This is a genomic window from Azospirillum palustre (assembly GCF_002573965.1).
GTDB classification, from domain to species: domain Bacteria; phylum Pseudomonadota; class Alphaproteobacteria; order Azospirillales; family Azospirillaceae; genus Azospirillum; species Azospirillum palustre.
This window is the reverse complement of sequence record NZ_PDKW01000042.1, coordinates 813883-869554: the sequence shown is the minus strand read 5'-3', so window position 1 is coordinate 869554 and position 55672 is coordinate 813883. Positions and strand designations below refer to the sequence as shown.

Sequence of the window (55672 nt, the reverse complement as noted above, 5' to 3'; positions counted from 1 at the left end):
GGCAGGTCGGCGAAGGTCAGGCCGGCGGCGAAGGCGCCCCAGCGGTCGAGCCAGGACGGGCGGGCGGCGGCGAGCAGCTCGCTCGCCGGCTTCACGTCGAAGGACAGGCTTGTCATGTCACCGCTCCCAGGCGGACGGCCCCTCAGAGGCCGAGATAGGTGCGTTTCAGTTCGGGGTCGCGCGCGATCTCGTCGGACGGTCCCGACAGCGCGAAAACGCCGTTTTCGAGGATGTAGGCCCGGCGGGCGACCTCCAGCGACTGGACGACGTTCTGCTCCACCAGCAGGATCGCCAGCCCGTCTTCATTCAGCTTGCGGATCAGCCCGAACATCTCCTCCACCACCAGGGGCGAGAGGCCGAGCGACGGCTCGTCGAGGATCAGCAGGAGCGGCTCGGCCATCATGCCGCGGCCGATGGCCAGCATCTGCTGCTCGCCGCCGGAGAGCGTGCCGGCGAACTGGCCCTCGCGCTCCTTCAGACGGGGGAAGGTTGCGAAGATGCGCTCCAGGTTCCGTGCCCGGTTCGGCTTGCCGCGGCGATAGCTGCCGAGTTCCAGATTCTCGCGGATCGACAGGTTGGGGAAGATCTTGCGGCCTTCCGGCACCTGGATCAGTCCTTCTTCCACGATACGCGCGGCGGATTTGCCGTCGATGCGGGTGCCGCCGAAGCGGATTTCTCCGGTCCAGGCCGGCAGCACACCCGACAGCACCTTGTTCAGCGTCGTCTTGCCGACGCCGTTGGAGCCCAGCACCGTGACGATCTCGCCGGCATGGACGGCCATGTCGATGCCGCGCAGCACTTCGGTGGCGCCATAGCCGGTCTTCAGGCCACGGATTTCCAGAAGCTGCTCAGCCATGGGCCGCCCCCTCCGCCTTCAGCCGGGCGGCGGCGCCGTGGCCGAGATAGGCCTCAATCACGCGGGCGTCGGCACAGACGACGGCGGGCGGCCCCTCGGCGATCATGCGGCCCTGGGCCAGCACATAGACGCGCTCGCACAAATTCATCACCGCCTGCATGACGTGTTCGATCATCAGGATCGTCACCCCTTCGTCGCGGATGCCCCGGATCACCGGGATGATGTCACGGATCTCCGACGGGTTCAGCCCGGCCAGCACCTCGTCCAGCAGCAGCAGCTTCGGTTCGGTGGCGAGCGCGCGGGCCAGCTCCAGCCGCTTGCGCCCGGCCACCGTCAGCCCGCCGGCCGGGCGGTCCAGCTCGCTCCCCAGACCGACGCGGCGCGCCACGTCGCGTGCCTTGGCCGTTGCATCGGCACGCTTGGCATGGCGCAGATAGGCGCCGACCGCGATGTTCTCGCACACCGTCAGCCCGGCGAAGGGCTGGACGATCTGGAAGGTGCGGCCGATGCCGCGCTCGGCCCGGCGGTGCGGCTCCTCGGCGGTGATGTCGGTGCCCTCGAAACGGATGCGCCCGTCGGTCGGTGCGACGAAGCCGGAGATCATCGAGAACAGCGTGGTCTTGCCGGCGCCGTTCGGGCCGATCAGCCCAATGATTCCGCCGGGTTGCAGCGACAGCGTCGCGCTGTCCACCGCCATCAGCCCGCCGAACCGCTTGGAAACGCCATCAACGGCCAGCATGGGAAACCTCCTTGGGTCCGCGCGTGACCATCCCGCGGCCGCGGTCGCGCAGCCGTTCCAGCAGGCCCAGGATGCCGCCGCGGGCAAAGGCCACTGCCAGCACCAGCACGCCGCCGAAGACGATCAGGTCGATGCCGGGGATGCGGCCGGCGAACTGCTTGGCGACCTCGCCCAGCCCGTGCAGGGTCAGCGCCCCCACCACCGGGCCGAAGACGGTGCCGACGCCGCCGATGATCGGGGCCAGCAGAAGCTCCACCGAAATCCAGCTGCCATAGGCGATGTTGGCATCGATGTAGAGGAAGTATTGGGCATAGAGGCAGCCGGACAGCGCCGTCACACCGCCGGACAGGGCGATGGCGCGCAGCTTCACCGTCAGGGAATTGACGCCCAGCGCTTTGGCCGCATCCTCGTTCTCGCGCACCGCCACCAGCTGCGCCCCGAAGCGGGAGCGCTGGATCCAGCGAGTCAGCAGCAGCACCGCGGCGACGAAGGCCAGTACCAGCCAGTAGAAGACGGCGCGGTCGTCGAATTGCAGGTTGACGGCGCGGACATCCAGCTTGATCAGCAGCCCCGCCGCGCCGCCGGTGAAGGAGGCGGCATTGGCGAGGATGCGGAACACCTCGGCGAAGGCCAGCGTCACCAGCGCGAAGTAGGAACCGCGCAGGCCCGACCGGAAGCTGAGGAAGCCGATGACCCAGCCGACCGCCGCACCGGCCGCTGTTGCCAGCACCAGCCCGGCCCAGGCGTTGACGCCATAGCGCACTTGCAGGATCGCCGTCACATAGGCGCCGGTGCCGAAGAAGGCGGCATGGCCGAAGCTGAACTGGCCGCCGAAGCCGCCCAGGATGTTCCAGCCCTGTGCACCCAGCGCGACGATCAGCATGAAGACCAGGAAGTTCAGCACCGGGCTGGAGGTCACCACCAGCGGCAGCAGCGCCGCCAGGAGGGTAAGGACGGCGATCGGGATCAGGTCGCGCGCGGTCATGCCTTGGCTCCGAACAGTCCGGTCGGCCGCACCAGCAGCACGGCGATGAAGATCAGGAAGATGCCGATCTGGCCCAGGCTGTCGCCCAGGAACAGGCCGCACAGGCTCTCCACCACGCCGATGAACAGGCCGCCCAGCAGCGCGCCGGGCAGCGAGCCCATGCCGCCCAGCACCACCACGGTGAAGGCGACCAGCACGAAGGCGCCACCGATGCGCGGGTTGACGTAGAAGGTCGGCATCAGCAGCCCCGCTGCCACGGCAAGACAGGCGCAGCCCAGCCCGAAGGTGACGGCATAGACATGCGGCACGTCGATGCCGACCAGATTGGCGCCGAGCTTTTCCTTGGCGACCGCACGGATCGCCTTGCCGGTGTCGGTGCGGTTCAGCACCAGCCACAAGAGGCCGGTCACCACCACGGCGACGCCCAGCCCGATCAGCCGCGGATAGCTGAGCAGCAGCGGCCCCAAGGCCACCACCTGGAACGAATAGTCGGTGTCGAGCGTGCGGGTGTCGGACTGGAACACGGCCAGCAGCACATTCTCCAGCACGATGGACAGGCCCAGCGTGACCAGCAGGATGTTGCCGTCGTCGCCATGGCTGGCCGGCCCGATGACGAAGCGCTGCAAGCCGTAGCCGAGCACGAACATCAGCGGCACCAGCGGCAGGATGGCGAGATAGGGGTCCATGCCCAACCAGGCCCAGGCGATCCAGACCGCGAACATGGCACAGGTCAGCAGCGCGCCGTGGGCGAAGTTGATGATGTGGAGCACGCCGTAGATCAGCGTCAGGCCGAGCGCGATCAGGGCATAGACCGCACCGGTCATCAGACCGTTCAGCGCCGCTTCCAGAATGATCTGAGGTGAATACATGGCAGCCCGCGCATGAGGGGAATGGTCCCTCACCCGCGCCGGGTCGGCCGGCTCGCGGCGACCCGGACGGATGGGAGAAATGCGGAGGTGCGACGGCGAAAAACGGATCAGGCCGCCGGGAAGTTGGCCTTCGCCTCGGCGAATGCGTCGGGGAAGATCACCTTGATGTCCTCACCCTGGATCTGGGTGTTGATCGGGGTGGCGCCCTCGTTCTGGCCGTTGACGAACTTGGTCGGGCCGTAGGGCATGATATGGCCGGCGAAGGTGGAGGCGTTCAGCGCCTCGATGATCTTCTTGCGGTCGGACGATCCCGCGCGCTCGATGGCGTCGGCCAGCAGCAGGACGTTCGAGTAGTTCAGCGAGACATTGTAGGCGAAGGACTTGCCCTGCCCTTCCACCGCCTTGCGGAGCGCCAGCGCCTTCGGGTTCTTCGGATCGTGCCAGTGGTTGCAGTCGATGACGTTCTGGGCCGCCTGCGGGAATTCCTTGACGAAGCGGCCGTTCGACGCCGCACCACCGAGGATCGCATAGATGCCCTTCGGCTTGATGCGCTGCTGCTGCATGGTGCGGGCGAGCAGCACGAACTCGCCATAGTAGTTGGAGGGGATCACCAGATCGGGGTTCAGCGAGCGGATGCGCAGCGCCACGTTGGACATGTCGCGCGCCGGCGTCGGGTGGGCGATGGTCTCCAGAATTTCGAAGCCGCGCTTGGGCAGTTCGCTTTGCAGCAGCTTGGCGAGGCCGGAGCCGAACAGCCCGTCCTCATGCACCAGCACCACGGTCCTGGCCGGCTTGCCCGCCTTGTCGTTGATGGCGGTCAAATTGTCGAGCGCCACCTGGGTGACCTTGCCGAAGCCGGGGCTGAAGCGGAAGGTGTTGGTCAGGCCGCGCGCCATGATCTGGTCCGACACGCCGACATCGACCAGATAGGGCAGTTCATAACGTGCCGCCGCCTGCGAGGCGGCAAGGCAGATCGGGCTGGCGAAGCCACCGACGATGGCGGACACGCCTTCGGCCTGCATCCGCTCCACCTCCTGCGTGCCGGCTTCCGGGGTCGAGCGGGCGTCGCCGAACAGCATTTCCAGCGTGGCGCCGCCCAGCGACTTGATGCCGCCGGCCGCGTTGATCTCGTTGATCGCCATCTCCGCACCGGCCCGGCCGAGGTCGCCGTCATGGGCCAGCGCGCCGGTCACCGGCTGGAGAATGCCGATCTTCACCACCGGGGGGGTCTGCGCCCGCAGGACCGAGGGGGCGGCAAACGGCAGCGCGGTGACGGCGGCCGCCGCGGCACCGGCCTTCAAAACCGTGCGGCGGGAAATGCCGATGAGGGTGGAGTCCTGAACCGAACGTCCCATAACGCTCAACTCCTCTGTTTGATGACCCGCGGGGTGCGGGCGGGCTTTTCGCCCGATTTGCTTTTCTCGGATTTGCTCTTGTCGCTCTTGGTCTTGTCGGCAGCGCGCGGCCAGCCGAGCGCCGGGCTCCAGCGCCGTTCGCCGTCGCTGCCGGTGCGCACCAGATCCATGTGGAAGCTGTAGCGGTCGGGCCGGTACAGCGCGTGGAGATGTTCCACCCCGCGGCCCGACGGCTCGTAGACGATGCGGGTCAGGGTCAGCAGCGGCGAGCCGATCTCCAGATCCAGCGCCGCCGCCGCTTCCGGACCGGCCAGCGTGGCGTTGATCGCCTGGGTGGCGCGTTCCGTCGTCACACCCGACCGTTCGATCAGTTCCAGCAGCGGGCGCGCCGCCAGTTCCGCCTCCGAGTAGGTCAGGCCGATCCATTCCGGCACATGGGTGGTCAGGTAGGAGAAGGGCTCCCCGTCGATCAGGCGCACGCGCACCGACCGCTGCGCCCGCTCGCCGGGTTTCAAACCAAGGCTCTCGGCGATCGACTCCGGCGGCACGCCGTAGCCGAAGGACAGCAGCCTGACGTCGGTGCTGCGGCCCATGTCGATCAGGTGCGACAGCACGTTCGACAGGTCGGCAACGATGGGCCGGACGGTGCGCGTGTCATGGACGAAGGTGCCGGATCCGGCTTTGCGCTGCACCAGCCCTTCCTTGTCCAGAAGATCCAGCGCCCGGCGCACGGTGACGCGGGACACGGCATGTTCGGCGGCCAGCGCCGGCTCGCCCGGCAGGCGCGCGCCCGGCGGTAGTTCGCCGGCGACGATGCGGTCGCGCAGCAGAAGATAGATCCTGCGAGCCTTCAGGGGTTCGACCGCCGACTTCACAGCACTCCGCCTCCCCTTCCACCGGAAACCGTCCCACCGGGACCCAATGCTGTCCATTCATCAGACAGGAACCTGTATGATGGATAATACAGCTTTGGTCAATAGCGTTGTTGGGGGCGCGAACGATCGCGGCCCGGACCCAAGCAAGCCTCCCTGGGCCCGGTCAGAGGATTTGGCATCAGAAGATTTGACAGGGGCATCGCTGCCGCGCGGCGGTCATTCCGCCGCTTCGCCATAAGCGTTCGCCTTGGACATCCCATTCGGTGCCATGTGCAGGATGCGTTGCGGGAACGGGATGGCGATCCCCAGTTCGGCGAACCGCTTCTTCATGCGACCGTTGAACTCGCGGCCGACGTTCCATTGCTGGATCGGCAAGGTCTTGATCCGCGCCTTGACCACAACCGTGGATTCCTGGAATGCGTCGATCCCCAGCACTTCCAGAGACTCCAGAATCAGAGGCGCGAAGCGGGGATCGGCCCGCAGCCCCGCCCCGATCTCGTGCAGGACCGACACGACGCGGTCGACATCCTCGCCATAGGAGACGGCGACGTCGAAGACGTAATAGCTGAAGTCCTTGGTCATGTTGGAAATGCTGGTCACCGCGCTGAACGGCACGGTGTGCACCGTCCCGTCGAAATCGCGCAGACGGATGGTGCGGATGGTGATGCCCTCAACCAGACCGCCCTTGCCGCCGACATTCACCACGTCGCCGACCGAGATGGTGTCCTCGAACAGGATGAACAGGCCGGTGATGACGTCCTTCACCAGCGTCTGCGCGCCGAAGCCGACGGCGAGGCCGACCACGCCGGCACCGGCCAGCAGCGGCCCGATGTCCAACCCCAGTTCCGACAGGGCGATCAGGGTGACGAAGGTGGTCAGCAGCACCATCAGCGCGTTGCGCAGCAGCGGCAGGAGCGTGCGGATGCGGGCGCTGCGCTGGATGGTGTGGCCGTTGCGGTCGGTGGTGGCGAGGTTCCGCTCGATGACGGCGTTCGTCAGTTCCCACACCGCGAGCGCGATGCCGGCCACCAGCAGGATGGCGAGGCTCGAGGCGACGAACCGCCAGCCCAGGGCGGTTTCCACCGACCCCCGGATGTTCAGCCCCCAGGCATCCAGCACCACCAGCCCGGCCAGGACCGCGACCGACCAGTGCAGCAAACGGGTGCCCGGCCCGACATAGCGCTTTATACGCCGCTCGCCCCAGGTCGAGCGTTCGCGGTCCAGCCGCCGCCGCAGTGCCGCGGAGCCCTGGGCGATGCCGCGCCCGGCGATCCGGGCGATGGCGATCACCGCCATCGACACGGCGGTCGCCCGCAGAACGAACAACAGCCCGCCTTCGACCTCCAGAGCCCAGATGCCGAACAGTGCCACGATGTAGAGGATGGCGACGGCATGCCAGATATTGGCCAGACGCCGACCGGCCGCGCGCAGAAGGCGGCCAGGACGCGTGGTCCTCGCAGCGTGTGCCTCCCCCGGTTCCTGATCAGGAACCGATGGGGCGGCCGAAATCTCCCCGCGCAGCCAGGATGCAACCGCGGCGCGGCTTTGCAGGACCAGTGCTGTCAGCATGATGGCGTCGGCAAGCCCGACCAGCTTCACCAGCGTGTCGTAGGACTGCTCCGGCAGCCCGAGCGTGCGTACGGTGCCGGCTGCGAACAGACCGTAGACGGTGGTGGCGGCGATGGTCTGGCTCCACAACAGCAGACGCCGCGCCGACGCGTCGCTCATCGGGATCAGCCGCAGGTTGGTGGAGCGCGGCGACAGCAACCCACGCATCACCAGAAGCACGACCTGTACGAACAGGCTGGCGTTCAGGAAGGCGACACCGAGCAGCCGCACCGTCGTCGGCGGGTCGATCAGCACCAGCACGCCGAAGCCGGCAAAGGCGAAGGCGGCGATGGGCGCCAGATCCATCAGGGCGCGGACCAGCAGCAACGGGATCTTGGCGATGGCAGAGTGGAAAGGCCGTGCCGCCAGGATCGACCGCGGGCGGCTCAACAGCCGGATGGTGACCAGCCTGATGCTGTGCCCGGCGACAAGGACAAGGGCGAGTTCGGCGAACAGCCACGCCCAGGTCGCCCGCTTCGCCGGATCCAGCGCCTGCCGCTGCAGCCAGCGCATCCCCTGCGGCGCGGCCAGCACCACCTCGCCGGTCGTCCGGACTTCCTCCCCCAAATTGTCCAGCCGTGCCGACAGCACCGTCAGCAGGCGCGTGCCGAGGCGCTCGGTATCGCGTTCGGGCTTGGCCGCCTGTTCGACCTGCTGCAAAGCCTTCAACTGGTCCAGCAGTTCCTCGCGCTTGGCCGGGTTCTCCAACGAATCGACCAACCGGCCGATCTCCTTCGGCTTCGGCTCCGGCGCCGAAGCCGCTGACGACGCTGCCGGGGCCGGCGTCGTCAGCGGTGACTGCGCGACGGCGGAACCGGTCGAGGCAAGGATGGAAATGCCGATGGAGAGGAGACAGAGCAGGAGGGTGACGGCATGGCGCCCCGTTCGGCGGCGGTCGGCTGGCGCTTGCGCGCTGCGTTCGGCAAAAACCATAGGCTCCTGAAGCGTTGAATGGGCAATCCGTTGACAACAGGACGGGAAAGCCCATCGTCACGCAGCCCGCGCCGTCTGACATGGCATACCCCATAGGCAAGCGGCTTGGAATCGATGGGATTTGCTTCTGGTTGAAATCGCAACTCCGCATTTCCGATTTCGATTTGCCCGGTTTATCCCTTGGTCACAGGCCAAGGGGCCGGGTTGCCAGCCGACGCCCCGCGGGCGAGGATCATTCGGGTCCCGGCACTGCAAAGCCCAAGTTCGAAAAGCTAGCTTCCAACCGTCCATCAAGGGGAAAGACCGCCATGAGCATTCCGCCGAGCGAGCAGGTGCAACTCGTCGCCTATCTGGTCGCCAAGCCCGGCCAGGAGCAGGCACTGGCCGACGCCATTACCGCCATCGTTCCGGACGTGCTGAAGGAGCCGGGCTGCCTCGCCTACTCCGCCCATGTCAGCCGTGAAAAGCCCGGCACCGTCGTGATGTACGAGATCTGGCAGGATCAGGCGGCACTCGACACCCATGCGAAGGCGGCGGCCTTCACCCGCCTTGCCGCGCAGTTCGACACGCTGCTGGGCAAGCCGCTGCGGATCGACCTGCTCCGCCGCATCGCCTGACCGGCATCGCCAGCACGGCAGAGCTCAGGCGTCGCCGGCCTCCGGCTTGCCGGAAGGCCGGCCGAGGCTCGTGCGTGCAGCCTCCAGGATCTCTTCAGACAGGGCGGGATCGTCGACGGCACGCGCAAGGATCAGGGCGCCGACCATCTCCGACAGGGTGGTCAGCGCCGCCTTCCGCTTCGCCTCCGCCGAGCGGCCCGGAACGAGGCGGCTCAAGCCGTCGAGGAAGGGCCGCAGTCCGCGGGTGAAGGCACTGCGCGCCACCCCGCCCTGACGGGCCACATCGATGCCGAGTGCCGCGATGGGACAGCCGGCGGCACTGCGGTCGCGGTGGCGTGGAGACAGATAGCTGTCCAGCAGCGCCGTTAGAGCCTCATCCCCCTTGGTCTCCGCCGACACGCGCCAGCGCTCCGCCGCCACCTCCATCGCGTGGGCGCAGGCCTCCGCCGCCAGGTCCTCCTTCGAAGCGAACTGGCCGTAGAAGCCGCCATGGGTCAGGCCGGCCTCCTTCATCAGGTCGGCGACGCCGATCCCGTTGAAGCCGCGCTCGCGGAACAGCGCGCTTGCCACCTCGACGACGCGGCGCCGGTTTTCCGCCGCCTGCTCCTTGCTTACCCGCATGATGCACCTTCCCTCAAAAAGCAGTCGAAGATCCGTTGACAAATTATATGACGATCATCATCAATTATACAAACATGACGTCCGTCATTTAAATGCCGCCCCAGCCGGGCCACCGATCCGGAGACCGCAACATGCACACCGCTTCGACCCACGATCCCGTCGTCATCGTGTCCGCCGTCCGCACGCCGCTGGGCCGCTTCCAGGGGGAGCTGTCGGCGCTGCCGGCCCCGGTTCTCGGCGCCCGCGCCATCGCCGCGGCGGTGGAGCGTGCCGGTTTGCCGCCCGCCAGCATCGACGAGCTGCTGTTCGGTTGCGTCCTGCCCGCCGGGCAAGGGCAGGCGCCGGCGCGGCAGGCCGCCCGCGGCGCCGGGCTGCCCGATGCGACCGGAGCGACCACGATCAACAAGGTCTGCGGCTCGGGCATGAAGGCGACCATGCTGGCCCACGACCTGATCCGCGCCGGATCGGCCGACATCGTGGTGGCCGGCGGCATGGAGTCGATGACGAACGCCCCCTACCTGCTGGCCAAGGCCCGCGGCGGATACCGCATCGGCCATGACCGGCTGCTGGACCACATGATGCTGGACGGGCTGGAGGACGCCTATGAGGGTGGCCGCGCCATGGGCGATTTTGGCGAGGCGACGGCCGAGTCCTACGGCTTTACCCGCGCCGAGCAGGACGCCTACGCCGCCCGGACGCTGACCCGCGCCCGTGCGGCGGTCGAAAGCGGTGCCTTCGCGGCGGAGATCGTGCCGCTCACGGTTCCTGCCAAGGGCGGCGAGCGGGTGGTCGCGCAGGACGAGAACCCGCTGAAGGTCTCCCCCGACAAGATCCCTGCCCTGAAACCCGCCTTCCGCCGCGACGGGACGATCACCGCCGCCAGCTCGTCGGCCAATGCGGACGGTGCCGCGGCACTGGTGCTGACCCGGCGTTCGGTGGCCGAGGCCGCCGGCCTGCCGATCTTGGCGGAGATCCGGGGCCACGCCACCCACAGCCAGGATCCGGCTTGGTTCACCACGGCTCCGATCCCGGCGATCCGCAAACTGCTGGACAAGGTCGGCTGGGCGGTGGACGAGGTTGATCTGTTCGAAATCAATGAGGCCTTCGCCGTCGTCGCCATGGCGGCACAGCGCGACCTGGGAATCGATCCGGAGCGGTTGAACGTCAATGGCGGGGCCTGCGCGCTTGGCCACCCCATCGGCGCCACCGGGGCGCGGCTGATCGTGACGCTGCTGCACGCGCTGGCGGCGCGCGGACTGACACGGGGCGTGGCCTCCCTGTGCATCGGCGGCGGCGAGGCAACCGCCATCGCCATCGAGCGGGTCGGCTGAAGCGCCGGAAGCGGCGCTCCTATCGCCCTGCCTCCTCCCGGTTCAGCCGGCGCGCCATGGCGTCAAGGAACAGGCGCACGCGCGTCGGCAGCTGCCGTTGCGTGGGGAACAGCGCACAGACCGGCGCGGGGTCGCCATGCCAGTCCGGCAGCACCCGCACCAGCCTGCCGGCGGCAAGGTCGTCCTCGACGTCGATCCGCGACTTCCACAGGAGGCCGCAGCCGGCAAGCGCCCAATCCTGGGCGACGTCGCCATTGTTGCAACGCAGGCGGGATGCGGTGTCCAGTTCGACCACCGCACCGCCGGGTCCCAGCAGGCGCCAGCGCCCGCCGGTGCCACGGTATTGGATGCAGTCGTAGCTCTCCAAATCCTGCGGCGATGCGGGCCAGCCGCGACGCTCCAGATAGGCCGGCGCACCGACCAGGATCCGGTGATTGTCGGCCAACCTGCGCATGACCAGCGCCGAATCCCTGGGCGCGCCGATCCGCACCGCCACGTCCAGCCCCTCGTCGATCAGGTCGACCATGCGGTCGGTCAGGCGGAGGTCGACCGAAATCCGCGGATAAGCCTCGACAAGCTCGCGGCAGACCGGGCCGACATGCATGCGGCCCAGCGCAGCCGGCGCTCCCACCCGCAGAACGCCCTGCGGCTCGACACGGCCATGGCTGAGAGCTTCCTCGGCCTCAGCGACCTCGGCGAGGATGCGCTGGGCATGCCGGTACAGCCGCTGCCCCTCCTCCGTCAGGGCGAGGCGCCGGGTGCTGCGGGCCACCAGCCGCGTATCGGTCCGCCGCTCCAGCGATGCCAGCCGCTTGCTGACCACACTCAACGCCAGATTCATCTCGCGGCCGGCGGCGGACAGACTGCCCGCGGCGACGATGCGGACGAAGGTGCGCAGTTCATCGAGATCGCCCAGCATGCCCGCCGCATTCTTTCCATTTGGTGGAGAGTATATCGATCAGGTCGAGGATACTGCGCTATCCGGAGAGGTTCTAGACTTCCTTCCAGCTCACCTCTGAAGGAATTGCACCATGTCAGACAGCTTGAAGAACACGCGCGTGCTGGTGGTCGGCGGAAGCTCCGGCATCGGTCTGGCGACCGCAACGGCGGCTGCCGAAGCAGGCGCTTCGGTCACCATCGCCTCGCGGTCGCGCGACAAGCTCGACGCCGCGGCCGCCGCAATCGGCGGCGATGCACGCGCCGTCGTGCTCGACACCCGCGACCTGGAGGCGGTCGAACGCTTCTTCGCGGAAGAGCCGGCCTGGGACCATGTCGTCGTCTCCGCGGCACAGACGCCCGGCGGGCCGGTGCGCGGCCTTGCCGTCGCCGACGCACGGACCGCGATGGACAGCAAATTCTGGGACGCCTACCACGTCGCCCGTGCCGCGAAAATCAGCGAGACCGGATCGCTGACCTTCGTTTCGGGCTTTCTCAGCGTCAGGCCCTCCGCGACCTCCGTTCTGCAGGGCGCCATCAACGCGGCGCTGGAGGCTCTGGCCCGCGGGCTGGCTCTGGAACTCGCCCCGGTCCGCGTCAATGCCGTCTCGCCCGGCCTGATCGCAACACCGCTGTGGTCCGGCCTGCCGGCGGAGAAGCGGGAGGCGATGTTCGCCGGTGCTGCCCAGCGCCTGCCCGCCCGCCGGATCGGCCAGGCCGAGGATATCGCCAACGCCGTGCTGTTCCTCGCCACCACCCCCTTCGCCACCGGCTCCACCGTGCGCGTGGATGGCGGCGGCGCCATCGCCTGACCTGCCCGCAGATGGACTTCGAAACCGCGACACGTCACGGGAATTGATGAAGTTCTTTCATAAGTCCATGCATCTTTGGGGGACTAATCGCAGACAGTCCCGTGGACTAGCTTCTCTGGCGCCACCACCGCCGCACCGCGGCGGGCAACGACCGGAGGATCGACCATGGACATCGCACGCGTCGGCTCGCAGCCATCCACCAGGGGACCGGCGGACTGGTTCACGGGTACGGTCCGCATCGACCCGCTGTTCCAGCCGCACCCGCCGGCCCGCACGACGGCCGCCAGCGTCACCTTCGAACCCGGCGCCCGCACGGCATGGCACACCCATCCGCTGGGGCAGACGCTGATCGTCACCGCCGGCTGCGGCCGAGTCCAGCGCGAGGGCGGTCCCATCGAGGAGATCCGCCCCGGTGACGTGGTGTGGTTCGCGCCGGGCGAACGGCACTGGCACGGCGCCTCGCCCACCATGGCGATGACGCACATCGCCATCCAGGAACAGCTGGACGGCAAGGCGGTCGACTGGATGGACAAGGTGACGGACGAGCAATACGGCGCCTGACGCCGCCCGTCCCGGAAAAGAAGCCGAGAGAAGCGAGGAGTTTCCCCCATGACTGTGAAAGCCTATGGCGCCCATGCCGCCGACCGGCCGCTGGAGCCGATGGACATCGCCCGCCGGGCTCCCGGCCCGCATGACGTGCAGATCGAGATCGCCTATTGCGGCATCTGCCATTCGGACCTGCATCAGGTGCGGGCGGAATGGGCCGGCACGCTGTGGCCCTGCGTTCCCGGCCACGAGATCGTCGGCCGGGTTTCCGCCGTCGGAGGCCATGTGAAGGGCTTCCGCGAAGGCGATCTGGTCGGCGTCGGCTGCATGGTCGACAGCTGCCAGCATTGCGACGACTGCGAGGCCGGGCTGGAAAATTACTGCGACGGCATGGTCGGCACCTACAACGGACTGACCGACCACCCGCCCGGCCACACGCTGGGCGGCTATTCGCAGCGGATCGTCGTCCACGAACGCTACGTTCTGCGCGTCAAGCACCCGGAGGAGCAGCTTGCGGCGGTGGCGCCGCTGCTGTGCGCCGGCATCACCACCTATTCGCCGCTGCGCCACTGGCAGGCGGGACCGGGCAAGAAGATCGGCGTCGTCGGAATCGGCGGCCTCGGCCATATGGGCATCAAGCTGGCCCACGCGATGGGCGCCCATGTGGTGGCCTTCACCACGTCCGAATCCAAGCGGGAGGATGCGAAGGCGCTGGGTGCGGACGAGGTCGTCGTTTCCCGCAACGAGGGTGAGATGGCCGCCCATGCGAAGAGCTTCGACCTGATCCTGAACACGGTGGCGGCTCCGCACGATCTGGACGCCTTTCTCGTGCTGCTGAAGCGCGATGGAACGATGACGCTGGTCGGTGCGCCGGCCACGCCGCATCCCTCGCCCAACGTGTTCAACCTGATCACCAAGCGGCGGTCCATCGCCGGCTCGATGATCGGCGGCATCCCCGAAACGCAGGAGATGCTGGATTTCTGTGCCGAGCACGGCATCACTGCGGACATCGAACTGATCCGCGCCGGGGACATCAACGCCGCCTATGAGAGGATGCTCAAGGGCGACGTCAAATACCGCTTCGTGATCGACAACGCTTCCCTGTCCGCCTGATCCCGGCTCTCACCTCCCTCTTAAAAATGTGAGCCCCCCCCGAACCGGCGCGCCACCAGCGGCCCGCCGGACGGGGGTTTGCCGCCCCCGACGGTGTCGGAGCGTCGAGCAAGCCAATTCCTGAATTCCACTCCGGCGCTATACTGTGCGGAACGACATGACGGAGATTCATGAATGCCGCGTGAGAGCGTCGACGATCTGCTGGCCTTCATCGCGGTGGCCCGTGAACGGAGCTTCACCAGGGCGGCGGCGCAGTTCGGCCTGTCGCAGTCGGCGCTCAGCCACACCATCCGCCAGCTCGAAGCCCGGCTCGGCATCCGGCTTCTCACCCGCACGACGCGGGCGGTGTCGCTCACCGATGCCGGCGAGCGCCTGTTCAACGGAATCCGTCCGCATTTCGAGGAGATCGGCGCGCAGATCGACGCGCTCAGCGAGTTGCGCGAGAAACCGGCCGGCAACATCCGCATCACCGCATCCGACCATGCGGTCGCCCATGTGCTCTGGCCCAAGCTGCGCGACATCCTGCCGAAATACCCCGACATCAAGGTCGAGCTGGTTCTCGACAACGCGCTGATCGACATCGTCGCCACGCGGTGCGATGCCGGCGTCAGGATGGGCGAGTTGCTTGCCAAGGACATGATCTCGGCCAGGATCAGCCCGCCGGTCCGCTTCGCCGTGATCGGCACCCCCGCCTACTTCGACAACAATCCAATCCCCGCCAGCCCGCAGGAGCTTGTCCACCACAGCTGCATCAATCTGCGCCTGCCGACCTATGGCGGCCTGTGGGCGTGGGAGTTCGAGCGCGAGGGGCAGACGGTCAACATCCGCGTCGATGGACAGGTGGCCTTCAACAACATCCACAATGTTCTGGAGGCGGCCCTGGATGGCTTCGGCCTTGCCTATGTTCCGGAGGACATCGCCAGCCCCCACATCGCGCAGGGGCGGCTGATGCGCGTCCTCGAAGACTGGTCGCCTTACTGGGAAAGCTATCACCTGTACTATCCGAGCCGGCGGCAGTCCTCTCCAGCCTTCATCGCGCTGGTCGAGGCGCTGCGCCATCGCGAATGAACGAACCGCCGATCTTTCAGTCCGGCGAAGTTGCTGGCCAGCGGTGGACGAAGCCGGCGTCGCGCTCCAGCCGGCGGCCCAGGCCGATCAAGCGTTGCTCCTCGCCTGGACGGGCGATCAACTGGACGCCGAAGGGCAACCCGTCGGCATCGCCGGCCGGCAGCGTCAGCACCGGAAAGCCGATCAACGTCACGATGGCGGTGACGCCGAGATAGTCCAGGATCGTCTCGGTCGGACTGCCGTCGATGGCGGTCACCTCGCCATCCGCGTTCGGCCAGGGCATCACCCCGCAAGCCGGGGCCACCAGGACATCGATGTCCCGGAACAGTGCCGCGAAGCGGCGGTACAACGCGGTGCGCGCCGTCTGCGCCTCCAGATAGGCCTGGGCGGTGATGCCGCTGCCCGCTTCGATGTTCCACCGCACGGTGTCGGTCAACCGGTCGCCATGCCTGTCCAGCAGCGGGCCGTAGGCGTGGCTGATCTGGGCGGCGCGCAGCGTGCGAAAGGTCGCCATGGCATCGCCGCAGTCCGGATGACGGCGGAGGACCGGCCCTGCCGCCGCCTCCAGCCGGGCAATGGTGGCGGCGAAGCGCTCCCTCACCGCATGCGACACGGTTGCGGCACCGAAATCGGCCGTGGCACCCAGCCGTGAGCCCACTTCTTCGCCGCCACCGTCGCGGAGTGGTGCCAAAAACGATGTCGGATCGTCGGGATCCGTTCCGGCCATCGCCGCGAGCAGCACTGCGCAGTCCGCCGTATTGCGCGCGATCACCCCATGTGTCGCCAGCGTATCCCAGCCCAGCGGCCGTTTCGGCGCCGGGATCAATCCGGGTGTCGGCCGGATCGAGGCGACGCCGCAGAAGCCCGCCGGCACCCGCACCGAACCGCCGAAGTCGGTGCCATGGGCCAGCGGAACCATCCCGGCCGCCACGGCGACCGCAGCGCCACCGCTCGATCCGCCGGATGTCAGCCGCGGATCGAACGGGTTGCGGGTCGGTCCGGCCAGACGGTTGCCGCAGATGGCGCCGAAGCCGAATTCCGGCGTGTTGGTCTTGCCGATGACGATGCCGCCGGCCGCTTCGATCCGCTCCACCGCGATGTCGTTCGCCGCCGGCACATGGTCGGCGTATAGCGCCGACCCATAGGTCGTGCGGATGCCGGCGGTGTCGGTCAGGTCCTTGATGGCCACCGGCACGCCATGCAGCGGCCCGACCGGGCGACCGGTCTTCGCGAAGGCGGCGTCGAGCGCCCCGGCCCGCGCCAGCGCCTTGTCCCCGGCGACGGTGAGGAAGGCGCCGAGCGCGGGATCGGCAACCGCGATCCGGTCGAGATGCGCATCCGTCACCGCGCGAGCTGAAAGCTCCCCGTTGGCGAGACGCGCCGCCAGGGCCGCCGCACCGTCCCGCCACAAGGCGTCATTCTGCACAGACATCGATCACTCTCCCGACAATGGCGTCAAAAGCGGCATATGCATCCGATCTGCGCACAAGATGGCGGCAATTCGGGTTCCGTAAAAACCTCAGCTCGGCGCAAAACAAGCCTATCATATTGTCATATAAGGCAAAATGCAAAATCGGCATGCCGTTTGCTAAAGAGGGAGGCAATCGAACGGCAACGCGAAAGGGATGGTGTAGCCATGGTCAGCGCTTCGCCCAACGGTCCGGCTTCCCCGCGCGGGCAGACGCTTCTCCTCGACGGGATCACCCAACGCTACGGCGCGTCGCTCGCAGTGAACGAGGTCACGCTCGACATCCGCGGCGGCGAACTCGTGGCCCTGCTCGGTCCGTCGGGCTGCGGAAAGACCACCCTGCTGCGGATCATCGCCGGTTTCCTGGCCCAGACGAAGGGTCATGTGATGGTCGGCGGCAAAAGCGTGGACGGCCTGCCGCCGAACCGCCGCTCGGTCGGCATCGTCTTCCAGAACTACGCGCTGTTCCCGCACATGACGGTGGCGGAGAATGTCGCCTACGGGCTGGATGCCCGCGGCGTCGACCGCGCCACCCAGCGCAGCGAGGCGCAGCGCATGCTGGATCTGGTCAAGCTCGGCCATCTGGGCGACCGCACCCCGCGCCAGCTGTCGGGCGGCCAGCAGCAGCGCGTGGCACTGGCCCGCGCGCTGGCGGTCAACCCGTCGATCCTGCTGCTGGACGAACCCTTTGCCGCGCTGGACAAGAATCTGCGCCTGGACATGCAGATCGAGGTCAAGCGCATCCAGCGCCTGTCCGGCATCACCACCATCCTCGTCACCCACGACCAGGAGGAGGCGCTGTCGATGGCCGACCGCGTCGCGGTGCTGAGCCAGGGCCGGCTGGAGCAATTCTCGCCGCCGACCGAGATCTACGACGCGCCCGACAGCCTGTTCGTCAACACTTTCGTCGGCTCGGCCAATTTGCTTGGCGGCGTGCTGGTCGACAGCGACCGCAGCGCCGGCCGGGTGCGGCTTGACGCCGGCGGGCTGATCGAGACCCGCGCACCCAAGGGCGATCTGCAGCCCGGCTCCCGCGTCACCGTCTGCCTGCGCCCCGAGCACCTGAGCGTCGATCCCGCCACGAGCGACGCCGAGACGCTGAACGGCGTGGTGGAGATGGGGCTGCCGCTGGGCGCCACCGTCGTCCACGAAATCCGCGTCGGCGACGGCACCGCCGTCAAGGTGTCGGAACCGCGCATCCAGCGCACCGACCTGCTGGCGCCCGGCACCCCGGTGCGGTTGGCGCCGGTCGCCCCCCGCCTCGCCTCGGTCTTCGCCGCGGCCTGAATCTCCTCTTCACCCACCTCCTCTCACCTTCAGGCCCCTCTCACCTTCAGGAGTGAACGATGCTGCTGACCCGCCGCAATCTGATGCAGACGGCGCTGACGCTGGGCGCCATGCATGCCTTCCCCGGCCTGACCTGGGCGCAGGCACGCCCGCTGGTCTTCGCGACCTTCACCGGCAGCTGGGAGGAAGCCCACAAGGCCGTGCTCGTCCCTGCCTTCCGCAAGGCGGCAGGCAACGCCAACATCGTGCTGGACCCGATGCTGTCGGTGGACCAGATCGCCAAGGTCAACGCCGCCAAGTCGAATCCGCCGATCGACGTCATGCTGCACGATCCGGGGCCCGCGCTCCAGGCCATCGCGCAGGATCTGGTCGAACCCTATCCCGTCGAACAGAGCGCCTATTACAAGGACCTGATCCCGGCGGCACAGGTCCCGATGGGGCCGGCGCCCTTCTTCCAGGTGGTCGGCATCACCTACAACCCGGAGACGGTGAAAACGCCGCCGACCTCCTGGGCCGACCTGTGGAAGCCGGAATTCAAGGGCCGCGTCGGCATCACCAACCTGAACTCGACGCTCGGCACCGGCTTCATGGTGGAACTCGCCAAGATGCATGGCGGGTCGGAATCCAACATCGATCCGGCCTTCAAGGCCATCGAGGCGTTGCGCCCCAGCCTTGCCGCCGTCGCCGCCAACCCCGGGCAGCTCGCCACCCTGTTCCAGCAGGGCCAGATCGACATCTCCCCCGGCAACTTCAACGCCATCCAGATCCTTAAGGCGCGCGGAGTCCCGGTCGAGTTCGTCATTCCGAAGGAGGGTGCCATCGCCTTCAAGACGACCATCCACATCGTCAAGAACTCCCCCAACAAGGAGCTGGCCTTCAAGCTGATCGAAGCCGCCCTGTCGCCGGAGGTGCAGGCCACGCTGATGGAGGAGCCCTACCTGATCGTGCCGACCAACACGAAGGTCGCGATCAAGGGCGAACTGGCCAAGACGCTGGCCAAGGACCATGCGGAGATCGCGAAGAAGTTCGTGTTCCAGGATTGGGGCAAGATCAACGAGCAGCGCGCCGCCTGGATCGAGCGGTTCAACCGCGAAATCCGCGTCTGATCATCCATAGCCCGCCAGCCGGAGGAGGCGCCCCATGGCCGCGACGTTGCGCGACGTCACCACCTACGACCTGAAGCTCGCGGCTCCGCTGGCGGCGGGCTTCGTCCTGTTCTTCGTCACGCCGCTGGTGATCCTGCTGGCGCTGAGTTTCCAGACCGACCCGCAGGGCGGCCATTACGGGCTGACCCAATATGTCAATTTCCTGGGCGACAGTTTCAGCCTGGGGGTTCTGGGCTCAACCCTGTGGCTGGGGGTGAAGGTGACGGCGCTGACCCTTCTGCTGGGCTATCCGGTGGCATGGCTGCACCAGCGCTCCCCCGGCTGGGCCAGGGGGATCATCATGCTGCTGGTGCTGCTGCCGCTGCTGACCAGCGTGGTGGTGCGCACCTTCGCCTGGGTGGTCATCCTGGGTCGCCAGGGCATCGTCAACGCCACGCTGGCCTGGATCGGGCTGATCGACACGCCGCTGAAGCTGCTCTACACCGAGGGCGGGGTGGTCGTGGCGCTGGCACAGGTGCAGATGCCGCTGATGGTGCTGCCGATCATCACGGCGCTGAGCCGCATCGATCCCAATTTCGCCGACGCCTCGTCGGTGCTGGGGGCCGGACACTGGCGGACCTTCCGCAAGGTGATCCTGCCGCTGTCGCTGCCGGGCATCGTCGCCGGCTGCCTGCTCACCTACGCTGCGGCGATCACCGCCTTCATCACCCAGAGCCTGATCGGCGGCGGCCAGATGCTGTTCATGCCGATGTACATCTACCAGCAGGCTTCCACCTTGCAGAACTGGCCCTTCGCCGCGGCGATCTCCATCGTCTTCCTGGTGTCGGTGCTGGTGGTGGTGTCGATCTTCAACGCTCTCGGCCGCCTGTCGCGCGGCTACGCCAACGCCTGATCCGGGGAGGCAGCGATGTCCGATTACGCAAAGCCGGTCTCCGGCGGCCGCCGCATCGATTTCGATGCGCTCAGCTTCCGCATCGTCATGACCGGGATCGCGCTGATGGCACTTGTCCTGCTGGTCGCCCCGACAGTGGTGGTGATCTGGGTGTCCTTCACCAGCGGCTATTCCCTGAAATTCCCGCCGCCCGGCTATTCGCTGCGCTGGTACGCCGAGCTGTGGAACGCGTGGCAGCTTCAGTTCGCGATGATGAACAGCCTTAAGGTGGCGGCCTGGGCGACCGGCCTGTCGATCCTGCTGGGCGTTTCCGCCTCGCTCGGCATCGCCCGTTCGCCGACGCTGACGGCCAAGGTGCTGGACAGCCTGTTCCTGTCGCCGCTGGTGCTGCCGGCCCTGGCCTTCGGCCTGTCGTCGCTGATGTTCTTCTCGATGATCGGGGTGCCGGTGTCGCCGCTGACGCTCATCATCGGCCACACCGTCGTCTCGGTTCCCTTCGTCGTCCGCAACACCGTGGCCTCGCTCGCCCAGATGAACCCGTCGCTGCTGGAGGCATCCTCCAGCCTGGGTGCCGGGCGCTGGTACGGCTTCCGCCGCGTCACCCTGCCGCTGATCCGGCCCGGCATCATGGCGGGCGGCTTCATCGCCTTCATGGCGTCCTTCGACAATGTCCCGGTCTCGCTGTTCCTGCGCGATGCCGCCACCGACATGCTGCCGATCCGCATGTGGCAGGATCTGGAAGGCCGGCTGGACGTGACCGTCGCGGCGCTGTCCGGCGTGCTGATCGTCGTCACCATCGGCCTGATGCTGCTGATGGAACGCGTCGCCGGCCTCTCCAAAAGGTTGACCTGACCCCCGTCACACACCCAAAAAGAGCGATACCCCGTAGGGCGTGAACTTGAAGGGCAGATGAAGATGGCGGTCGAGGTCGGTGACGACGAAGCGGAACGGAACGATGTCGAGGAAGCGGGCCTGCTCCTCGGCATAGCCCGCCGCCCGCAGCCAGTCGCCAACATGGAACAGCACCTCGTGCGGTCCGGCTCCGATGCCGTCGCCGCGCACGGTCGGGTGGTCGAGCTGACCGTTGGCGCCAAGCTCGCCCGCCGCCAGCAGCCAACGTTCCGGGCTGAGCGCGTGAAGCTCCACCCGCATGCCCTGGGCGGCGACGCCGCGCGCCACATCCACGCCATGGATCGAAATTCCGCCCGCCATGCTGCCTCCGTCTTCGGTTCGCCGAAATGGTAGCCGAGACGGCGACGGCAACGCCAGCACCGCTGCTCCCCCCCCTCCTGCCGGCATTGGCCGGCATGACCGGTTTGCAGGCGCTGGTCGCGCTGGCCCTGTTCGCGCCGGGGGTTCTGGCACCCCGATTGGGGATCGACCCGGCGGGGCTGGGCCTGTTCACCACCACCGGCTTCGCGGTCGGGATGGCTGCATCACTGTATGGCGGCGTGCTGGCCGGGCGTCTCGGACCGTTCCGGATCGCCAGCCTCTGCGCGGTGGCGGTCGCAGCCGCCATGCTGTGCGCGATGACGGGCGGGAGCGCCGCGGGGCTGCTGGCCGCCGGTGTCGCCATCGGCCTTGCCTGCGGACCCGAAACGCCGGCCAGCGCCGCGATCCTCGGCCGGCTGGTCCGGGAAGCCGACCGGCCGATGGTGTTTTCCGTCCGCCAGACCGGTAACCAGATCGGCGCCATCGCCGGATCTCTGGCTCTGCCGCTTCTGGCCGTCGCCCTGGATCCCCGCGCCGGCTACGCGGTCATCGCCATGCTGGCGCTGGCCTGCATTCCGGTCTTCGAGCGGCTGCGGCCCGTCTATGACCCGCTGACCCGCAATGCCGCCGCCGGTTTCGGACTGGGGACGGCGGTACAGCTGCTGCACGGCGACCCGGCGCTGCGGCGGATGGCGCTGGCCGCCCTGCCCTATTCCGCCAGCCAACTGACGCTGAACGGCTTTTTCGTGGTCTTCGCGGTGACGGAGCTGGGGCTGCCGCATGTCTCCGCCGGGGTGGCGCTGGCCGCCGGGCAGGCGGGCGGACTGGTCGGGCGGCTCGGCTGGGGCGTGGTGGCATCGCGCTGGATGGCGCCGCGCCGGCTGGTCGGGCTGCTGGGTCTGGGCATGGCCGCGGCCTCGATCCTGGTGGGATGGGCCGGCGCCGCCCTGCCCTTCCCGCTGCTGACCCTGGCGACCTTCCTGTTCGGGCTGACCGCCAGCGGCTGGAACGGCGTGTTCGTGGCCGAGGTCGCAAGGCTGGCTCCCGCCGGACGCATCGGCGAGGCGACCGGCGCGGTGATGGTCGGCGGCTTCGCCGGTCTGATCGCCGGGCCGATCCTGCTGGTCGCCGCCGCCGCGGTCAGCGACCTCGCCACCGGCTATGTCGCCGTCGGCCTGCTGGCGGCGCTGTCCGGCCTCAGCCTTCTGAAGGACAAGCGATGACCACTCCCCCACGCGCCGCCGCCACACGCGCTGCCGCCATTTCCGAATCCGTGCGCATGGGCCGCAACAGCGCCCGTGCCGAAACGGAAGCGGCGCTGGCCCGCATCGCCGCCGGCAACCCGGCGCTGAACGCCTTCGTCTCCGTCGACGAGGCGGCAGCGCTGGCCGGGGCGGATGCGGTAGACCGCCGGCTGGCCACCGGGGAAACGCTGCCGCTGGCCGGGGTGCCGGTCGCGGTCAAGGACACCATCTGGGTCGCCGGCCGGCGCGTCACCCAGGGATCGCGCCTGTTCGCGGACTTCCATGCTCCGGCCGACGCCATCGCGGTGGAGCGGTTGCGCGCTGCCGGCGCCGTCATCGTCGGTATGACCAACAGTTCCGAATTCGCCTGCAAGGGCGTCACCACCAACCCGCTGTTCGGACCGACACGTCACCCGCAGGACCCGAGCCTGACCCCCGGCGGGTCGAGCGGCGGGCCGGCCGTGGCAGTGGCGGCGGGGCTGGTGCCGCTGGCGCTCGGCACCGATGCCGGCGGATCGAGCCGCCGACCGCCCGCCCATGTCGGCGTGGTCGGGTTCAAGCCGTCCTTCGGCGCCATTCCCTACGGACCGGGCTACGCCGAGCCCTTCACCGGCATTGCCGTGATGGCCCCCATCGCCGCCGATGTCGCCGACGCGGCGCTGATGTTCAAGGCGCTGTGCGGGCCCGATCCGCGCGATCCCGAGTCCGTCGCCGTCGCCCCGGCGGACACCCTGCCGCCCAAAAGCCTGACCGTCGCCTACAGCCCCCGCCTTGGCCTGGACGCCCCGATCGACGAGGATGTGCGGCAGGCGGTCGAACAGGCGGTGGACACTCTGGAACGGGCGGGAGTCCGCATCGTCCGGCGCGATCCATCCTGGCCGGCGGGCGTGACGGAAACGGCGCTGATGCCCTTGCAGCATGCCGGGCTGGCCGCCCTCTACGGCGACGCCTTCCGCCGCGATCCGGCCCGGTTCGACCCCGACATCGCCATGCAGATCGAGCGGGGACTGACCCTGACGGGACCGGAGGTCGCGGCGGCGCAGCTGCTGGGCGTGAAGGTCGCACGCGCGCTCGCCGCCTTCTTCACCGACATCGACCTGCTGATCGGCCCGACCGCGCCCTGCGTCGCATGGCCGCTCGACCGGCTGGGTCCGGAGACCATCGGCGGGCAGGCGGTGCCGCCACGCGCGCACGCCGTCTTCACCCCGCTGTTCAACCACGCCAAGGTTCCCGCCCTCAGCCTGCCCTGCGGCACCGGCCGTGCCGGTCTGCCGGTCGGGTTGCAGGTCATAGCCCCGCGCGGTCAAGATCGCCGGGTGCTGCGCTTCGCCGCCTTCATCGAAACGCTGCTCGCCGCTGGCGGGCGAGGACTGGCCGGATGAGCATGGACAACGATGTTCCTGGCGATGTTCCTGGCGACGTTTCCGGTGACATCCCCGCAGCCGCCCCCCGGCGTCGCCGGACAGTGCCGCCGCCGCCGCTGGCGGAGATGGCCGTGGACCGCCTGCGCTCCATGATCATCTATGGTGAATTGCCGCCGTCGGCCCGGCTGATCGAGCCGGAGCTGAGCGAAAAGCTCGGCATCTCCCGCACCCCCCTGCGCGAGGCGCTGAAGCTGCTGGCGGCGGACGGGCTGGTGATGCTGCGGCCCAACCGCAACGCCATCGTCGCCCCGCTCGACGCCGACGAGTTGATCCACCTGTTCGAGGCCGAGGGTTGCATCGAGAGCTTCGCGGCCAGGCTCGCCGCCGAGCGGATGACCGCCGCCGACCTGCGCCGCCTGCGCGGCTTCCAGGACAGGATCGAGGCCTTGCAGGGAGCCGGCGCGCTGGAGGAGTATTTCTCGATCAACCAGAAGATCCACCGGCTGATCGTGTCTGGCGCCAAGAATCCGGCGCTGGTGGACGCCCATGACCGGCTGCTCGGCCGGCTGGCGCGGGCGCGCTATTTCGCCCTGGGCGCCCAGGGCCGCTGGAAGGAATCGGTGCTGGAGCACCGCGAGATCCTGGTGGCGATGGAGGCTCGCGACGGCGAGACCGCCCAGCGCCTGTTCATGCACCATGTCGGCCGCACCGGCGAGGTGGTGGCCGCCGCCTGCGCCTCGCCCAGGGCAAGGCGGGCGGTGTAACCACCACCGCCCGCCGGGACCGTCAGAACGGCAGGACCGGCGCCGGGGCGCTCTTGGGACGGGCGGGCGCCGGCAGGCCGCAGGGCAGGAACCGGCCGCGGCCGGGCTCAGCCAGAAGCGCGCCGTCGCGGCACACCACCGCCCCGCGCGAGATCGTTGCCACCGGCCAGCCGGTGACCTCCATCCCCTCATAGGGGGTGTAATCCACATTGTGGTGCAGCATGGCGTTCGTGACCGTGACCCGGCGGTTCGGATCCCACAGGGCGATGTCGGCATCCGCCCCCACCGCGATGGTGCCCTTGCGCGGATGGAGCCCGTACATGCGGGCGGGGTTGGTGGCGGTCAGCTCCACGAATTTGGTCAGCTCCATCCGTCCGGTCATCACGCCGGCGGAGAACAGCAGCGGCAGGCGCGTTTCCACCCCCGGAATGCCGTTTGGCACGCAGCGGAAGGGCGCCTGTTCGCCATGGACCTTCTTGCCGCCCGGCCCGTCGAAATGGAACGGCGCATGGTCCGACGAAAAGACCTGGAAGGTCCCGCCGGTCAGCCCATCCCAGATGACGGCCTGATTGGCGGCATCGCGCGGCGGCGGGGAGCAGATGCACTTCGCGCCCTCGAACCCCTCCCCACCCAGATCGTCGCCGGTCAGGAACAGATATTGCGGACAGGTCTCGGCATAGATCCGCAGGCCGCGCCCCTGCGCCCAGCGGATCTGCTCCACCGCGTCGGCACCCGAGACATGGACGATCAGGATCGGCACATCCACCAGCTCGGCGAGCGAGATGGCCCGGTGGGTGGCCTCGCGCTCCGCCACGCGCGGGCGGGAAACGCCGTGGAAGAACGGCGCCGTCTGCCCGGCGCGCTCCAGCTTCTCGGTCAGCCAGGCGATGCAGTCGGCATTCTCCGCATGCATCATCACCATGGCGCCCTCGCTGCGGGCGATGTCGAGAACCTCCAGAATCTGACGGTCGTTCAACTTCAGCGCATCGTAGGTCATGTAGATCTTGAAGGACGTGTAGCCCTCGCGGATCAGCGCCGGCAACTCCTGCCCCAGCACCTGCTCGGTCGGATCGGTGACGATCAGGTGGAAGGCATAGTCGATCACCGGCTTGCCGGCGGCCCGCCGGTGATAGTCGTCCACCGCCTCGCGCAGCGACCGGCCCTTTTCCTGGCAGGCGAAGGGCAGCACCGTGGTGGTGCCGCCGAAGGCGGCGGAGCGGGTGCCGGTGAGGAAATCGTCGGCCATCACCGACCCGTCGCCGGTCGGCTGGTCGAAATGGACATGCCCGTCGACACCGCCCGGCAGGACCAGCAGCCCGGCGGCGTCGATCTCCTCGGCTCCGGGGGCGAGGCCGGCGCCCAGTGCCGCGATGGTGCCGCCGCGCACGCCGACATCGGCCCTGAACACGTCCGACGCGGTGGCGACCGTGCCGTTGCGGATGACCAGATCGAACTCCATGCTCCCCTCCCCCGTTTCAGCCATCAACCATCAGCCGTCAGCCGTGCAGTTCCCGGAACAGGCTGCCCCAGCCCTCGACCCGGCGGGTGTCGACGCCGGTCATGCGCAGCGCCTTCCACACCACGGTGGATACGGTGTCGTAGACGGGGATGCCCAGCGCCTTCTCCACCCGCTCCGCCACCGGGGCGCCGCGCATGTTGGTGCAGATGATGGCGATGGCGTCGGGCTTGGCTTCCGCCACCTCGGCGCACATGCGCTCGATCCGCTCCTCGGTGATCTCGGAGAAGGAGAAGTTGCCGCGGTCGTTCAGATGGCGTTCCGCCACCACCTCGAATCCGGCGGCGTTGTAATTGGCGACCATCCGCTCCTGAATCTCGTCGAGATAGGGGCTGACGATGGCGAAGCGCTTGCGGCCCGTCGTCTCCAGAATCTCGTTCAGCGCCAGCATGGAGGTGCAGGCCGGGATGCCGGTCTCCGCCGCGACGGTGCTGCACAGCCGCTCGTCGGCATCGAAGCCGAGCCAGCCCGCCGAGGTGCCGTTCCAGCCGATCACATTCAGCTTGGCGTCGGCCAGCAGCCGGGCGGCGTCGAGGAAGGGTGCGTCGGTGAACTGGTCGAGCGCCGCGGCGCGCAGCGAGATCTCCTTGACGGTGAAACGGCCGAAATGGGCCGACACCTCCGGCAGCCCGCTCAGCATGGCGGAGGTCACCGGCTCAAGGACCGTGTTGGAAGACGGGGTCAGCATCCCCAGAAGGACGCGCTTGGTCAGATCGGGCGTGGTCATGTTCGGTCCTTATCGCTTCAGGCGTTTCTTGTTTTCAGGGTTTTTGGGGTTCAGGCCCGTGCCCACAGCGCGCGGGCGGCCTCGTCGGCCTCGATGCAGATCCGCTCCAGATCGGCGCGCGGCAGGCGGCCGTCCTCGACCAGAACCTCGCCATCGACCATCACCATCTCCACGTCGCGGCCCTGGCCGGTGTGGACCAGCGTACCGAGCGGGTTGGTCTGCGGCCTTAGATGCGGGCGGCGGCTGTCGAACACCACCAGATCGGCGCATTTGCCGACGGTGAGCGTGCCGATCCGGTCGGCCATGCCGACGGCCTCGGCCCCGCCCAGCGTCGCCATGCGGAAGACGTCGGCCGGCTGCCAATCGGCGGAGACGCCGCCCTGACCGATACGGGCGGTGGCGAGCGCCCAGCGCATCGTCTCCACCATGTCGCCATGCTGGGTGTCGGTGCACAGCGCCAGATTGACCCCCGCCGCCTTCAGGGCAGGGGTCGGTGCCAGCCTGCCGGAGGCGGCGTTGCATTTGGGCACATGCACGGCATGGACGCCGGCACGGGCCAGCCGCGCGATGTCGTCGTCATCGACATAGAGGCAATGGGTGGCGAGAAGCCGCTCGTTCAGCATCCCGGTCTCTTCCAGCAGGGCCGCGGGAGACAGACCGGTGGAGGCACGGACGCGCTCCACCTCGACCCGGCTTTGCGCCAGATGGGTGTTGACGCGCATGCCGCGGGCCGACGCCTCGGCGGCGAGCGTCCGCAGGAAGCCGGGGGAGCAGGTGTCCGGCGCATGGGCGGCCATCTGCACCGCGATGCGCCCATTCAGCGCCCCGTGCCAGCGGTCGTGCAGGTCGAGCGTCCGGCGCAGCAGATCCTCGCCGATCCCGGCGTCGAAGCGCCATTCCCCCTGCGGCACGCGGGCGAAATCCACGTCATGCACCCGCCAGCCGGCATGGACGCGCAGCCCCAGCTCGGCCACGGCCTCCAGCGTCGCCTCGGCATGGACGAAATGGTCGCAGACCAGGGTGGAGCCGGACAGCAGCGCCTCCGCCACGCCGAGCCGGGCGAGCGCCCGCGCCTCCTCCGGGGTGGCATCGGTGCCCTTGGGCACGCCGGGGGTGTAGGACGGTGCGAAGCCGAGATCGGCGGCGACGCCGCGGACCATCACCAGCACCGCATGCAGATGGGCGTTGACGAAGCCCGGCGTCACCAGCCGGCCGGGACGGTGCAGCGTGCGCTCCGCCGCCGGCAACCCGGCGGAGACCGGGGCCAGATGGGCGATCCGGCCGTCGCTGATGCCGATGGCGGCATCCTCCATGATCCCGGTCGCCGGATCGCCGGTGATGGCGGTGACGCCGGTCAGCAGCAGGTCGAGGGGGTGTTGGACCGAGGTCATGCCGCTGCGCCCTGACGGCCGGCCGCAGCGGCGTCCGGCACCGGCTCCGGCTTCGTCGCCTCCTTGCGCTGCTGCATCCCTTCCTCGCGGATCAGGTTCAGGATGTGGCGCTTGTGGTCGTTGAACTGCTGGCTGGTGATGTCGCGCGGGCGCGGCAGGTCGAGGTCGATCAGTTCGCGCACCCGGCCCGGCCGGCTGGTCAGGACGGCGACCTGGGTGCCCAGCACCAGCGCCTCGTCGACGCTGTGGGTGACGAAGACGATGGTGCAGCGCTGCTTCTGCCAGATGGCGACCAGTTCCTCCTGCATGTCCATCTTGGTCTGGGCATCCAGCGCCGCGAACGGCTCGTCCATCAGGATGACCTGCGGGTTCAGCAGCAGGGCGCGGGCGATGCCGACGCGCTGGCTCATGCCGCCCGACAGTTCCGCCGGGAAGTGGTTCTCGAAACCGCGCAAGCCCACCATGTCGATGTATTCCTGCGCCGCGGCCCGGCGGTCGGCCTTGCGCCAGCCCTTCAGCCGCAGATGGAAGGCGACATTCTCCCAAACCGGCAGCCAGGGCATCAGGTTGGCCTGCTGGAAGACCATGCCGCGGTCGGCGCCCGGCCCGTCCACCGGCTTGCCGCCGACCGTCACGCTGCCGCCGGTCGGTTTCTCGAAGCCGGCGATCATGTTGAGCAGCGTGGACTTGCCGCAGCCCGACGAGCCCAGCAGGCACAGGAACTGGTTGGGTTCCACCGACAGGCTGACATCGTCGATGGCCAGCAGGTCGCGCTTGCGCTTGGCGTCGCGGAAGATCTTGGTGATGTTCTTCAGCTCGATGGAGGCCATGGCGTCAGCCCTCCCGGCTTTGCAGGGTGGATCCGTGCTGCCAATGCAGCGCCACGGACATCAGGAGCTTGATGAGGCCATCGGTCGCGTAGCCGAGCAGGCCGATGCTGGCCATGGCGGCGAGCACGAGGTCGTAGCGCAGGAAATAGTAGCTGTCCCACAGCACGTAGCCGAGCCCGCTCTTGACCGCGACCATCTCAGCGGTGACCGTCAGCATCCAGGCGGCGCCGATGCCGATGCGCAGGCCGGCGAAGATGCTGGGCAGGGCCGCCGGGAACACCACATGGCGCAACAACTGCTGCTCGGTGGCGCCCATCATCGCGGCGGCGCGGATCAGGTTGCGGTCGGCCGTCTTCACCCCGTGGATGGTGTTCATCAGGATGGGGAAGAAGGCGCCGAGGAAGACCAGGAAGATGGCCGGCTTGTTGGCGATGCCGAACCAGATGATCGCCACCGGAATCCACGACACCGGCGGAACCGGGCGCAGCATCTGGATCGTCGGCTCCACCGTCCGCTCGACCCAGCGCCACCAGCCGATGGCGATGCCCAGCAGGATGCCGCTGGCCGCCGCGATGGCATAGCCGGCGGCGACCCGCACGGCGCTGGACAGCGCATCGGCAAACCAGCGCCCGCTGTTGGCCTGGCTGGTCTCGTCGAAGCCGAACACCCAGTCGCCCCAGGCATGCAGGACCACCGTCGGCGGCGGCAGCAGTGCTGCGGGCAGAAGGCCGGACCGCGACACGGCCTCCCAGGCCACGAGGATGACGAGGGGAACGACCGCCCTTTCCCAGGCGAACCGCTCCCAGATTTTTCCTATCGCCGTCATGAACCGGACTCCTGTCCCATGAAACACCTGGCCGGATACAGCCGGCAGCCGATCAGAAGCCCAACTCGGTCTTCGGCTTGGCCGTGACGGTTTCCAGGAAGCTGTAGTCGAGGTTCTTCTCGGCCGCGGCGGAGACATCGTGGCTGATGTATTTCAGGTCGCGCATCATCGCGGCGATGGCGAGCGTGCTGTCCTTGTGCATGGCATAGTCGGGCGATGCGTTCTTCAGCGCCTCCGCCGCGACCGTCTTGTCCATGCCGGTGTATTTGTTGATGGTGTCGACCCAGGCGCCCCGGTCGGCCTTCAGCTTGTCGACCAGCGCCACGACGGACGCGACGGTGGCCTCGACCGCCTTGGGATGCTCCTTGATGACGTCGGAGCGGGTGACGATCAGGTTGGTCAGGTTGCCGGCGGCCTGATCGTAGGGAAGCGTGAAGTGCCGGCCCGCCCCGCTGCTGCGGATCTGCGAGGCGAAGGGCTCCACCGTGCAGATCACGTCGACCTCGCCGCGCTGGAGGGCGGCGGCATGGTCGGACGGGTTCGGGATGTTGACGAACTGCACGTCCTTGTTGGCGTCGATCCCGTTCTTCAGGAAGGCGCCGCGCATGTGGATGTCCTGCGCATTCCGGCGCGAGGCGGCGACGCGCAGCGGCTCGCCCTTCGCCTTGCGGTCGGCGATCAGCGCCTTCAGCCCGGCCCAGTCGTCCGGCTTCAGCTCGATCCCCTTGGCGGTCAGGATCTCCGATCCGCCATTCACCTGACCGGAGATCGCCACCACGTCGAAGCCCTTGTCGAGGGCGGTGATGTAATGGAGGTAGGTGACCTGCGCCACGTCGATGCTCTTGGACACCAGGGCCGTCAGCACGTCGTTGCCGGAATTGAAGTTGATGGCCTCGATCTTCACGCCCTTCGCCAGATCGGGCGTCAGCGCCATCGGCAGGCAGTGGGCACATTTGGCAAAGCCCAGCTTCACCGCCTCCGTGTCGGCGGCCTGGGCGGTCGCGGCGGCCGCGGACAGGGCGAGGACCACGCCGGTGACGGCGCCAAGCGTGAAGGATCGAAGCGACATGGGCAGGATTCCCTGATGCGATTGCGATGTCCCATCCGTCGCAAGCCGCGTGCCAAATTGTATACAATATGGCGATTTTGGATTTATTGTTTAATATCAATCATATATAAGTTTTTGAAAAGCAGACGCGCCCTGCACCTCTCTTGCCTTATTTTTAAGCGTATGGCATCGTTTGCGCATCGCTGCACAATCATTCAGCATTATGGGCATCGCCGGATCGACCATGGACATTGTGAAGACCGCCAAGGCCCCCGCCGGGCCGATCCGCCGTGAAACGCTGCACCACGGTGCCGTCGCGGAGCTGCGCGCGATGATCCTGTCCGGCGAATTGCGGCCGGGCAGCCGCGTGCCGGAGGTCCAGCTGTGCGAACAGCTGGGAGTCTCGCGCACGCCTTTGCGGGAAGCGCTGCGTGTCCTGGCGGCGGAAGGGCTGGTGGAGCTTCGCCCGCACCGCGGCGCCGTGGTGACGCCGATCGACCCCAAGGAAATCGCCGCCGTCTTCGAGGTGATGGAGGCACTGGAGGCGCTGGCGGGCGACCTTGCCTGCCGGCGGGGCACGCCGGAGGAGTTCGCCGAACTCGACCGGCTCCACGACCAGCTTCACGCCCAGTTCGATGCCGGCGACCGGCCGGCCTATTTCCTGACCAACCGGCAAATCCACGCCCGAATCGTCGCGATGGCACGCAACCCGTCCCTGGAAGCCACCTATGCCGGCTTCGCCTCCAAGATTCTCCGGGCGCGGTCGCTGGCCAATTACGATGAGGAACGCTGGCGGCATTCGCTGAGCGAACATGACGGCTTCATGGCCGCCGTCCGGCAGCGCGACATGGCGGCGGCCGGAAGCCTCCTGGCCGCCCACAGTCGGCAAACCGCCGATGCCGTCCTCGCTGCGCTGAACGGCTGCGGTTCGGACAGTCCGGCCGGTGCGGGACGGCAGGCAGAATCAGTGTGAACCAGCCCCCGTAAGCCGTATCACACGTCCTGCCCGCCGCCCGGACCCGGCTGAGACTGCGGTGCGGTTCCGGAAGCGCGCGCGTCCTGGCCCGAGGGCGGCGGCGGCACCTCGTCGCTTCCCTCGCTTCGGTCGCGGTAGAGGGCGGCGCGGGCCAGCAGCATCAGGGTGATCGGGGTGGTGACCACCATCAGGGCGGTGATCAGCACCTCGTGCAGGATCGCCCTGGACTCCAGGACGGAGAAGACCAGCATCGAGGCCAGCAGGATGCAGCCGATCCCCAGGGTCGAGCCCAGCGTCGGCGCATGGACCCGCTGATAGAAGCTGCCGAACCGCAGCAGCCCGACCGTGCCGATCAGAGTCAGCACGGCGCCGGCCAGCAGCAGCAGGGCGGCGGGAATGGCGGCCCAGGCTGGGAGATCGGCCAGATGGTTGTTCATTCGATGACCTCGCCGCGCATCAGGAACTTCGCCAGCGCCGCCGTCGACACGAAGCCGAGCAGGGCGATGATCAAAGCCGCCTCGAAATACAGGATGCTGCCGTTGCGGATGCCGAAGGTCAGCAGCAGCATGGTCGCCGTGACGTAGAGAGTGTCCAGCCCCAGCACCCGGTCCTGTGCCCGCGGTCCGCGCAGCACCCGGACGGTCGCGAAGGCCATGGCGACCACCAGCATGATCTGGGTGAGGAAGATCGTCCCCATCAGCAGGGTCAGGATCATTCGAACAGCTCCATCAACCGTGTCTCGTAGCGGCCCTTGATGGTGTCGATCCACTCCTGCTCGTCCACCAGATCGAGGATGTGCAGAAGGATGGTGTTCCGGCGCCGGTCATAGGCGACCCACACCGTGCCGGGGGTGGCGGTGACGATGCAGGCGAGCGTCGCCAGCCCGTAGGGCGCCCTCAGATCGAGGGGGATGCGCACGAAGCCCGACACCCGGCCGCCGCCGCCCGGCCGCAGGATGATCTTCGCGACCGCCCAATTGGAGCGCAGGATATCCACCAGCACCACACCCAGCAGCGACAGCGCGGCCTGCGGACGGCGGAAGCGTCCGCCCGGGAGGTCGAGCACGCCCAGCGTCGCGGCCGTCCCCAGCGAAAGAACGCCGCCCAGGATGATGGTGCCGGGGGCCACGCTCTCGTTCAGCAGCAGCCAAACCCCCAGCAGCGTCGCGGTCATCATGGGATAGGGCAGCAGCAGCCTCATCAGCCGTCTCATCGGGCACCTCCGGCCGTCGGGCCCGCCGTCGGAATGCCGGACAGCACGGCACCGTTGTAGTCCTGCGGCGCATGGAGCGCGCGCGCGGTGTCCTCCATGTAGCGCATGGCCGGTCCGGCCTGGATGGTCAGCGCCAGATTGAGGGCGAGCAGCAGCAGGACGGGCGCGATCTCGGCCACCCGCACCCGCGGCACCTCGGCGGCCGGCGAGGCCCAGAAGGCGTCGATGCCCACCCGCGTCATCGCCACCACCGTCGCCAGCCCCGACAGCACCAGCGCCGCCAGCAGGATCCAGGTGGTGACGGGAACCTCCGGCCCGGCCGCCAGCAGCGGCGACAGGATGGCGAACTTGGCGAGGAATCCCGACAGCGGCGGCAGGCCGGCCAGCAGGAGCGCGCTGGACATGAAGCCGATGCCGAGGATCGCCATCGTCGCCGGAATGGGAACGCCGGCCCCGCCGCCACCCCCGCCATCGTCGGCATCCTCGTCATCGCCCTCGCCGAAGGCCTCGCGGGTCACCGCCAGCACGTCGGCGCCGACAGCGCGGCCGCGCTCCACCAGCTCGACCAGCAGGAAGAAGCCGGCGACCGCCATCACGGAACTGGTCAGATAGAACAGCACCCCGCCGGTCACCGCCATCTGGCCGGCGCCGATGGCCGCCAGCAGGGTGCCGGACGACACCAGCACGGTGGCGCCGGCAAGCCGCGCCATGTTCTGCGTCGCCAGCACGGCGATGCAGCCGAAGCCGATGGTCAGCAAGCCGCCGATCAGCAGGACCGTGCCGCCGAAGCCGCTCGATGCCCCCGCCCCCTCGCCGAACACCAGCAGCCACAGCCGCAGCACGGCATAGATGCCCACTTTGCTGAGGATCGAGACGATGGCGGCCGACGCCGAGCCCAGGGTGGAATAGGTGTTGGGCAGCCAGAAGCCCAGCGGCCACATCCCCGCCTTGATCAGGAAGGCGAGACCCAGGATCGCCGCGCCGGCTTCCAGCAGCCCGCGATCCTCGGACGCCAGGCTGGCGACCCGGCCGGCCAGATCGGCCATGTTGAGGGTGCCGGAGACGCCGTAGATCATGCTGACACCGATCAGGAACAGCAGCGACGCCGACAGGTTGATCGCGACGTAATGCAGCCCCGCCCGCACCCGCGCCAGCCCGGAGCCATGCAGAGCGAGGCCGTAGGAGGCCGCCAGCATGATCTCGAAGAAGACGAACAGGTTGAACAGGTCGCCGGTCAGGAAGGCGCCGTTCAGCCCCATCAGCTGAAACTGGAACAGCGGGTGGAAATGCGCCCCCGCCTTCTGCCAGCGCGGCAGCGAGAAGGTCAGGGCGGCCACTCCCAGGATCCCGGTCAGCACCAACATCAGGGCGGCGAAACGGTCCAGCACCAGCACGATGCCGAAACTCGCCGGCCAGTTGCCGAGCCGGTAGACGCGGACGACGCCCGCCCCTGCATCGGCGACGGTCAGCGCCAGGATCGCCAGCCCCAGCAGCGCCAGCGCCGAGCCCATGCCGATCACCGCCTTCAGCGTGCGCTGCCGCTCGTCGATCAGCATCATCACCGCCCCCACCAGCAGGGGCACGACGATGGGGGCTATCGTCAGATGGTCCATCCAGCCGCTCACCGGCCGCTCTCCTTTCCGTCGACATGGTCGGTCCCGGTCAGGCCGCGGGCGGCGAGCAGGACAACGAGGAACAGGGCGGTGGTGGCGAAGCCGATGACGATGGCGGTCAGCACCAGCGCCTGCGGCACCGGATCGGCATGCATGGCGAGCGTGCCGGCCCGGCCGCCTTCCAGGATCGGCGCAGCACCCGTGCGCAGGCCGCCGGTGGAGAAGATGAACAGGTTGACGGCGTAGGAGAGCAGCGACAGGCCGACGATCACCTGGAAGGTGCGGGGCCGCAACAGCAGCCACACGCCGGAGCCGGTCAGCACGCCGATGCCGAGCGAAAGGATCAGTTCCATCAGTCGTCTCCCACGGCAATCTGTCCCAGGGGGGGCGCAACCGGTTCGGGCACCGCCGGAACCTCCGGCGGACGGGGGGCGGCGGCGCGGTGGCCGCGCAGCGATTGGCGGGCCAGCGCGATCAGGATCAGGATGGTGGCGCCGACCACCAGGGCGAAGACGCCGATGTCGAACAGCAGGGCGCTCGCCACCGGGACCTTGCCCAGCACCGGAATCTGCGAATAGGCGAAATAGCTGGTCAGGAACGGCCGGTCGAATATCCAGGCGCCGAGCCCGGTGCCGGCGGCCAGCAGCAGGCCAATGCCCATCCAGCGCATCGGCAGCACGCGCAGCCGCGCCTCGACCCACTGGGTGCCGCCGAACATGTATTGCAGGATCATGGCGATGGCGACGGTCAGACCCGCGGCGAAACCGCCGCCCGGCAGGTCGTGGCCGCGCAGCAGCAGGAACAGCGCCACCAGCAGGATCACCGGGAACAGCAGGCGGGCGATCAGCGACGGGATGAACAGCCAGTCGGCCACGGTGTCGCCGTCCTTGCGGTCGGGCCGCGAGGCGTCGAAGGCGCTCTGGTCGCGCTGCTGTTCGGGAACGTCGACACTGTCCGACGCGGGACGGAAGCGGCGCAGCAGCGCGTAGGCGGTCATCGCCACCACTCCCAGCACGGCGATCTCGCCCATGGTGTCGAAGCCGCGGAAATCGACCAGGATGACGTTGACGACGTTGGTGCCACCGCCCTCGCTGTAGGCCAGTTCAAGGAAATGGCGGGCCAGCAGCTCCGGTGGGAAGCGCGTCATCACCCCGAAGGCCAGCCCGGCCATGCCGGCCCCGGCGGCGGTGGCGATGCCGAGGTCGCGCAGGCGGCGGGTCAGCGTGACCGCCTCCGACCCGCGGCTGCCGGGAATGTCCATCCGCTTGGGCAGCCAGCGCAGGCCGAGCAGCAGCAGGATGGTGGTGACCACCTCCACCAGCAGCTGGGTCAGCGCGAGGTCGGGGGCGGAGAACCAGACGAAGGTGACGCAGACGACCAGCCCGGTGCCGCCGAGCAGGATCAACGCCGCCAGCCGGTGGAACTTCGCCTGCCAGGCCGCCCCCAGGGCGCAGGCGGCCCCCAGCAGCCAGATCAGCGCCAGCACCGGGTCGATGCCGGACGGCACCAGATTGCCAGGCCCCACCCCGCGGCTCCACACGGTCCAGCCGGCGGCCAGCACCGCGGCGGCCACCACCAGCCGCAGCTGCGGCTGCAGGCGGCGGGTGCCGAGCACGCCCTCGGCGGTGCGGGCCAGCCGCCAGGACAGGAAGACCATCGTCCGCTCGAACATGCGCCGCCCTTCCAGGCTGCGGATCAGCGGCGGCCCCTCGATGCCCTTGGCGAGGTGGCTTTGCAGCAGCCGGTAGAGGATCAGCCCGGCGGCGAAGGCGGCCATGCTCATCACCAGCGGCAGGTTGAAGCCGTGCCAGACCGCGAGGCTGTATTCCGGCGTCGCCGCACCCAGGGCGGCGCGGGCGGCCATGTCGAGATAGGGGCCGACGGTGGCGGCGGGCAGGATGCCGATGACGATGCAGGCCAGCACCAGCACCTCGACCGGGAAACGCATCCAGGCCGGCGGCTCGTGTGGCTTGTGCGGCAGGTCCACCGGGTCCGGCCCGAAGAAGGTGCCATGGATGAAGCGCAGCGAATAGGCGACGCTGAAGGCGCTGGCCACCATCGCCGCGACCGGCAGAATGTCGAAGAAGACCGGCAGCGGGTCCTTGGCGGAGAGCGCCTCGGCGAAGAACATCTCCTTCGACAGGAAACCGTTCAGCAGCGGCACGCCCGCCATGGCGCCGGCGGCGATCAGGGCGAGGCGGGCGGTGAAAGGCATGAAGCGGTTCAGCCCCGACAGCCGCCGGATGTCGCGCGTCCCCGTCTCGTGGTCGATGATGCCGGCGGCCATGAACAGCGAGGCCTTGAAGGTGGCGTGGTTGATGACGTGGAAGATCGCCGCCACCATCGCGAGTTCGCTGTTCAGGCCGAGCAGCAGGGTGATCAGGCCGAGATGGCTGATCGTCGAATAGGCCAGCAGCCCCTTCAGGTCATGCTGGAAGATGGCAACATAGGCGCCGAGCAGCAGGGTGGCGAGACCAGCCGACCCGACAATCCAGAACCATGCCTCGGTCCCCGCCAGCACCGGCCACAGCCGCGCCATCAGGAAGACGCCCGCCTTCACCAGCGTCGCCGAATGCAGGTAGGCCGACACCGGGGTCGGCGCCGCCATGGCGTGCGGCAGCCAGAAATGGAAGGGGAACTGCGCGCTCTTGGTCAGCGCGCCGAGCAGGATCAGCACCAGGGCCGGCAGGTAGAGCGGATGGGCGCGGATGAGGTCGCCGGCCGTCAGCACGGCGTCGAGATCGTAGCTGCCGACGATGTGGCCGAGGATCAGCACGCCCGCGAACAGGCAGAGGCCGCCGGTCGCCGTGACCGTCAGCGCCATGCGGGCACCGTCGCGCGCGGCGGCGGTGTGGTGCCAGTAGCCGATCAGCAGGAAGGAGAAGAGGCTGGTCAACTCCCAGAAGAAGGCGAGCTGGATCAAGTTGCCCGACAGCACCACCCCCGTCATCGACCCCATGAAGGCGAGCAGGAAGGCGAAGAAGCGCGGCACCGGATCCTCGGCCGCCATGTAATAGCGGGCGTAGACCACCACCAGCACGCCGACCCCGAACACCAGCCCGGCGAAAAGCCATGCGAAGCCGTCCATCCGCAGGGAGAATTCGAGCCCCAGCGACGGCATCCATCCGGCGGTGAAGCGGAGCACGCCGCCGGCCGAAACCGTCGGGTAGGCCGCCCACACCATCGCCAACCCGAGCAGCGCCACGCCGCCGGCCAGCCACGCCGCGGCGTTGCGCGCATGGGTGGGCAACAGTCCGGCGGCAACCGCGCCGGCGAAGGGCAAGGCGATGGCGATCAGGAGCGGGAGTGCGTCGGGCATGAAATCCTACGGCAGACTGGCGGCAGACTGGAGGCACACCGGGGCGGCGGCGATGGACGGTGTCAGAAGCCGGGGGGTGCGTCGTTGCAGTCCCGGTCGTCCTCATCCTGGGCAACAGCCTGGATGACGATCTGGGCCGCGTCGTCGGCGGTCTTGGCACCGCGCAGCCGGCGCAGCGACTGCGGATCGCGCAGCGCCCCGCAGATTTCCGCCATGGACGCCAGCAGCCCCTTGCGGTTCGATGCCGGCCAGAGCGCGAGGAAGACCAGATCGACCGGCTCGTCGTCGCGCGCGTCGAAATCGACCGCGCGCTGGAGACGGGCGAACAGGACGACCGGGGCCGCAAGATCGGCAAGCTCCGTGTGGGGAAGCGCCACGCCCCTGCCGAGCGCGGTGGAGCCGATCTTCTCCCGCGCCTGCAAGGCCTCCAGGATCTCGGGCGCCGGACGCCCGCTGCGGGCGGCGGCCTCGGCCGCCAACTGGTCGAGCAGCGCCGCCTTGTTGCCGGGCGCGGCATCGAGAATCACGCTGGACGCGGAAAAATGGTCAGTGATGGTCATCCGGTTCTCCATTCAGGCCCATCAGGGGCAAAGTGTGGGTGCGGGCGCCGAGGACCAGCCGGAGCCCATTCCCATACCCACGCCACCGATCAGCACGTCGCAGGGCAGCGCGTCGATCACCTCGGACGCCGTGCTGCCCAGCAGGGCACGGGCAACGCCGCTGCGCCGGGCCGAGCCCATTGCAACCAGATCGTACCGCCCCTGCCGGGCCAGACCGACGATCCGCTGCCCCGGAGAGCCGGTCAACAGGATCGTCTCCACCCCCACCCCACCCGCCGGCCCACCCGGCGGCCCGTCCCCCTGGGGGCCGAGCACGGTCCGGAAATCGTGCTCGACCTGTGCCTTGTCCAGTGCCGAAGCGTCCGGCAGATCGGCGACATGCAGCAGGTGGATGCATCCCTCCTCCATCAGCATGCGCGCCGACTCCACCGACGAGCGCGACCGTTCGGAAAAATCGACCGGCACCAGCACCCGCAGATAGGGCTGGAGCGGCTTGTCGCGCACGATCAGCATCGGCGTTCCGTCGGCAATCGCGATGCGCTCGACGGTGGAGGCCAGGAACAGGTCCGCCACCCGGTCGCGCTGGTGCAGGCCCACCACCAGAAGGTCGGGCCGCCACAGGCCGGCATAGCCGGCGACCCGGTGTTCCACCGCGTCGCCGCGCACCGCGACCGCCTGCGCCCGGATACCGGCCCCGCCACTTGCGGCCAGGATGTGGCGCTGCAACTCGCCTTCCACATGGTGCAGCGGCAGGCAACCGTAGCGGCCGCCGTTACTGTCGACGACATGCAGCGCCGTCAGCTCCGCATCGAACCGATGGGCGAGCTGAACGGCGCGCTCCAGGGCGCGGTCCGATTTCGGTTCCAGGTCGGTTGCCAGCAGAATGCGCTTGAGGCTTGCCATCGTGACGGTTCCGGTTGCGTGAGGTCTCCGGTCCTTTTGTTCCGGTGCGGTCGGTTGCCTGCCGGAAATCGCTCCGCAGGAAACACCTCAATGATCGGAAGTCGGCGGCAGTCTGTCCATGCCGGGAAATACGGACCCGAAGGGGCTGCGCCCGATCCCGCAGGGTCTCCGTAGTAATACGGGCCTGGCGATTTCCCCTGATGCAGTCGGAGCGGGTTGGCGTTACCATCGCCCCATGTCGCAGATTGTCCGCCGCAAATGGATGTTCGTTCCGGCCTATCTGGCCGTCCACCTGTTCCTGGACTGGATCAGCTTCATCCATGCGGTCTCGTCCATCAACATCACGCCGTGGAACCCGCCGGCCGGGTTGATGATGGGGGTGTCGGTGCTGTTCGGCATCCGCGCCGTGCCCCTGGTCTGGCTGGCCCTGACCGCCGCCGACCTCGTCGTCCGCGATCTGCCCATAACGCCTCTGCCCATGACGCTGTGGGCCCCGTTCCTGGCGAACGGCGTCGTCGCCATGGGCTATGGGATCGCAGGATGGCTGCTGCGCCGCGCAATCGATCCGGGCCTGTCCCGGCTGCGCGACATCGTCCTGCTGCTGGGCGGCAGCGCCGCGGCGGTTCTGGGAATCGGCCTGTGCTTCATCGCCATCCACACCGCGGCCGGCCTGTTCGAGTGGACGAACTTTCCGCAGGTGCTGCTGCGCTATTGGACGGGCGAAGTCATCGGCATCGCCGTCCTGACGCCGCTGGTGCTGATCGGCCGGCGGATGCCGGCCCTGCGCTGGTCATGGAGCGGTGCGGCGGAGACGCTGGCGCAAGGGGCGCTGATCGGCTTCACCCTGTGGCTCGATTTCGGCCCGCTCGCCTCCTCGCAGTACGAGCATTTCTATCTGCTGTTCCTGCCGGCCATCGGCATCGCCGTGCGGCATGGGCTGGTCGGCGCGGTGGTGGCCTCGGTCGCCACGCAGGCCGGGCTGATCGCCGCCATCCAGGCGACCGGCGTCGATACCGACCGCATGGCGCATTTCCAGCTGCTGATGCTGACTCTGGCCGTCACCATCCTGCTGCTTGGCGCCGTGGTCAGCGAGCGCCGCCGGGCGGAGGATAGGCTGCGGGTGCGGCAGTCCGACCTCGCCCACGCCTCCCGCCTGATCGAGGCGGGCGAGATGACGGCGGCGCTGGCCCACGAGTTGAACCAGCCGCTGGCGGCGACGATGGGCTACGCCCGCGCCGCCCGCAAGGTCGCGCGGCTCGAAGGGGCCTCCCCCCGCCTGACCGAGATCCTCGACAAAACCGTTACCCAGGCGGAGCGGGCGGACCGGGTCATCCGCAGCCTGCGCGATTTCGTGCGCAAGGGCGCCAGCGACCGCGCCCCGCTGCCGGTCGCAACGCTGATCGCCGACTGCCTGACGCTGGCCGGCCCGCTGGCCAGCCGCCATGCGGTGGAGATCGTCGCCGAAATCGACCCCGCCCTTCCGGCCCCCCTGCCGACGATTGACGGCGACGCGGTCCAACTGCAGCAGGCGATTCTCAACCTCGTCCGCAATGCCGCGGAAGCGATGGGCGAAGGCACGGATGGCGGTCCGCCCGCCCAGGCCCAGACGGCCCGGCGCCGCATCGTGATCTTCGCCTGCCCCGCCGCGCAGCCCGACTTCGTCGCCATCGGCGTGCGCGACACCGGACCCGGCCTTGCCGAGGTGGTGGAGCGCAACCTGTTCGCCCCCTTCGTCACCACCAAGCCGACAGGCATGGGGCTTGGGCTGTCCATCGTCCGCACCATCGTCGAGAGCCATGGCGGCACCCTGACCGCAAGAAGCGGCGCAACTGGCGGCACCGTGTTCCAGTTCACCATTCCCGCTCATGGCGCGGGCAAAGACGGAGTGCCCGCATGACGACCGAAACGCCCGCCGCGGGCTCCGGAGCCACCCCGGTGGCGTTCGTGGTGGACGACGACGAGGCCGTGCGCGACGCCCTGGCGCTCCACCTCGATCTGGCCGGCCTGACCGTACGCTGCTGCGCGTCGGCCGCCGAGTTCCTGGAGACGGCATCCCCCGACCAGCCCGGTTGCGCCATTCTCGACATCCGCATGCCGGGCATGGACGGGCTGGAGTTGCAGCAGGAGATGATCCGGCGCGGACTGACCCTGCCGGTGATCGTCATCACCGGCCATGGCGACGTCACCGCCGCGGTGCGGGCCTTCCGGGCCGGGGCGGTGGATTTCCTGCAAAAGCCGTTCGACGAGGATCTGCTGATCGAGCGGGTGCAGGAGGCGTTCGCGCGCGATCTCGCCGCGCGCAGCGCCGAGGCGGAGGTCGGGGAAATCCGCCGCCGCCTCGCTTTGCTCAGCCCGCGCGAACTGGAGGTAATGGAGATGGTCGCCCAGGGCCTGCCCAACAAGACCATCGCCACCCGCCTCGCCATCGGCATCCGCACGGTCGAAACCCACCGCGCCCGCGTGCTGGAGAAGATGGAGGCCCGCAATGCCCCGGAACTGGCGCTGATGCGGATGAAGCTGGGTGAACGGCTGGAGTGACGTGTCGCGTTCAACGAGCGAACAGCACGGCCCCAGGCGTGCGATCGAGAAGGGCGGCCAGCCGCCACTCGAAGCCGATGGAAGTCCAGAAGCGCGTCGGCCGCTCCACCACCAGAAGGTCGCCGCCGGCGTCGAGACTGGCGGCGCTCTGCGCATCGGCGGTCGGCCGCACCGTCGAAAGCCGGACCGTCGAAAGCCGGACCGGACACCGACAGTCCAGTTGCCGCAGCCACTCGTCCGCCCGTCCCGGATCGGTGCGCTCGTCGAGGATCAGGTGAACCGACGCGATGGCCGGGAAGAGCCGTTGGGCGATGCGGAAGGATTTCAGCGCGCGGGGCGGTCCGTCCGCCAGGATGGCGATGCTTCGGCCCAGGTGGGACGGTGTCTCTCGCGGTGCCACCAGAACCGCGCCGAACCGCTGTGCATCGGCACTCCAACAGGATGGCTTGCCGGGCCGCGGCCTGCCGGCCAACAGCAGGTCGAACCTCCCGACCGGCGGGTCCTGGCCCAGGTCGAGCGCTCCCTCACCGGGGAGCAGGGCCGCAAGGCGGCGCGCCTGGAGTGCAGCGGTCCGTACCAGCGCGTCGTTGCCGTGGTCCTGCGTGAGGACATGCAGATCCATATAGCCGCGTGCGCACAGTCCGGCACCCGGCCCGCGGTCCGGAGGACCGGCCGTGACGGTCACGCCCGGATTCATCGACAGCAGCCAACCGCAGGCCAGCACCGGCGCCAAATCGCCATCCAATGCGGCAAATATCCGGATGCCGTTGCCCATGGGTTCGACCTCGGCTGATGCCGGAGAGATTGGCGGAGAGGCTGGCGGCTTAAAGCGTCAGCACTCCGGCAGATTGACCGCAAGCCCGCCCAGGCTGGTTTCCTTGAACTTGGTGCTCATTTCCTCACCGGTCTGCCGCATCGCCTGGATACAGTTGTCGAGCGGCATGAAGTGCTGGCCGTCGCCGCGCAGCGCCAGGGAGGCTGCGGCCACCGCCTTGGTGGCGCCGATGGCGTTGCGCTCGATGCAGGGCACCTGGACCAGACCGGCAACCGGGTCGCAGGTCATGCCGAGGTGATGCTCCAGCGCGATTTCCGCCGCATTCTCCACCTGCTCCGGCGTTCCGCCCAGCACGGCGCACAATCCCGCCGCAGCCATGGCGGCGGCCGACCCGACCTCGCCCTGGCAGCCGGCCTCCGCCCCGGAAATCGACGCGTTGTGCTTGATCAGCCCGCCGATGGCCGCGGCGGTCAGCAGGAAATCGGCGACCTTCGCCGGCTCCGCCCCGGCACAATGGTCGAGGTAATAGCGGAGCACCGCCGGCACGACACCGGCCGCCCCGTTGGTCGGCGCAGTCACCACCTTGCCGCCGGCCGCATTCTCCTCATTGACCGCCATGGCATAGATGGAGAGCCAGTCGGACGCGACGTGCGGCAGGCTCGAATTGGCCCCGCGTTCGCGCAGAAGCTGCTGATGGATGGCCTTGGCCCGCCGCTTGACCTTCAGGCTGCCGGGCAATTGGCCGTCCAGGCTGAGACCGCGCTCGATGCAGCCGTCCATCGCCGCCCAGACGGCGCCGAGCTTCTCGTCCACCTCGGCGGGGGAGCGGACGACGATCTCGTTGGCTCGTTTCATCTCGGCGATGGACGCGCCGCTCTCCCGCGCCATCCGCAGCATCGCCGCGGCGTTGTGGAAGGGATAAGGCCAGCCGACGCACTCGGTCTCGAACGCTGCCGGCGGAGACTCCCGCTCCGCCGCGGTGACGACGAAGCCGCCGCCGATGGAATAGAAGATCTCCGACAGCATCACCTTGCCGGCCCGGTCCAACGCCTGGAAAACCAGCCCGTTGGCATGGCCGGGCAACGGCGGCCCGAAGTCGAAGACCAGATCGGTTTCCGGGTCGAACTCCAGCGCCGGCAGGCCAACCGGGTGCAGCCTTCGCGTTCGCCAAAGTTCGGCGATCCGCCCCTCGGCTTCATCGACATTCAGGTTGTCCGGCCGGTAGTCGAGAAGCCCGAGCAGCACCGCCCGATCCGTCGCATGCCCCTTGCCGGTGAAGGCGAGCGAGCCGTGAAGCCGGACCTTGATCGCCGCGGGTGCGGCATCGGCAGACGCCCGCAGCATGTCGAGGAACCGCACCGCCGCGGTCATCGGCCCCATCGTGTGCGACGACGACGGACCGATGCCGATCTTGAACACATCGAAAACGCTGAGAAACATCGCGCGCCTCGTCAGGTCAAACAGTTGGCCTTAAGCAGGATTTCCCAGCGGCACGTGTCCCGGTCACCCGTAGATCGGGAAGCGCTCGCACAATTCGCGGACTTCGCCATGCACGCGCGTCTCGACCTCGGCATTGCCCTCCGGTCCGGCGGCGGCAAGAGCGTCGACGACGGTCAGGATCAGCTCGCCGATGCGGGCGAACTCCGCCTCGCCGAAGCCGCGGGTGGTGCCCGCCGCGGTGCCGAGACGGACGCCGGAGGTCACCGCCGGCTTTTCCGGGTCGAACGGGATGGCGTTCTTGTTGCAGGTCAGGCCGGCCCGCTCCAGCGCCCGTTCGGCGTCGCGGCCCTTCACCCCCTTCGGCCGCAGATCGACCAGCACCATGTGGCAGTCGGTGCCGCCGGAGACGATGTCCAGCCCGCCCTTCACCAGCGTGTCGGACAGCACCCTGGCATTGGTCACCACCTGCGCGGCATAGGCCTTGAACTCCGGGGTCAGCGCTTCGCCGAAGGCGACCGCCTTGGCGGCGATGACATGCATCAGCGGACCGCCCTGGTTGCCCGGGAACACCGCGGAGTTGAACTTCTTGGCCAGCGCCTCGTCATTGGTCAGGATCATGCCGCCCCGCGGACCGCGCAGGGTTTTGTGCGTGGTGGTGGTCACCACATGGGCGTGCGGCAGCGGGTCCGGATACTGGCCGGTGGCGACCAGCCCGGCGTAATGGGCCATGTCCACCATCAGATAGGCGCCGACCTCGTCGGCGATGCGGCGGAACGCGGCGAAGTCGATCACCCGCGGATAGGCCGACGCCCCAGCGACGATCAGCTTCGGCCTGGTCTCCAGCGCCTTGGCGCGCAGGGCATCATAGTCGATCAGCTGGTCGCTCTCGCGCACCTCGTAGCTGACGATGTCGAACCACTTGCCCGACATGGTCACCGGCGAGCCGTGGGTCAGGTGGCCGCCATGGGCCAGCGACATGCCCATCACCCGGTCGCCCGGCTGGAGCAGAGCCAGGAACACCGCCTGATTGGCCTGGGCGCCCGAATGTGGCTGGACATTGACGAAGCCGGCGCCGAACAGCTGCTTGGCGCGGTCGATGGCGATGGTCTCCACCTCGTCCACGAACTCGCACCCGCCGTAATAGCGGCGGCCCGGATAACCTTCGGCGTACTTGTTGGTCAGGACGGAACCCTGAGCAGCCAGCACATCCGCCGAGACGATGTTTTCCGAGGCGATCAGCTCGATCTCGTACTTCTGGCGGTTCAGTTCGCGCCCGATGGCCGCCGCAATCGCGGCATCGGTGAGATCGGATTTCGGCAGGGACTGATGACGGGTCATGTGCGGTTCTCTCGATCAGAGGCCGAGCGCGATTTCGCGGCTGACGGCGTGCAGGATTCCCCAGACATGGTCGGCGAAGGAGCGCCAGACCTCGATCCGGAAGCGGTTCTTGTCCTCGCGGATCAGGACGATCTGCGCCTTGTCGAACAGGGTGCGGCAGCCGGTGCCGACCGCCATCGCCTCGACATCGAAGGCGATGGCCGAACGCAGGGCGAGTGCCGCGGCCTCCCCCTCGACCAGGATGCCGACCTCGCGATGGCCGATATCGACGAGGCTGTGCGTCTCCCCAAGGGTGGCGAAGGCATTCTCGATGCCGTCGCCCTCGGCGACCGACGCCGTCAGCACCCACTCGTCGGGGCCGAGTTGCAGCGCCATCCGGCCACCGGCCTCCACCATCCCGCCGATGCGGGTGGGGAGCGGCATACCGAAGGCGGCCCCGGCCGCTTGGGCTACGGCGGGATCGATCCGCAGGCTGAAGCGGGCGACGTCGTCGGCCGCGCGGATGGTCAGCTTGCTTGCGGTGTCGCCGGTGATCGTCTTGCCCAGCAACGGGTGATTGGCCAGAAGCATGGGGAGACCTCCTATGCGCTGAGACGCTTGTTCTCGGGATCGACGAACACCATGCCGGTGATGGTCGCGGCATGGACCTTGTCCGGCATCGGCACATGCACGGTCTTGCCCTGCAGGGACCGGCCGCCCTGGATCACCGCAAAGGCGATGGACCGCCCCAGCTCGGCGCTCCAGTAGGAGGAGGTCACATGGCCGACCATGTCCATCGGCACCGGCTGGTTCGGGTCGAGGACGATCTGCGCCCCCTCCTCCAGCACGGTCTTCGGATCGGCGGTCAGCAGGCCGACCAGCTGCTTGCGATCCTTCGCCAGCATGTCCGGGCGGGACAGGGAGCGCTTGCCGACGAAGTCCGGCTTGGTCTTGCCGACGGCCCAGGACAGGCCGGCATCGTCCGGCGTCAGCGTGCCGTCCGTGTCCTGGCCGACGATGATGTAGCCCTTCTCGGCGCGCAGGACGTGCATCGTCTCGGTGCCGTAGGGGGTGATGCCGAAGCGCTGCCCGGCCTCGAACAGCTTTTCCCACACCGCGCGGCCGTAGCGGGCCGGCACGTTGATCTCGAAGCCGAGTTCGCCGGTGAAGGAGACGCGGAACAGCCGGGTCGGCACGCCGCAGATCTTGCCGGTCGCCACCGCCATGTGCGGGAAGGCGCCTTCCGACAGGTCGATCCCCTCGACGAACGGCTCGATTAGCTTGCGGGCGTTCGGACCTTGCAACGCGATCACCGACCATTGCTCGGTGGTCGAGGTCAGCCAGACCTTCAGGTCCGGCCATTCGGTCTGGAGGTAATCCTCCATCATGCCCAGCACGCGCGCCGCACCGCCGGTGGTGGTGGTGACGTGGAAGCGGTCATGGGCCAGACGCCCGATCACGCCGTCGTCGCGGATGAAGCCGTCCTCGCCCAGCAGCAGGCCGTAGCGGCAGCGGCCGGGGGCCAGCTTGGCCCAGGCATTGGTATACATGCGGTTCATGAATTCGGCCGCATCGGGACCGACGATCTCGATCTTGCCGAGGGTCGAGGCGTCGAACATGCCCACCGACGTGCGTACCGCCTTGCATTCGCGCGCCACCGCCGCATGCATGTCCTCGCCGACCTGCGGGAAGTACCAGGCGCGGCGCCACAGCGACACCGGCTCGTACACCGCGCCGTTTTCCTCGGCCCAGCCGTCGATCGGCGTCTTGCGCGTCACCTCGAACAGCGCACCCTTGTTGTAGCCGGCGAAGGTGCCGAAGCTGGTCGGGGTGTAGGGCGGACGGAAGGTGGTCAGGCCCACGGCGGGGATCGGCCGCTTCAGCGCATCCGACGCAACCGCCAGACCATTGATGTTGGACAGCTTGCCCTGGTCGGTCGCCATGCCGTTGGTGGTGTAGCGCTTGATGTGCTCGATGGATTTGAAACCCTCGCGCACGGCCAGCCGGATGTCCTTGGCCATCACGTCGTTCTGGAAATCGACGAACGCCTTGGCATGGCCCGGATCGCGGTCGGTCGGCAGCTCGCGGCCAGTCACCCCGGTGAAGGAAAGCTCGCCCTCCACATGATAGCTGGCCGGCTCGACGCCGAACCCTGCATCCATGGCGGCGGCGGCACCGGCGGCGGCACCATCCTCGAAGGCGGCCTTCAACCCGAAGCGGCCCTTGCCGGCGCCGGCCAGACGGCACTCCTCCTTGCCACGGCCGGGCAGGAACATCTGGCCGTCCTCGTTCCAGGTCAGCGACCCCTGGGTGTGGGAGAACAGATGAATGCTGGGGGTCCAGCCGCCCGACATCAGCAGGGCGTCGCAGGCGATGGTTTCGGCACCGCCGACCTTGCCTCCGGCGCCGACCGGGTTGACCCGCACCGAGGAGACGCGCAGCCGGCCCTTGGTTCCGGTGACGGTCCAGCCGATCAGCGTCCTGATGCGCAGCGCATCCGCCGCCGCCACCAGCTGGGTCGGCACGGTGCCGCGGACATCGACGATGGCCGCGACCTCCACCCCCGCCTTGGCGAGGTCGAAGGCGGCGTGCCAGGCGCTGTCATGGCTGGTGACCACGGCCACCCGGTTGCCGACCTTGACGCCATAGCGGTTCGTGTAGGTGCGCGCGGCCCCGGCCAGCATCACGCCGGGCCGGTCGTTGCCGGCGAACACCAGTGGCTTCTCGATGGCGCCCTGGGCCAGCACCACCTGCTTGGCCCGCACCTTCCACATCCGCTCGCGCGGAGCGCCGTCCGGCACGATGCGCAGATGGTCGGTCAGACGCTGACAGAGCCCGACGAAATTCTGGTGGTAATAACCGATGGCCGTGGTGCGCGGCAGCACGGTGACGTTCGGCATCGCCGCCAGCGCGGCGTTGGCGTCCTCCAGCCAGTCCCAGGCCAGCTGCCCGTTGATCTCGGCCGACGGCTCCGACAGCAGCGAACCGCCGATTTCCGACTGCTCGTCGCACAGGATGACCGACGCGCCGCTGCGGCCGGCTTCCAGCGCGGCGGCAAGGCCGGCGGCACCGCCGCCGACGACCAGCACGTCGCAATGGGCGAAGCGGCTGGCATAGGTGTCGGGATCGGGGGCGGTCGGCGCCTTGCCCAGGCCGGCGGCGTTGCGGATGACCGGCTCGTAGACCTTGTCCCAGAAGCTCTTCGGCCACATGAAGGTCTTGTAGTAGAAGCCAGCCGAGAACATCATGTAGAGCGCGTCGTTGACCGCGCCGATGTCGCGGGTCAGCGACGGCCAGCGGTTCTGGCTCTCAGTCTTCAGCCCTTCGAAGACCTCCAGCACCGTCGCCCGCGTGTTCGGCTCGAACCGGCCGTTGCCGCGGTTGCTGCCGACCAGCGCGTTCGGCTCCTCCGACCCGGCGGTCAGGATGCCGCGCGGACGGTGATACTTGAAGGACCGTCCAACGAGATGAACGCCGTTCGCCAGAAGCGCGGACGCCAGCGTGTCGCCTTCGTAGCCGTTGTAGTCCACGCCGTCGAAGGTGAAGCGGAGCTGACGGCTGCGGTTGACCCTGCCCTTGCCGGCAATGCGGAAATTGCTCATGGACGTGCATCCTTGACGCTGGCGGCAGCGGGGGCGGCGGCGGAGTCGGCGACGGCGCTGGAGGCGAGCGCGATCTCCTCGTCGCTCGGGCGCGGAGCCCCGGCCTTGTAGGTCATGGAGAATTTGTCGGTCACGGTGTCGCGCACCGCGTTGAAGAAGCGGCCGCAGCCGTGCATGTGGCGCCAGCGCTCAAAATGCCGGCCGCGCGGGTTGGTGCGGATGAACAGGAAATCGCGCCATTCGTCGTCGGACAGGGCGGAGGGGTCCGCCGGGCGGGCGATGTGCGCCTCGCCGGCATAGGTGAACTCCACCTCCGGGCGCTCTGCTTCGCAATAGGGGCAGCGGATGAGCAGCATGGTCGTCTCCTCAATGCGCGACGGCGGCGGCGGCGGCCTCGTCGATCAGCCGCCCGGTCTTGAAGCGTTCCAGCGTGAAGGGCGCGTTGATCGGGTGCGGCTCGTCGCGGGCGATGGTGTGGGCGAAGACGTTGGCCGACCCCGGCGTCGCCTTGAAGCCACCGGTGCCCCAGCCGCAATTGACGTAGAGACCCGGCACCGGCGTCTTGGCGATGATCGGCGAGCGGTCGGGCGTGACGTCGACGATGCCGCCCCATTTGCGCAGCATGCGCATGCGGTTGAAGATCGGGAACACCTCGCAGATGGCGGCGACGGTGTGCTCGATCAGCGGCAGGCCGCCGCGCTGGCTGTAGGAGGTGTACTGGTCGGTGCCGGACCCGATCACCAGTTCGCCCTTGTCGGACTGGCTGATGTAGGCGTGCACCGTGTTGGACATCACCACGCAGGGGAAGGCCGGCTTGATCGGCTCCGACACCAGCGCCTGCAACGGATAGCTTTCCAGCGGCAGCCGGACTCCGGCGGTGTCCATCACCACCGAGGTGTTGCCAGCGGCCGACACCGCGACCTTCCTGGCCTTGATGAAGCCGCGGGCGGTCTCGACGCCGGTGACGCGGCCGGAGGTGTCGCGGCGGATCGCGGTCACCGGGCAGTTCTGGATGATGTCGACCCCGCGCGCCGAGGCGGCCCGCGCATAGCCCCAGGCCACCGCATCGTGGCGGGCGGTGCCGCCGCGCCGCTGCAATGCCGCTCCCATCACCGGATAGCGGGCGTTGGCGGCGATGTTCAACGGCGGGCAGTATTCCTTGGCCTGCTCCGGCGTCAGCCACTCGTTGTCGATGCCGTTCAGGCGGTTGGAGTGGATGTGGCGCTTGAAGCTTTGGATGTCATGGACCGTGTGCGCCAGCATCATCACGCCGCGCTGCGAGAACATGACGTTGTAGTTCAGCTCCTGGCTCAGCCCTTCCCACAGCTTCACCGCATGCTCGTAGAGCCGGGCGCTTTCGTCGTACAGGTAGTTGGAGCGGATGATGGTGGTGTTGCGGCCGGTGTTGCCGCCGCCGAGCCACCCTTTCTCCACCACCGCGACGTTGGTGATGCCGTGTTCCTTGGCGAGATAATAGGCCGCACCCAGACCATGCCCGCCCGCGCCGACGATCACGACGTCATATTCGGATTTCGGTTCCGCATCGGGCCATTGGGGCTGCCAGTTCTTGTTGCCGGTCAGCGCGTTGGTCAACAGCGAAGAGAATGAGAAGCGGGTCATGGCAGCACCGCGAAGTTCAACGTGCTGACAGTATCGGGAAGCGACCCTTCGTTGGACAGAATGGATGCGTCAGTTTAATGTCACCTATGCGACGGTGCGTCCGCCGGAGGTCACATGACAATCATTGCCAGGGCAAACGCCGGCAGGACCGGCCGGTTCCCGGACCGTGCCGCGGCACCGCGCCTGTCGGTCGGCTTCATCCTCGCCCACCGCTTCACGCTGTGCGCCTTCGCCAATTTCGTCGATGTGCTGCGGCTGGCCGCCGACGAGGGCGACCGCAGCCGGCCGATCCTCTGCGAGTGGTCTGTGCTGTCCGACCAGATGCGGCCGGTGGCATCCAGTTGCGGCATGCTGATGCAGCCGACCGAACGGCTGGGCGATCCGGCAAAGTTCGACTACATCGTCGTCATCGGCGGGCTGATCGATGAGATCTCCAACCTCAGCCCCGACTACATCCGCTATCTGCGCCAGGCGGCGGCGGCGAAAATCCCGCTGGTCGGCGTCTGCACCGGCGCCTTCATCTTGCAGCGGGCCGGGCTGATGGACGGCTACCGTTGCTGCATCAGCTGGTTCCACCATGCCGACTTCCTGGAGCAATTCGACGGCATCACGCCGGTGTCAGACCAGATCTTCATCGTCGACCGCGACCGGCTGACCTGCTCGGGCGGCACCAGCTCGGCCCATCTCGCGGCCTACCTTGTGGAAAAGCATGTCGGGCGGGCCCAGGCGCGCAAAAGCCTGCACATCATGATCATCGACGACGCGCTGCGCGGGGAGAAGCCGCAGCCGGGCATTCCGCTCGACTTCTCCACCAACGACGAGGTGGTGCGGAAGGCGCTTCTGCTGATGCAGCAGAACATCGACGTGCCCTTGTCGGTGGCGGAGATGGCCCGCCGGCTGGGGGCTGCCCGGCGGCAGATGGAGCGGCATTTCCAGAACGCGCTGGGCATGACGCCGACAGAGGCCTACCGGATCATGCGGCTGGAGCATGCCGAATTCCTGCTGCGCAACACCGAGCAGTCGGTGACGGAGGTCGCCGCCGCCGTCGGATTCTGCGATTCCTCGCACTTCGTCCGTGCCTTCAAGGACCGGCGCGGCATGACGCCATCCGTCTTCCGCAAGGGCTGAGACTCCGGCAGGGACTTTGCCACGGCCGCTCCGTTCAACGCCGGTGACGCACCCGTACAATCGGCGGGTGGATCCTTTCGCCATGCTGCGTCCAACGGAACGGTCGGGGACGCAACCATCCACGGGTGCCCTCGACCCGCACTGCGGCAATCCGCTTTCCGTGGCTTGCCGGGCCCAACAAGGATGGCGACTATGCTCGACGACAACGACACCATGCAGATGCACTGGCGTGAAGCCGGCATCCCCGACGAACTGTGCCGGGCACTCGCTCTCGCGTCGATGCCGATGCGCCTGCACGCCCATCCGCCGGTACGCACCGTCGCCGACGCCGAGGAGCATTGGCGCAGCGTTCCCGGCGTGCACACCAAGAATCTGCTTCTGAAGGACGCCAAGGGCGTGCTGTGGCTGGTGGTGCTGCCGCACGACCAGTCGGTGAACATGAAGGAACTGGCGCCGGTCATCGGCTCGGCCAAGCTGTCCTTCGCCTCGCCGGTCACGCTGGAACAGGTCCTGTCCATCGAGCCGGGCGGGGTCAGCCCGCTGGCCCTGGTGGCGGACAAGGAGCGCCGCGTCCGTCTGGTGCTGGAACGCCGCGTCCTGGCCGGCGACACCGTCAATTTCCACCCGATGACCAATCGCGCGACGCTGTCGATGCACCCCGACGACCTGTCGGCCTTCCTGGGCCGGCTCGGCTATGAGCCGATCATCGTCGACATCGCCTGACCATACCTCCCCCGACCAAATCCTTAGGCGCGAGATCTGCGATGCGTCCCAATCACAACCTCTTCTACATGACTGTCAGCTGCCTGAGCCGGCCGGGGATCATCTCCGCCATCTCCACTCACCTGTACGACCGCGACTGCGACATCATCGAAAGCGCTCAGTTCGTCGATCACGACGGCGAGCATTTCTTCCTGCGGATGGCCTTCGACGCTCCGGACGCGATCCGCAGCGAAGCCATCCTCATCGAAGACCTGCAACCCATCGTCGGGCGCTTCGGAATGACCCTGACGCTGCGGGATGCCCGGCGGCGGCCGAAGATCCTGATTATGGTGTCGAAGTTCGGCCATTGCCTGAACGACCTCCTGTACCGCCACAGCATCGGGGCGCTGCCCGTCGACATCGTCGGCGTCGTTTCCAACCATGATGCCTTCCGGTCCCAGGTCGAATCGCACGGCATCCCCTACCATCACCTCCCCGTTTCACCCGGCACCAAGCGGGAGCAGGAACTCCGCCTGATGGAGATCGTCGAAACGAACGACGTGGAACTGGTCGTGCTTGCCCGCTACATGCAGGTTCTCTCGCAAGAGCTCTGCACGCACATGGCGGGGCGGATCATCAACATCCACCACAGCTTCCTGCCCAGCTTCAAGGGTGCCAAGCCCTATCATCAGGCCTACAAGCGCGGCGTGAAGCTGATCGGGGCCACGGCACACTACGTCACCGACGACCTCGACGAAGGACCGATCATCGAACAGGAGGTGGCGCGCGTCGATCACTCGATGTCGCCCGACGATCTGGTCGCCATCGGCCGCGACGTCGAAAGCGTCGTCCTGGCCCGGGCCATCCGGCTGCACATCGAGGCGCGGGTCATGCTCCACGACCACCGCGCCATCGTCCTGCGGTAACAAGAGGAGTTCACCGATCTTGCAGCTCATCGACGAACAAGCCACCCAGGCGGTCCGCCGCGCTTTCGCATCGGGCGGCCTTGCCGCAGCGGTGCAGGAGTTGCGCCGGCATGTCGTGATCGAGGACGAACGCATGGCGCTCGCCACCGTCGAGGCGTTTCTTGCCAGTGTCCACAACGGCGACACCCGGCTATAAGGTCGCCGTTCCCGCCTTGCCGGCCCTGTCGGCCCCGACATGCGGGCGTTTTTCCCCTCCGGCGGATCAAGCGATGTCCCTCATCCAACCGATCGTCCCGCTGCTTCTTGCGGTGTTCCTGATGATGGGGGGGACGGGAGCGCTGACGACCATCGTCAGCGTTCGGCTGGACGCCGCCGGCGCCCCGCCCATCCTGCTCGGCGCCCTGACCGCCGCCTATTATCTGGGGGTGACGGTCGGATCGACGCAGGCGTTCCGGCTGGTCGCGCAGGTCGGGCACATCCGTGCCTTCAGCGCCTCCGCCACGGTTCTGGTCGCGCCCACGCTCGGGCACACGCTGGGCTCCGATCCCGCGGCCTGGATCGCCCTTCGCCTCGTGGAAGGCTGCTGCATGGCCGGCCTGTTCGTCTGCATCGAAAGCTGGCTGAACCAGAGCGCCACCTCGGCCACGCGCGGGCAGATCCTGGCCCTCTACATGATCGCGCTCTATGGCGCGCAAGGGGTCGGCCAGTATCTGATGGTCATCGACGATCCGCACGGCTTCAAGCAGTTCGTCGTCGTGTCGATCCTGGTCTCGCTCGCCCTTGTCCCGGTCGCGCTGAGCCGCACCGCACCGCCCCTGTTGCAGAAGCTGGAGTCCGTCAGGATCGGCCATCTCTACCGGGCCAGTCCGCTGGGATTTGCCGGCACGGTGATCAGCGGGCTGGTCGTCGGCGCCTTCTATGGGCTGGGTCCGGTCCATGTCCGGCATCTCGGCTACGATCTGGGCCAATCCGCGACCTTCGTCAGCGCCGCCATCATCGGCGGAATGCTCCTTCAATGGCCTGTAGGGAAGCTTTCGGACCTTATCGACCGGCGGCTGGTCCTGGTCGGCCTGTTCGCGGCCTTGGCCGTTACCAGCATCGGCATGACGGTGCTGCCGCAGGGCAAGTTCGGCCCGCTGCTGGCCGGCATCTCCCTGTTCGGCGGGATCATCTTCGCGATCTATCCGATCTGCGTCTCGCACACCAACGACTTCCTGACGCCTGCCGAAATGGTGCCGGCCAGCGGCGGCATGGTGCTGGGCTTCTCGATCGGCGCCATCGCCGGCCCCTTCCTCGCCTCGCTGGTGATGGCGGTTTTCGAGCAGGATGGCTTGTTCCTGTTCTCGGCGCTGGTCGCCATCGTCGCGCTGGCGTTCGCGCTCTGGCGGATGACGGTCCGCCCCCCTGTGCCGTTGGACCAGCGCCTCCCCTTCCTTCCCCAGGCACCGATTCCGGGACCTTTGGACGGCGTGACGCCGGGTGTGGAAAAGTCCGGGACCGGCATCGGGGAGGAAGCGCCAGAAGCGGAACCGTCGAGGCTTTGAAGACAGCAGGGCGGCACGACGGTCGATAAGATCCCTTCCCCAACCCAAAGCTGTCGATGTACCACTCGCCGGAGACGGGGATGCTGCTTCACCCATGAAGCATGCATCCCCCAAAACTCCGGCATGTTGGCGAGATCGATGGTTCCTGTTTCCAGTATTATTCATCCCGCGAAGCGGACGGCACCGATCATGAGGGTGCTGGGCACTGTCTTGGGATGCATCGCGCCACTTCTGGTTGCCGCGATGATTTTCAGCTCGGCCCCGGCCCGTGCCGAGAACTGGCTCGTCGCTTCCGAGGATTTCTTCCCGCCCTATAATTTTACGTTACGCGGCAAGCGGACGGGAATGGACACCGAGATCGTCGAAGCGATGCTGAAGGAAATCGGCGTGTATCCGGTTCACCGCCCGATGACCTGGCCGGAGGTGGTGCGCGCCCACGACGAGAACGAGGTGGATGTCGCGTTCCAGTTCTTCACCTCGCCCCGCCGTCTGGAGCGCGGCCATCTGATCGGTCCTTACCGGGTCGGCGCGACCGTTCTGATGGTCCGCAGCAATTCG

55 protein-coding genes (2 of these 55 running past the window's edge) are annotated in these 55672 nt (G+C 68.2%); 22 read left to right on the top strand and 33 right to left on the bottom strand.

Annotation, left to right across the window (positions count from 1 at the left end):
• The 8 genes from CRT60_RS21410 to CRT60_RS21375 form a co-directional block, all read right to left on the bottom strand.
• A protein-coding gene (locus tag CRT60_RS21410; protein ID WP_098738529.1) for an MmgE/PrpD family protein crosses the window boundary here: on the bottom strand, positions 1-116 show its 5' end (the start). It extends 1312 nt beyond the left edge of the window; 116 of the gene's 1428 nt are visible here — the first part of the coding sequence; its start codon is at positions 114-116; its stop codon lies off the left edge, out of view.
• A gap of 26 nt (positions 117-142) precedes the next feature.
• Positions 143-856 (bottom strand): ABC transporter ATP-binding protein, encoded by a 714-nt coding sequence (locus tag CRT60_RS21405; protein ID WP_098738528.1) that lies wholly within the window; start codon positions 854-856, stop codon positions 143-145.
• Positions 849-1595 carry an ABC transporter ATP-binding protein gene (locus CRT60_RS21400; protein WP_098738527.1) on the bottom strand — a complete coding sequence of 249 codons (747 nt, stop codon included), beginning with the start codon at positions 1593-1595 and terminating at the stop codon, positions 849-851. Before CRT60_RS21400 ends, CRT60_RS21405 begins: the two co-directional genes overlap by 8 nt.
• Entirely contained in the window at positions 1582-2580 is a 999-nt protein-coding gene (locus CRT60_RS21395) for a branched-chain amino acid ABC transporter permease (protein ID WP_098738526.1), read from the bottom strand. The genes CRT60_RS21400 and CRT60_RS21395 overlap by 14 nt, the downstream gene beginning before the upstream one ends.
• Entirely contained in the window at positions 2577-3449 is an 873-nt protein-coding gene (locus CRT60_RS21390) for a branched-chain amino acid ABC transporter permease (RefSeq protein WP_098738525.1), read from the bottom strand. Before CRT60_RS21390 ends, CRT60_RS21395 begins: the two co-directional genes overlap by 4 nt.
• Positions 3450-3556: 107 nt before the next feature.
• Positions 3557-4804 carry an ABC transporter substrate-binding protein gene (locus CRT60_RS21385; RefSeq protein ID WP_098738524.1) on the bottom strand — a complete coding sequence of 416 codons (1248 nt, stop codon included), beginning with the start codon at positions 4802-4804 and terminating at the stop codon, positions 3557-3559.
• Positions 4805-4809: 5 nt separating this feature from the next.
• Complete coding sequence (locus tag CRT60_RS21380) at positions 4810-5679, bottom strand: GntR family transcriptional regulator (RefSeq protein ID WP_098738523.1); 870 nt, start codon at positions 5677-5679, stop codon at positions 4810-4812.
• A 216-nt stretch (positions 5680-5895) separates the two neighbouring features.
• Positions 5896-8007 carry a mechanosensitive ion channel domain-containing protein gene (locus tag CRT60_RS21375; RefSeq protein ID WP_143273337.1) on the bottom strand — a complete coding sequence of 704 codons (2112 nt, stop codon included), beginning with the start codon at positions 8005-8007 and terminating at the stop codon, positions 5896-5898.
• Between the two features lie 521 nt (positions 8008-8528).
• Between CRT60_RS21375 and CRT60_RS21370 the strand changes: the two genes are divergently transcribed.
• On the top strand, positions 8529-8837 hold the full coding sequence (locus CRT60_RS21370) for a putative quinol monooxygenase (protein ID WP_098738521.1): 309 nt from the start codon (positions 8529-8531) through the stop codon (positions 8835-8837).
• A 24-nt stretch (positions 8838-8861) separates the two neighbouring features.
• Here CRT60_RS21370 and CRT60_RS21365 read toward each other — a convergent pair whose 3' ends face one another.
• Positions 8862-9458, bottom strand: coding sequence for a TetR/AcrR family transcriptional regulator (locus CRT60_RS21365; protein WP_098738520.1), 597 nt, complete (start codon positions 9456-9458; stop codon positions 8862-8864).
• A 131-nt stretch (positions 9459-9589) separates the two neighbouring features.
• Here CRT60_RS21365 and CRT60_RS21360 point away from each other — a divergent pair, with 131 nt between their 5' ends.
• Positions 9590-10789 (top strand): acetyl-CoA C-acyltransferase, encoded by a 1200-nt coding sequence (locus CRT60_RS21360; RefSeq protein ID WP_098738519.1) that lies wholly within the window; start codon positions 9590-9592, stop codon positions 10787-10789.
• Between the two features lie 19 nt (positions 10790-10808).
• Here CRT60_RS21360 and CRT60_RS21355 read toward each other — a convergent pair whose 3' ends face one another.
• Complete coding sequence (locus CRT60_RS21355) at positions 10809-11708, bottom strand: LysR family transcriptional regulator (RefSeq protein ID WP_098738518.1); 900 nt, start codon at positions 11706-11708, stop codon at positions 10809-10811.
• A 112-nt stretch (positions 11709-11820) separates the two neighbouring features.
• Here CRT60_RS21355 and CRT60_RS21350 point away from each other — a divergent pair, with 112 nt between their 5' ends.
• From CRT60_RS21350 to CRT60_RS21335, 4 genes are all read left to right on the top strand, one after another.
• Entirely contained in the window at positions 11821-12537 is a 717-nt protein-coding gene (locus CRT60_RS21350; protein WP_098738517.1) for an SDR family oxidoreductase, read from the top strand.
• 165 nt (positions 12538-12702) lie between these two features.
• Positions 12703-13098, top strand: coding sequence for a (R)-mandelonitrile lyase (locus CRT60_RS21345; protein WP_098738516.1), 396 nt, complete (start codon positions 12703-12705; stop codon positions 13096-13098).
• A 48-nt stretch (positions 13099-13146) separates the two neighbouring features.
• Positions 13147-14196 (top strand): NAD(P)-dependent alcohol dehydrogenase, encoded by a 1050-nt coding sequence (locus CRT60_RS21340; protein WP_098738515.1) that lies wholly within the window; start codon positions 13147-13149, stop codon positions 14194-14196.
• Positions 14197-14370: 174 nt separating this feature from the next.
• On the top strand, positions 14371-15264 hold the full coding sequence (locus CRT60_RS21335) for a LysR family transcriptional regulator (protein ID WP_098738514.1): 894 nt from the start codon (positions 14371-14373) through the stop codon (positions 15262-15264).
• 16 nt (positions 15265-15280) lie between these two features.
• Here CRT60_RS21335 and CRT60_RS21330 read toward each other — a convergent pair whose 3' ends face one another.
• Positions 15281-16696, bottom strand: coding sequence for an amidase (locus CRT60_RS21330; RefSeq protein WP_098738513.1), 1416 nt, complete (start codon positions 16694-16696; stop codon positions 15281-15283).
• A 204-nt stretch (positions 16697-16900) separates the two neighbouring features.
• On the opposite strand from CRT60_RS21330, the gene CRT60_RS21325 reads away from it, so the two are divergent.
• Genes CRT60_RS21325 through CRT60_RS21310 form a run of 4 tightly spaced genes read left to right on the top strand, consistent with a single transcriptional unit; the run spans position 16901 to position 20869 of the window.
• Positions 16901-18019, top strand: coding sequence for an ABC transporter ATP-binding protein (locus tag CRT60_RS21325; protein ID WP_098738512.1), 1119 nt, complete (start codon positions 16901-16903; stop codon positions 18017-18019).
• Between the two features lie 59 nt (positions 18020-18078).
• Positions 18079-19125 carry an ABC transporter substrate-binding protein gene (locus tag CRT60_RS21320; protein ID WP_098738511.1) on the top strand — a complete coding sequence of 349 codons (1047 nt, stop codon included), beginning with the start codon at positions 18079-18081 and terminating at the stop codon, positions 19123-19125.
• 34 nt (positions 19126-19159) lie between these two features.
• A complete protein-coding gene (locus CRT60_RS21315) occupies positions 19160-20017 on the top strand; it encodes an ABC transporter permease (protein WP_098738510.1) in 858 nt (285 codons plus the stop codon).
• A gap of 15 nt (positions 20018-20032) precedes the next feature.
• On the top strand, positions 20033-20869 hold the full coding sequence (locus CRT60_RS21310) for an ABC transporter permease (protein WP_204562054.1): 837 nt from the start codon (positions 20033-20035) through the stop codon (positions 20867-20869).
• Positions 20870-20875: 6 nt separating this feature from the next.
• Here CRT60_RS21310 and CRT60_RS21305 read toward each other — a convergent pair whose 3' ends face one another.
• Positions 20876-21229: a hydroxyisourate hydrolase gene (locus CRT60_RS21305; protein WP_098738509.1), complete on the bottom strand. Its 354-nt coding sequence runs from the start codon at positions 21227-21229 to the stop codon at positions 20876-20878.
• A 95-nt stretch (positions 21230-21324) separates the two neighbouring features.
• Here CRT60_RS21305 and CRT60_RS21300 point away from each other — a divergent pair, with 95 nt between their 5' ends.
• Genes CRT60_RS21300 through CRT60_RS21290 form a run of 3 tightly spaced genes read left to right on the top strand, consistent with a single transcriptional unit; the run spans position 21325 to position 24601 of the window.
• Positions 21325-22452 carry an MFS transporter gene (locus CRT60_RS21300; protein WP_244592677.1) on the top strand — a complete coding sequence of 376 codons (1128 nt, stop codon included), beginning with the start codon at positions 21325-21327 and terminating at the stop codon, positions 22450-22452.
• On the top strand, positions 22449-23855 hold the full coding sequence (locus tag CRT60_RS21295; RefSeq protein ID WP_098738507.1) for an amidase: 1407 nt from the start codon (positions 22449-22451) through the stop codon (positions 23853-23855). Before CRT60_RS21300 ends, CRT60_RS21295 begins: the two co-directional genes overlap by 4 nt.
• Positions 23852-24601: a GntR family transcriptional regulator gene (locus CRT60_RS21290; RefSeq protein ID WP_098738506.1), complete on the top strand. Its 750-nt coding sequence runs from the start codon at positions 23852-23854 to the stop codon at positions 24599-24601. The genes CRT60_RS21295 and CRT60_RS21290 overlap by 4 nt, the downstream gene beginning before the upstream one ends.
• A 22-nt stretch (positions 24602-24623) precedes the next feature.
• On the opposite strand, the gene hydA is transcribed toward CRT60_RS21290, so the two are convergent.
• From hydA to CRT60_RS21260, 6 genes are read right to left on the bottom strand one after another with little or no spacing between them, the layout of a single operon-like run.
• Entirely contained in the window at positions 24624-26060 is a 1437-nt protein-coding gene (hydA, locus tag CRT60_RS21285) for a dihydropyrimidinase (RefSeq protein ID WP_098738505.1), read from the bottom strand.
• Between the two features lie 37 nt (positions 26061-26097).
• Complete coding sequence (locus CRT60_RS21280) at positions 26098-26844, bottom strand: maleate cis-trans isomerase family protein (RefSeq protein ID WP_244592676.1); 747 nt, start codon at positions 26842-26844, stop codon at positions 26098-26100.
• A 50-nt stretch (positions 26845-26894) separates the two neighbouring features.
• Positions 26895-28235 (bottom strand): amidohydrolase family protein, encoded by a 1341-nt coding sequence (locus CRT60_RS21275; RefSeq protein WP_098738504.1) that lies wholly within the window; start codon positions 28233-28235, stop codon positions 26895-26897.
• Entirely contained in the window at positions 28232-29065 is an 834-nt protein-coding gene (locus CRT60_RS21270; protein WP_204562050.1) for an ABC transporter ATP-binding protein, read from the bottom strand. The genes CRT60_RS21275 and CRT60_RS21270 overlap by 4 nt, the downstream gene beginning before the upstream one ends.
• A gap of 4 nt (positions 29066-29069) precedes the next feature.
• On the bottom strand, positions 29070-29891 hold the full coding sequence (locus CRT60_RS21265) for an ABC transporter permease (protein ID WP_098738503.1): 822 nt from the start codon (positions 29889-29891) through the stop codon (positions 29070-29072).
• A 52-nt stretch (positions 29892-29943) separates the two neighbouring features.
• Positions 29944-30960 carry an ABC transporter substrate-binding protein gene (locus CRT60_RS21260; protein ID WP_098738502.1) on the bottom strand — a complete coding sequence of 339 codons (1017 nt, stop codon included), beginning with the start codon at positions 30958-30960 and terminating at the stop codon, positions 29944-29946.
• A gap of 223 nt (positions 30961-31183) precedes the next feature.
• Here CRT60_RS21260 and CRT60_RS21255 point away from each other — a divergent pair, with 223 nt between their 5' ends.
• Positions 31184-31912, top strand: coding sequence for a GntR family transcriptional regulator (locus CRT60_RS21255; RefSeq protein WP_098738780.1), 729 nt, complete (start codon positions 31184-31186; stop codon positions 31910-31912).
• Positions 31913-31932: 20 nt separating this feature from the next.
• Here the strand turns inward: CRT60_RS21255 and mnhG are convergent, their stop codons facing one another.
• The 8 genes from mnhG to CRT60_RS21215 form a co-directional block, all read right to left on the bottom strand.
• A complete protein-coding gene (gene mnhG, locus CRT60_RS21250) occupies positions 31933-32352 on the bottom strand; it encodes a monovalent cation/H(+) antiporter subunit G (protein ID WP_098738501.1) in 420 nt (139 codons plus the stop codon).
• Complete coding sequence (locus tag CRT60_RS21245; RefSeq protein ID WP_193548453.1) at positions 32349-32630, bottom strand: K+/H+ antiporter subunit F; 282 nt, start codon at positions 32628-32630, stop codon at positions 32349-32351. Before CRT60_RS21245 ends, mnhG begins: the two co-directional genes overlap by 4 nt.
• Entirely contained in the window at positions 32627-33127 is a 501-nt protein-coding gene (locus CRT60_RS21240) for a Na+/H+ antiporter subunit E (protein WP_244592675.1), read from the bottom strand. The genes CRT60_RS21245 and CRT60_RS21240 overlap by 4 nt, the downstream gene beginning before the upstream one ends.
• Positions 33124-34752, bottom strand: coding sequence for a monovalent cation/H+ antiporter subunit D (locus CRT60_RS21235; protein ID WP_244592674.1), 1629 nt, complete (start codon positions 34750-34752; stop codon positions 33124-33126). The genes CRT60_RS21240 and CRT60_RS21235 overlap by 4 nt, the downstream gene beginning before the upstream one ends.
• Entirely contained in the window at positions 34749-35093 is a 345-nt protein-coding gene (locus CRT60_RS21230; protein ID WP_098738499.1) for a Na+/H+ antiporter subunit C, read from the bottom strand. The genes CRT60_RS21235 and CRT60_RS21230 overlap by 4 nt, the downstream gene beginning before the upstream one ends.
• Positions 35093-38059 (bottom strand): monovalent cation/H+ antiporter subunit A, encoded by a 2967-nt coding sequence (locus CRT60_RS21225; protein ID WP_098738498.1) that lies wholly within the window; start codon positions 38057-38059, stop codon positions 35093-35095. Before CRT60_RS21225 ends, CRT60_RS21230 begins: the two co-directional genes overlap by 1 nt.
• A gap of 62 nt (positions 38060-38121) precedes the next feature.
• Positions 38122-38619 carry a PTS sugar transporter subunit IIA gene (locus tag CRT60_RS21220; RefSeq protein WP_098738497.1) on the bottom strand — a complete coding sequence of 166 codons (498 nt, stop codon included), beginning with the start codon at positions 38617-38619 and terminating at the stop codon, positions 38122-38124.
• 21 nt (positions 38620-38640) lie between these two features.
• Complete coding sequence (locus CRT60_RS21215) at positions 38641-39522, bottom strand: universal stress protein (RefSeq protein ID WP_098738496.1); 882 nt, start codon at positions 39520-39522, stop codon at positions 38641-38643.
• Between the two features lie 235 nt (positions 39523-39757).
• Between CRT60_RS21215 and CRT60_RS21210 the strand changes: the two genes are divergently transcribed.
• Positions 39758-41419, top strand: a complete 1662-nt coding sequence (locus CRT60_RS21210; RefSeq protein WP_244592673.1) for an ATP-binding protein — start codon at positions 39758-39760, stop codon at positions 41417-41419.
• A complete protein-coding gene (locus tag CRT60_RS21205; RefSeq protein WP_098738495.1) occupies positions 41416-42060 on the top strand; it encodes a response regulator transcription factor in 645 nt (214 codons plus the stop codon). The genes CRT60_RS21210 and CRT60_RS21205 overlap by 4 nt, the downstream gene beginning before the upstream one ends.
• A 10-nt stretch (positions 42061-42070) precedes the next feature.
• On the opposite strand, the gene CRT60_RS21200 is transcribed toward CRT60_RS21205, so the two are convergent.
• The 7 genes from CRT60_RS21200 to CRT60_RS21170 all read right to left on the bottom strand — a co-directional run bounded on the left by CRT60_RS21200 (position 42071) and on the right by CRT60_RS21170 (position 50814).
• Entirely contained in the window at positions 42071-42835 is a 765-nt protein-coding gene (locus CRT60_RS21200) for a hypothetical protein (protein ID WP_098738494.1), read from the bottom strand.
• A 57-nt stretch (positions 42836-42892) separates the two neighbouring features.
• On the bottom strand, positions 42893-44275 hold the full coding sequence (locus tag CRT60_RS21195) for an L-serine ammonia-lyase (RefSeq protein WP_098738493.1): 1383 nt from the start codon (positions 44273-44275) through the stop codon (positions 42893-42895).
• Positions 44276-44338: 63 nt separating this feature from the next.
• On the bottom strand, positions 44339-45613 hold the full coding sequence (gene glyA, locus CRT60_RS21190; RefSeq protein ID WP_098738492.1) for a serine hydroxymethyltransferase: 1275 nt from the start codon (positions 45611-45613) through the stop codon (positions 44339-44341).
• Positions 45614-45628: 15 nt separating this feature from the next.
• A complete protein-coding gene (locus tag CRT60_RS21185) occupies positions 45629-46183 on the bottom strand; it encodes a sarcosine oxidase subunit gamma (RefSeq protein ID WP_098738491.1) in 555 nt (184 codons plus the stop codon).
• 11 nt (positions 46184-46194) lie between these two features.
• Positions 46195-49194 (bottom strand): sarcosine oxidase subunit alpha, encoded by a 3000-nt coding sequence (locus tag CRT60_RS21180; protein ID WP_098738490.1) that lies wholly within the window; start codon positions 49192-49194, stop codon positions 46195-46197.
• On the bottom strand, positions 49191-49550 hold the full coding sequence (locus tag CRT60_RS21175; RefSeq protein ID WP_098738489.1) for a sarcosine oxidase subunit delta: 360 nt from the start codon (positions 49548-49550) through the stop codon (positions 49191-49193). The genes CRT60_RS21180 and CRT60_RS21175 overlap by 4 nt, the downstream gene beginning before the upstream one ends.
• A 10-nt stretch (positions 49551-49560) precedes the next feature.
• Positions 49561-50814 (bottom strand): sarcosine oxidase subunit beta family protein, encoded by a 1254-nt coding sequence (locus tag CRT60_RS21170; protein ID WP_098738488.1) that lies wholly within the window; start codon positions 50812-50814, stop codon positions 49561-49563.
• A gap of 114 nt (positions 50815-50928) precedes the next feature.
• Here CRT60_RS21170 and CRT60_RS21165 point away from each other — a divergent pair, with 114 nt between their 5' ends.
• The 6 genes from CRT60_RS21165 to CRT60_RS21145 all read left to right on the top strand — a co-directional run.
• Positions 50929-51942, top strand: a complete 1014-nt coding sequence (locus CRT60_RS21165; protein WP_098738487.1) for a GlxA family transcriptional regulator — start codon at positions 50929-50931, stop codon at positions 51940-51942.
• 192 nt (positions 51943-52134) lie between these two features.
• On the top strand, positions 52135-52665 hold the full coding sequence (locus tag CRT60_RS21160; RefSeq protein ID WP_098738486.1) for a YbaK/EbsC family protein: 531 nt from the start codon (positions 52135-52137) through the stop codon (positions 52663-52665).
• A gap of 41 nt (positions 52666-52706) precedes the next feature.
• Complete coding sequence (gene purU / locus CRT60_RS21155) at positions 52707-53570, top strand: formyltetrahydrofolate deformylase (protein ID WP_098738485.1); 864 nt, start codon at positions 52707-52709, stop codon at positions 53568-53570.
• Positions 53571-53589: 19 nt separating this feature from the next.
• The gene (locus tag CRT60_RS36500) at positions 53590-53766 is read left to right on the top strand and encodes a hypothetical protein (RefSeq protein WP_167421774.1); all 177 of its coding nucleotides are present in this window, start codon (positions 53590-53592) and stop codon (positions 53764-53766) included.
• Between the two features lie 73 nt (positions 53767-53839).
• Complete coding sequence (locus tag CRT60_RS21150) at positions 53840-55114, top strand: MFS transporter (RefSeq protein WP_098738484.1); 1275 nt, start codon at positions 53840-53842, stop codon at positions 55112-55114.
• Positions 55115-55303: 189 nt separating this feature from the next.
• Positions 55304-55672, top strand: the start of a protein-coding gene (locus tag CRT60_RS21145) for a substrate-binding periplasmic protein (protein WP_098738483.1). 378 nt of this gene lie beyond the right edge of the window; only the first 369 of its 747 coding nucleotides appear in the window; its start codon is at positions 55304-55306; the stop codon falls past the right edge of the window.

Excerpts from the sequence above, each read along its gene's own strand:
- CRT60_RS21405 (WP_098738528.1), bottom strand. The coding sequence starts at position 856 with ATGGCTGAGCAGCTTCTGGAAATCCGTGGCCTGAAGACCGGCTATGGC.
- CRT60_RS21400 (WP_098738527.1), bottom strand. The coding sequence starts at position 1,595 with ATGCTGGCCGTTGATGGCGTTTCCAAGCGGTTCGGCGGGCTGATGGCG.
- CRT60_RS21395 (WP_098738526.1), bottom strand. The coding sequence starts at position 2,580 with ATGACCGCGCGCGACCTGATCCCGATCGCCGTCCTTACCCTCCTGGCG.
- CRT60_RS21390 (WP_098738525.1), bottom strand. The coding sequence starts at position 3,449 with ATGTATTCACCTCAGATCATTCTGGAAGCGGCGCTGAACGGTCTGATG.
- CRT60_RS21385 (WP_098738524.1), bottom strand. The coding sequence starts at position 4,804 with ATGGGACGTTCGGTTCAGGACTCCACCCTCATCGGCATTTCCCGCCGC.
- CRT60_RS21370 (WP_098738521.1), top strand. The coding sequence starts at position 8,529 with ATGAGCATTCCGCCGAGCGAGCAGGTGCAACTCGTCGCCTATCTGGTC.
- CRT60_RS21365 (WP_098738520.1), bottom strand. The coding sequence starts at position 9,458 with ATGCGGGTAAGCAAGGAGCAGGCGGCGGAAAACCGGCGCCGCGTCGTC.
- CRT60_RS21360 (WP_098738519.1), top strand. The coding sequence starts at position 9,590 with ATGCACACCGCTTCGACCCACGATCCCGTCGTCATCGTGTCCGCCGTC.
- CRT60_RS21355 (WP_098738518.1), bottom strand. The coding sequence starts at position 11,708 with ATGCTGGGCGATCTCGATGAACTGCGCACCTTCGTCCGCATCGTCGCC.
- CRT60_RS21350 (WP_098738517.1), top strand. The coding sequence starts at position 11,821 with ATGTCAGACAGCTTGAAGAACACGCGCGTGCTGGTGGTCGGCGGAAGC.
- CRT60_RS21345 (WP_098738516.1), top strand. The coding sequence starts at position 12,703 with ATGGACATCGCACGCGTCGGCTCGCAGCCATCCACCAGGGGACCGGCG.
- CRT60_RS21340 (WP_098738515.1), top strand. The coding sequence starts at position 13,147 with ATGACTGTGAAAGCCTATGGCGCCCATGCCGCCGACCGGCCGCTGGAG.
- CRT60_RS21335 (WP_098738514.1), top strand. The coding sequence starts at position 14,371 with ATGCCGCGTGAGAGCGTCGACGATCTGCTGGCCTTCATCGCGGTGGCC.
- CRT60_RS21330 (WP_098738513.1), bottom strand. The coding sequence starts at position 16,696 with ATGTCTGTGCAGAATGACGCCTTGTGGCGGGACGGTGCGGCGGCCCTG.
- CRT60_RS21325 (WP_098738512.1), top strand. The coding sequence starts at position 16,901 with ATGGTCAGCGCTTCGCCCAACGGTCCGGCTTCCCCGCGCGGGCAGACG.
- CRT60_RS21320 (WP_098738511.1), top strand. The coding sequence starts at position 18,079 with ATGCTGCTGACCCGCCGCAATCTGATGCAGACGGCGCTGACGCTGGGC.
- CRT60_RS21315 (WP_098738510.1), top strand. The coding sequence starts at position 19,160 with ATGGCCGCGACGTTGCGCGACGTCACCACCTACGACCTGAAGCTCGCG.
- CRT60_RS21310 (WP_204562054.1), top strand. The coding sequence starts at position 20,033 with ATGTCCGATTACGCAAAGCCGGTCTCCGGCGGCCGCCGCATCGATTTC.
- CRT60_RS21305 (WP_098738509.1), bottom strand. The coding sequence starts at position 21,229 with ATGGCGGGCGGAATTTCGATCCATGGCGTGGATGTGGCGCGCGGCGTC.
- CRT60_RS21300 (WP_244592677.1), top strand. The coding sequence starts at position 21,325 with ATGACCGGTTTGCAGGCGCTGGTCGCGCTGGCCCTGTTCGCGCCGGGG.
- CRT60_RS21295 (WP_098738507.1), top strand. The coding sequence starts at position 22,449 with ATGACCACTCCCCCACGCGCCGCCGCCACACGCGCTGCCGCCATTTCC.
- CRT60_RS21290 (WP_098738506.1), top strand. The coding sequence starts at position 23,852 with ATGAGCATGGACAACGATGTTCCTGGCGATGTTCCTGGCGACGTTTCC.
- hydA (WP_098738505.1), bottom strand. The coding sequence starts at position 26,060 with ATGGAGTTCGATCTGGTCATCCGCAACGGCACGGTCGCCACCGCGTCG.
- CRT60_RS21280 (WP_244592676.1), bottom strand. The coding sequence starts at position 26,844 with ATGACCACGCCCGATCTGACCAAGCGCGTCCTTCTGGGGATGCTGACC.
- CRT60_RS21275 (WP_098738504.1), bottom strand. The coding sequence starts at position 28,235 with ATGACCTCGGTCCAACACCCCCTCGACCTGCTGCTGACCGGCGTCACC.
- CRT60_RS21270 (WP_204562050.1), bottom strand. The coding sequence starts at position 29,065 with ATGGCCTCCATCGAGCTGAAGAACATCACCAAGATCTTCCGCGACGCC.
- CRT60_RS21265 (WP_098738503.1), bottom strand. The coding sequence starts at position 29,891 with ATGACGGCGATAGGAAAAATCTGGGAGCGGTTCGCCTGGGAAAGGGCG.
- CRT60_RS21260 (WP_098738502.1), bottom strand. The coding sequence starts at position 30,960 with ATGTCGCTTCGATCCTTCACGCTTGGCGCCGTCACCGGCGTGGTCCTC.
- CRT60_RS21255 (WP_098738780.1), top strand. The coding sequence starts at position 31,184 with ATGGACATTGTGAAGACCGCCAAGGCCCCCGCCGGGCCGATCCGCCGT.
- mnhG (WP_098738501.1), bottom strand. The coding sequence starts at position 32,352 with ATGAACAACCATCTGGCCGATCTCCCAGCCTGGGCCGCCATTCCCGCC.
- CRT60_RS21245 (WP_193548453.1), bottom strand. The coding sequence starts at position 32,630 with ATGATCCTGACCCTGCTGATGGGGACGATCTTCCTCACCCAGATCATG.
- CRT60_RS21240 (WP_244592675.1), bottom strand. The coding sequence starts at position 33,127 with ATGAGACGGCTGATGAGGCTGCTGCTGCCCTATCCCATGATGACCGCG.
- CRT60_RS21230 (WP_098738499.1), bottom strand. The coding sequence starts at position 35,093 with ATGGAACTGATCCTTTCGCTCGGCATCGGCGTGCTGACCGGCTCCGGC.
- CRT60_RS21225 (WP_098738498.1), bottom strand. The coding sequence starts at position 38,059 with ATGCCCGACGCACTCCCGCTCCTGATCGCCATCGCCTTGCCCTTCGCC.
- CRT60_RS21220 (WP_098738497.1), bottom strand. The coding sequence starts at position 38,619 with ATGACCATCACTGACCATTTTTCCGCGTCCAGCGTGATTCTCGATGCC.
- CRT60_RS21215 (WP_098738496.1), bottom strand. The coding sequence starts at position 39,522 with ATGGCAAGCCTCAAGCGCATTCTGCTGGCAACCGACCTGGAACCGAAA.
- CRT60_RS21210 (WP_244592673.1), top strand. The coding sequence starts at position 39,758 with ATGTCGCAGATTGTCCGCCGCAAATGGATGTTCGTTCCGGCCTATCTG.
- CRT60_RS21205 (WP_098738495.1), top strand. The coding sequence starts at position 41,416 with ATGACGACCGAAACGCCCGCCGCGGGCTCCGGAGCCACCCCGGTGGCG.
- CRT60_RS21200 (WP_098738494.1), bottom strand. The coding sequence starts at position 42,835 with ATGGGCAACGGCATCCGGATATTTGCCGCATTGGATGGCGATTTGGCG.
- CRT60_RS21195 (WP_098738493.1), bottom strand. The coding sequence starts at position 44,275 with ATGTTTCTCAGCGTTTTCGATGTGTTCAAGATCGGCATCGGTCCGTCG.
- glyA (WP_098738492.1), bottom strand. The coding sequence starts at position 45,613 with ATGACCCGTCATCAGTCCCTGCCGAAATCCGATCTCACCGATGCCGCG.
- CRT60_RS21185 (WP_098738491.1), bottom strand. The coding sequence starts at position 46,183 with ATGCTTCTGGCCAATCACCCGTTGCTGGGCAAGACGATCACCGGCGAC.
- CRT60_RS21180 (WP_098738490.1), bottom strand. The coding sequence starts at position 49,194 with ATGAGCAATTTCCGCATTGCCGGCAAGGGCAGGGTCAACCGCAGCCGT.
- CRT60_RS21175 (WP_098738489.1), bottom strand. The coding sequence starts at position 49,550 with ATGCTGCTCATCCGCTGCCCCTATTGCGAAGCAGAGCGCCCGGAGGTG.
- CRT60_RS21170 (WP_098738488.1), bottom strand. The coding sequence starts at position 50,814 with ATGACCCGCTTCTCATTCTCTTCGCTGTTGACCAACGCGCTGACCGGC.
- CRT60_RS21165 (WP_098738487.1), top strand. The coding sequence starts at position 50,929 with ATGACAATCATTGCCAGGGCAAACGCCGGCAGGACCGGCCGGTTCCCG.
- CRT60_RS21160 (WP_098738486.1), top strand. The coding sequence starts at position 52,135 with ATGCTCGACGACAACGACACCATGCAGATGCACTGGCGTGAAGCCGGC.
- purU (WP_098738485.1), top strand. The coding sequence starts at position 52,707 with ATGCGTCCCAATCACAACCTCTTCTACATGACTGTCAGCTGCCTGAGC.
- CRT60_RS21150 (WP_098738484.1), top strand. The coding sequence starts at position 53,840 with ATGTCCCTCATCCAACCGATCGTCCCGCTGCTTCTTGCGGTGTTCCTG.